At 48.6% G+C, this 52,497-nt stretch carries 44 protein-coding genes and 4 pseudogenes; 26 read left to right on the forward strand and 22 right to left on the reverse strand.

Annotated features, from left to right (window positions below; all coding sequences use genetic code 11):
• A partial coding sequence (locus FDX04_RS20420) for an IS1 family transposase (RefSeq protein WP_001349871.1) occupies window positions 1-131 on the reverse strand: 131 nt, incomplete at its 3' end.
• Between the two features lie 144 nt (window positions 132-275).
• Here FDX04_RS20420 and FDX04_RS20425 point away from each other — a divergent pair.
• Window positions 276-572: a hypothetical protein gene (locus FDX04_RS20425; protein ID WP_001618772.1), complete on the forward strand. Its 297-nt coding sequence runs from the start codon at window positions 276-278 to the stop codon at window positions 570-572.
• Between the two features lie 73 nt (window positions 573-645).
• Here the strand turns inward: FDX04_RS20425 and FDX04_RS20430 are convergent, their stop codons facing one another.
• The 7 genes and pseudogenes from FDX04_RS20430 to FDX04_RS20465 form a co-directional block, all read right to left on the reverse strand.
• Window positions 646-1,266, reverse strand: coding sequence for an inovirus Gp2 family protein (locus FDX04_RS20430; RefSeq protein WP_032180904.1), 621 nt, complete (start codon window positions 1,264-1,266; stop codon window positions 646-648).
• 462 nt (window positions 1,267-1,728) lie between these two features.
• On the reverse strand, window positions 1,729-2,493 hold the full coding sequence (locus FDX04_RS20440; RefSeq protein ID WP_006809977.1) for a hypothetical protein: 765 nt from the start codon (window positions 2,491-2,493) through the stop codon (window positions 1,729-1,731).
• A gap of 135 nt (window positions 2,494-2,628) precedes the next feature.
• Window positions 2,629-2,850, reverse strand: coding sequence for a helix-turn-helix domain-containing protein (locus FDX04_RS20445; RefSeq protein ID WP_003847740.1), 222 nt, complete (start codon window positions 2,848-2,850; stop codon window positions 2,629-2,631).
• Between the two features lie 49 nt (window positions 2,851-2,899).
• Window positions 2,900-3,295: a hypothetical protein gene (locus tag FDX04_RS20450; protein WP_137371402.1), complete on the reverse strand. Its 396-nt coding sequence runs from the start codon at window positions 3,293-3,295 to the stop codon at window positions 2,900-2,902.
• Between the two features lie 105 nt (window positions 3,296-3,400).
• Window positions 3,401-4,800 (reverse strand): annotated as a pseudogene (locus FDX04_RS20455) (tyrosine-type recombinase/integrase).
• 311 nt (window positions 4,801-5,111) lie between these two features.
• Window positions 5,112-5,504 carry a VOC family protein gene (locus FDX04_RS20460; RefSeq protein ID WP_042310362.1) on the reverse strand — a complete coding sequence of 131 codons (393 nt, stop codon included), beginning with the start codon at window positions 5,502-5,504 and terminating at the stop codon, window positions 5,112-5,114.
• An 82-nt stretch (window positions 5,505-5,586) separates the two neighbouring features.
• Window positions 5,587-6,582, reverse strand: a complete 996-nt coding sequence (locus FDX04_RS20465) for a LacI family DNA-binding transcriptional regulator (protein ID WP_042310361.1) — start codon at window positions 6,580-6,582, stop codon at window positions 5,587-5,589.
• Between the two features lie 265 nt (window positions 6,583-6,847).
• On the opposite strand from FDX04_RS20465, the gene FDX04_RS20470 reads away from it, so the two are divergent.
• The 6 genes from FDX04_RS20470 (at window position 6,848) to FDX04_RS20495 (ending at window position 14,457) form a co-directional block, all read left to right on the forward strand.
• Window positions 6,848-8,086, forward strand: a complete 1,239-nt coding sequence (locus FDX04_RS20470) for an MFS transporter (RefSeq protein WP_042310359.1) — start codon at window positions 6,848-6,850, stop codon at window positions 8,084-8,086.
• A gap of 19 nt (window positions 8,087-8,105) precedes the next feature.
• Entirely contained in the window at window positions 8,106-9,539 is a 1,434-nt protein-coding gene (locus FDX04_RS20475; protein WP_137359890.1) for a glycoside hydrolase family 32 protein, read from the forward strand.
• A gap of 98 nt (window positions 9,540-9,637) precedes the next feature.
• Complete coding sequence (locus FDX04_RS20480) at window positions 9,638-10,927, forward strand: OmpG porin family protein (protein WP_137359891.1); 1,290 nt, start codon at window positions 9,638-9,640, stop codon at window positions 10,925-10,927.
• A gap of 14 nt (window positions 10,928-10,941) precedes the next feature.
• Window positions 10,942-12,435, forward strand: coding sequence for a glycoside hydrolase family 32 protein (locus FDX04_RS20485; protein WP_137371403.1), 1,494 nt, complete (start codon window positions 10,942-10,944; stop codon window positions 12,433-12,435).
• 12 nt (window positions 12,436-12,447) lie between these two features.
• Entirely contained in the window at window positions 12,448-13,461 is a 1,014-nt protein-coding gene (locus FDX04_RS20490) for an OmpG porin family protein (protein ID WP_079225363.1), read from the forward strand.
• A gap of 45 nt (window positions 13,462-13,506) precedes the next feature.
• Window positions 13,507-14,457, forward strand: coding sequence for an aminoimidazole riboside kinase (locus FDX04_RS20495; RefSeq protein ID WP_137371404.1), 951 nt, complete (start codon window positions 13,507-13,509; stop codon window positions 14,455-14,457).
• 219 nt (window positions 14,458-14,676) lie between these two features.
• On the opposite strand, the gene FDX04_RS20500 is transcribed toward FDX04_RS20495, so the two are convergent.
• Window positions 14,677-15,126 (reverse strand): GNAT family N-acetyltransferase, encoded by a 450-nt coding sequence (locus FDX04_RS20500; protein ID WP_042310338.1) that lies wholly within the window; start codon window positions 15,124-15,126, stop codon window positions 14,677-14,679.
• 124 nt (window positions 15,127-15,250) lie between these two features.
• Between FDX04_RS20500 and FDX04_RS20505 the strand changes: the two genes are divergently transcribed.
• Complete coding sequence (locus FDX04_RS20505; protein ID WP_137371405.1) at window positions 15,251-16,720, forward strand: PLP-dependent aminotransferase family protein; 1,470 nt, start codon at window positions 15,251-15,253, stop codon at window positions 16,718-16,720.
• 188 nt (window positions 16,721-16,908) lie between these two features.
• Window positions 16,909-17,622, forward strand: coding sequence for a GNAT family N-acetyltransferase (locus FDX04_RS20510; RefSeq protein WP_137371406.1), 714 nt, complete (start codon window positions 16,909-16,911; stop codon window positions 17,620-17,622).
• A gap of 72 nt (window positions 17,623-17,694) precedes the next feature.
• Here the strand turns inward: FDX04_RS20510 and FDX04_RS20515 are convergent.
• From FDX04_RS20515 to puuD, 6 genes and pseudogenes are all read right to left on the reverse strand, one after another.
• A pseudogene (locus FDX04_RS20515) lies at window positions 17,695-17,793 on the reverse strand (tyrosine-type recombinase/integrase); the annotation flags it as partial.
• Between the two features lie 96 nt (window positions 17,794-17,889).
• Window positions 17,890-19,302, reverse strand: coding sequence for a hypothetical protein (locus FDX04_RS20520; RefSeq protein WP_137359898.1), 1,413 nt, complete (start codon window positions 19,300-19,302; stop codon window positions 17,890-17,892).
• Window positions 19,303-19,496: 194 nt separating this feature from the next.
• Window positions 19,497-20,777, reverse strand: a complete 1,281-nt coding sequence (locus tag FDX04_RS20525; protein ID WP_137371407.1) for an FAD-binding oxidoreductase — start codon at window positions 20,775-20,777, stop codon at window positions 19,497-19,499.
• A gap of 2 nt (window positions 20,778-20,779) precedes the next feature.
• Window positions 20,780-22,267 (reverse strand): aldehyde dehydrogenase PuuC, encoded by a 1,488-nt coding sequence (puuC, locus tag FDX04_RS20530; RefSeq protein WP_061383031.1) that lies wholly within the window; start codon window positions 22,265-22,267, stop codon window positions 20,780-20,782.
• 138 nt (window positions 22,268-22,405) lie between these two features.
• Complete coding sequence (gene puuR, locus FDX04_RS20535; RefSeq protein ID WP_038637926.1) at window positions 22,406-22,963, reverse strand: HTH-type transcriptional regulator PuuR; 558 nt, start codon at window positions 22,961-22,963, stop codon at window positions 22,406-22,408.
• Window positions 22,964-22,988: 25 nt separating this feature from the next.
• A complete protein-coding gene (puuD, locus tag FDX04_RS20540; protein ID WP_110498670.1) occupies window positions 22,989-23,753 on the reverse strand; it encodes a gamma-glutamyl-gamma-aminobutyrate hydrolase in 765 nt (254 codons plus the stop codon).
• Between the two features lie 211 nt (window positions 23,754-23,964).
• Here puuD and FDX04_RS20545 point away from each other — a divergent pair, with 211 nt between their 5' ends.
• The 4 genes from FDX04_RS20545 (at window position 23,965) to FDX04_RS20560 (ending at window position 28,725) form a co-directional block, all read left to right on the forward strand.
• Window positions 23,965-25,383 carry a glutamine synthetase family protein gene (locus FDX04_RS20545; protein ID WP_137359901.1) on the forward strand — a complete coding sequence of 473 codons (1,419 nt, stop codon included), beginning with the start codon at window positions 23,965-23,967 and terminating at the stop codon, window positions 25,381-25,383.
• A 343-nt stretch (window positions 25,384-25,726) separates the two neighbouring features.
• Window positions 25,727-27,115 carry an APC family permease gene (locus tag FDX04_RS20550; RefSeq protein ID WP_038637934.1) on the forward strand — a complete coding sequence of 463 codons (1,389 nt, stop codon included), beginning with the start codon at window positions 25,727-25,729 and terminating at the stop codon, window positions 27,113-27,115.
• A gap of 164 nt (window positions 27,116-27,279) precedes the next feature.
• On the forward strand, window positions 27,280-27,870 hold the full coding sequence (locus FDX04_RS20555) for a YiiX/YebB-like N1pC/P60 family cysteine hydrolase (protein ID WP_137359902.1): 591 nt from the start codon (window positions 27,280-27,282) through the stop codon (window positions 27,868-27,870).
• 279 nt (window positions 27,871-28,149) lie between these two features.
• Complete coding sequence (locus FDX04_RS20560; RefSeq protein ID WP_137359903.1) at window positions 28,150-28,725, forward strand: DJ-1/PfpI family protein; 576 nt, start codon at window positions 28,150-28,152, stop codon at window positions 28,723-28,725.
• Between the two features lie 43 nt (window positions 28,726-28,768).
• Here FDX04_RS20560 and FDX04_RS20565 read toward each other — a convergent pair whose 3' ends face one another.
• Together FDX04_RS20565 and FDX04_RS20570 are read right to left on the reverse strand one after the other, a co-directional pair.
• Window positions 28,769-29,515 (reverse strand): cyclopropane-fatty-acyl-phospholipid synthase family protein, encoded by a 747-nt coding sequence (locus FDX04_RS20565; RefSeq protein ID WP_042310298.1) that lies wholly within the window; start codon window positions 29,513-29,515, stop codon window positions 28,769-28,771.
• 10 nt (window positions 29,516-29,525) lie between these two features.
• Window positions 29,526-29,783, reverse strand: coding sequence for a YjhX family toxin (locus tag FDX04_RS20570; RefSeq protein ID WP_042310296.1), 258 nt, complete (start codon window positions 29,781-29,783; stop codon window positions 29,526-29,528).
• 1,267 nt (window positions 29,784-31,050) lie between these two features.
• Here FDX04_RS20570 and pepT point away from each other — a divergent pair.
• From pepT to foxA, 8 genes and pseudogenes are all read left to right on the forward strand, one after another.
• The gene (gene pepT / locus FDX04_RS20575) at window positions 31,051-32,307 is read left to right on the forward strand and encodes a peptidase T (protein WP_137371408.1); all 1,257 of its coding nucleotides are present in this window, start codon (window positions 31,051-31,053) and stop codon (window positions 32,305-32,307) included.
• Window positions 32,304-33,665 (forward strand): C4-dicarboxylate transporter DcuC, encoded by a 1,362-nt coding sequence (gene dcuC, locus FDX04_RS20580; RefSeq protein ID WP_061383026.1) that lies wholly within the window; start codon window positions 32,304-32,306, stop codon window positions 33,663-33,665. Before pepT ends, dcuC begins: the two co-directional genes overlap by 4 nt.
• Before the next feature lie 300 nt (window positions 33,666-33,965).
• Entirely contained in the window at window positions 33,966-34,595 is a 630-nt protein-coding gene (locus tag FDX04_RS20585) for a DUF2913 family protein (protein WP_137359905.1), read from the forward strand.
• 15 nt (window positions 34,596-34,610) lie between these two features.
• Entirely contained in the window at window positions 34,611-34,859 is a 249-nt protein-coding gene (locus FDX04_RS20590) for a hypothetical protein (protein ID WP_061383023.1), read from the forward strand.
• Window positions 34,860-35,188: 329 nt separating this feature from the next.
• A pseudogene (locus FDX04_RS24720) lies at window positions 35,189-35,953 on the forward strand (HAMP domain-containing protein); the annotation flags it as partial.
• Window positions 35,954-36,010: 57 nt separating this feature from the next.
• Window positions 36,011-36,760 (forward strand): methyl-accepting chemotaxis protein, encoded by a 750-nt coding sequence (locus FDX04_RS24725; RefSeq protein WP_371415455.1) that lies wholly within the window; start codon window positions 36,011-36,013, stop codon window positions 36,758-36,760.
• A gap of 172 nt (window positions 36,761-36,932) precedes the next feature.
• On the forward strand, window positions 36,933-37,913 hold the full coding sequence (locus tag FDX04_RS20600) for an AraC family transcriptional regulator (RefSeq protein WP_079225323.1): 981 nt from the start codon (window positions 36,933-36,935) through the stop codon (window positions 37,911-37,913).
• A 121-nt stretch (window positions 37,914-38,034) separates the two neighbouring features.
• Complete coding sequence (foxA, locus tag FDX04_RS20605) at window positions 38,035-40,143, forward strand: ferrioxamine B receptor FoxA (RefSeq protein WP_137371410.1); 2,109 nt, start codon at window positions 38,035-38,037, stop codon at window positions 40,141-40,143.
• A 94-nt stretch (window positions 40,144-40,237) separates the two neighbouring features.
• On the opposite strand, the gene FDX04_RS20610 is transcribed toward foxA, so the two are convergent.
• The 4 genes from FDX04_RS20610 to FDX04_RS20625 all read right to left on the reverse strand — a co-directional run bounded on the left by FDX04_RS20610 (window position 40,238) and on the right by FDX04_RS20625 (window position 44,335).
• Window positions 40,238-40,747, reverse strand: coding sequence for a hypothetical protein (locus FDX04_RS20610; protein WP_061383018.1), 510 nt, complete (start codon window positions 40,745-40,747; stop codon window positions 40,238-40,240).
• A 171-nt stretch (window positions 40,748-40,918) separates the two neighbouring features.
• A complete protein-coding gene (locus tag FDX04_RS20615) occupies window positions 40,919-42,013 on the reverse strand; it encodes a 4Fe-4S binding protein (RefSeq protein ID WP_137371411.1) in 1,095 nt (364 codons plus the stop codon).
• 220 nt (window positions 42,014-42,233) lie between these two features.
• Window positions 42,234-43,622: a diguanylate cyclase gene (locus FDX04_RS20620; protein WP_137371412.1), complete on the reverse strand. Its 1,389-nt coding sequence runs from the start codon at window positions 43,620-43,622 to the stop codon at window positions 42,234-42,236.
• 80 nt (window positions 43,623-43,702) lie between these two features.
• Window positions 43,703-44,335, reverse strand: coding sequence for a LysE family transporter (locus FDX04_RS20625; RefSeq protein WP_042310278.1), 633 nt, complete (start codon window positions 44,333-44,335; stop codon window positions 43,703-43,705).
• 338 nt (window positions 44,336-44,673) lie between these two features.
• Between FDX04_RS20625 and yahO the strand changes: the two genes are divergently transcribed.
• A complete protein-coding gene (gene yahO / locus FDX04_RS20630) occupies window positions 44,674-44,949 on the forward strand; it encodes a DUF1471 family periplasmic protein YahO (RefSeq protein WP_137359910.1) in 276 nt (91 codons plus the stop codon).
• Window positions 44,950-45,006: 57 nt separating this feature from the next.
• Here yahO and prpR read toward each other — a convergent pair.
• Window positions 45,007-46,596, reverse strand: a pseudogene (gene prpR, locus FDX04_RS20635) (propionate catabolism operon regulatory protein PrpR); the annotation flags it as partial.
• Window positions 46,597-46,848: 252 nt separating this feature from the next.
• Here prpR and prpB point away from each other — a divergent pair.
• The 4 genes from prpB (at window position 46,849) to prpE (ending at window position 52,440) form a co-directional block, all read left to right on the forward strand.
• Window positions 46,849-47,730, forward strand: coding sequence for a methylisocitrate lyase (gene prpB / locus FDX04_RS20640; RefSeq protein ID WP_069323901.1), 882 nt, complete (start codon window positions 46,849-46,851; stop codon window positions 47,728-47,730).
• Window positions 47,731-47,854: 124 nt separating this feature from the next.
• Window positions 47,855-49,024: a 2-methylcitrate synthase gene (prpC, locus tag FDX04_RS20645; RefSeq protein ID WP_042310274.1), complete on the forward strand. Its 1,170-nt coding sequence runs from the start codon at window positions 47,855-47,857 to the stop codon at window positions 49,022-49,024.
• Window positions 49,025-49,061: 37 nt separating this feature from the next.
• Window positions 49,062-50,513, forward strand: coding sequence for a bifunctional 2-methylcitrate dehydratase/aconitate hydratase (locus FDX04_RS20650; protein ID WP_042310272.1), 1,452 nt, complete (start codon window positions 49,062-49,064; stop codon window positions 50,511-50,513).
• A 40-nt stretch (window positions 50,514-50,553) separates the two neighbouring features.
• Window positions 50,554-52,440: a propionate--CoA ligase gene (prpE, locus tag FDX04_RS20655; RefSeq protein ID WP_137359912.1), complete on the forward strand. Its 1,887-nt coding sequence runs from the start codon at window positions 50,554-50,556 to the stop codon at window positions 52,438-52,440.
• Window positions 52,441-52,497: the final 57 nt, after the last annotated feature.

Consider the following 52,497-nt stretch of genomic DNA (forward strand, 5'->3'; position numbering starts at 1 on the left):
GTGAACTGTAGTTGCCATGTTTTACGGCAGTGAGAGCAGAGATAGCGCTGATGTCCGGCGGTGCTTTTGCCGTTACGCACCACCCCGTCAGTAGCTGAACAGGAGGGACAGCTGATAGAAACAGAAGCCACTGGAGTACCTCAAAAACACCATCATACACTAAATCAGTAAGTTGGCAGCATCACCCACACGAGCTGAAGTTTGCAGGGAAGAATTTACGAGAACTGAGAGAAACTGGCTGTTCTATTTATGGAATTTATCAGGATGAATACGGCATGACCTTACTTCCTGATCATCCCGGCATTAAACTGGCCGAAATACTAGCGGTATCAAATATAGGACTGAATAAATTTTCGGTTTACATGGGATGTCGCGAGCAAGAGATAGTTGAATTGTTGAACGGTTCAGTTTCACTGACGAAAGCTATGGCACTCCGGTTATCGCATGTAGTCGGTGGAAGTTGGTCGAAGTGGATGTTAATTCAAGAGCAGTTTGAATTACAGCTGGCACAACGAGAGATTAAAGAATTAATGATTTTGACTAATATCGGGGATGAGGTCGTTGGATTATAGTAAAACAACCATCTTTAACTGATGGGTTTGGCCTTTCCATCCATAAGAAAGGCCATTTCTGTAAAAAAATAAATTACCCGCGACTGCAACCGAAGCTACGGTCGCCATCTCCGTATACTTTTGTATCAAGTTTAGCCAGGTAGTCAAGACGATTCAGTAATTTATTGTATTCTCCTTCAAAGTTAAAATCATTGACGTCTAATATATAACGACAATTTTCAGGGTAGTGAACCAATCCCGGATAATCATCCAGTTCCAATCCCAGTGCGCTATACCATGCTCTTACAATCATCATCCTTAAATTGCTTTCAGCCTCATAATCACCTAAATGGTAATAAGCATCTTTGTTAAAAAAAAGACCAATATGAAAATGACATTTTCCCTCTTCGGAAAACTCCCTTACCCAAACATGACGAACTCGGTTTGGATATATTCTTTTACCGTTGGCGGCTCTGGCTCTCTCATTGGCCTCCAACATGGCATTTAATGCATTACGGAAACGGGATATGGCACCAGGCTCTAGATTAGGAAAACAGCAAACAGTATCACCTCTGTCTAGAATGGGGGGGTAATGTACATCAACACGTAATGCCATTGTTCTGGGGAATTCACTGAGTGCATCATTGACGACTCGTTCAATATTTTTTTTATAGGCGAGCACATGCTCACCATGTGAACCATGATATAATTCCATGTTTCGATCCTGTAGCTAGTCCTACGGCTTTCGATAGCCGTATATAGTAATATGATAAGACATAGTTGAATGTCTGTAATTAGTTATGTTAATTAACTGTTGGTAGTAATGATTGCTTTATAATACCTTTCCAACAATAAAACTTGTTATCAACCCATTACCCGTGCAGTAAAATACTTAAAAAGTAACTCTGCAATTATAATCATCCAAAGATACCATTATCCCAGTATCTTTTTACCGTGGAAATGCTTATTCCTAAGATCTTTGCCACCTTGGATTGAGAGTAATGCTTAGCCTTCTCATTCTGAATTAGATAAGAATATTTACTTCCTTCAGGTCTTCCCTGCATTTTCTTTGGTTTTGTTTTGTTAGTAGGCATCTTTTGCTCTCATCTAGCTATTAGGCAATAACTCCATACTGTCGAGATGTATGTAAACTAAGTGGTTATGCTTAACATTGGTATCAGAATGTATGGTTTACTTCACCGTTAAAGGGATTAATAATGATGGCATCTCCTCCTTTCATCGCCTTTTGAGGTGTATCGCCTTCGGCAATTACCGGAACCATTACCGCTAGATCATTTGTGTAATAAATTGGTATCCAGCAATAGCATGATTGTTTAGGGGGAGTTTTATTTCTTTTCAATACTGCCTCAACTCCAAATGTAATAAGTTCAAAGATTGGCATAATCACAATGCTGCTCAAATCAAAAAAACAACCATCGTAGACTGTGTCCTTTATCAGTATGATATTAGATAACCCTCCTGCAATGAGATGTTTGCGGTTCACGCGCCGATCTGTGTAAATAAAAATTGCTTTTTTTACATTGAAACTTTTTATAATGTATGAGAGCTTTTCATGAATTAATTTTTTTTCGCTCTTACCCATCTTATCATGAGGTATTTTGTGCGCATAAAAATCTTGATCGACAACCTCGTTCCGGTGTCGAATGTGAGTGTTCCAGACGGAATAAAAAAACTCTTCGTAAGTTAATTTTGGCTCACCCCGTGCGATTGAGGGGGCCTTCTCTTCAAAAATACAGCCTAATGTTGACTCCAAAGTTTGAGCTATATGATATTGCGATGTTATTTTATTCAATGCTGGGGCTGTGGCGTTTAACAAAAATGATATCACCTCTGACCTAGAGTATCCTTTTGCATTGCTATAGTCGTCGATTGCATCAATAGTTGATTTTTTGTTTGCGCTGAAAGTGATGCGTTTTTTCATATGTATCCTTGACTTTCGTTAATGTAAAATGTGATAAACGGTGGTGATTTAGTATCTTTTATTGACAGATTGTTTCTGTTAATTAAGCCAGCTATTCTTTAGAATAGCTGGGGAGTTATGATTTTGAGGCTGCTGTTAATTACAATATACTGAGAAGGTTAATAGGAACCTATCAATGTCTTTGCGTAACCAATAATGTCGGCTGTTAATTTTCTTTGGGCGTGGTAAACCATTAGGCAGCTTGTCTTGGCAAAGCCATTTTCGAATTGTTTGGGCTTTAAGGTTTAATAGATGTGCTAACTCACTTGTGGAAACAAGTTCAGATAAAGATGTTCTGGATTGCTCATATATGCTCATGCTACCACCTCAATGATTGAGATGCAGGCATATACAAAAAGTAATGAAATTAGAAGGGAAAGAAAGGACCAAAAAGAAAACGAAAAAGCCAAGCTTGAATAAGCTTCAGGGTCAGGGTCACTACCTTCGCTTGAGCCGGATGAGGTACTTTTAGTTGATTTAGACGCATTACCTTGCGAGTTTTCGGCCAGATTTTTGTGCGAGATGATACGTGCAAAAAAACGCCCAAAGTTTTATGTCGATTGTTTTTATTGTATAAAGAGTTTTTTTCATTGAGGTGTCCAAGAGCAGCTCGAATCCTGATGTTCATCTGTCTTTCCTGAAATATGGACTCAGCACAGGTTTGTCGCTGCTTACTAGAACGAACAACTTTGATCTTACCCACGACCCGTACTATTCGAGCCTTTGAGCTAGTTTGCGCAGAACTCATCAAAGAATTAGACATAATGCTTTATCTCCTGATTTAAAAGTGGACGATGGAATTTAAACCTTAAAATACACTTATGTCAACGATGGATGTTGTTCTGTAATCTATTGATATTAAATGAAATCAACGCATATCAACGGTTATTTTTTTACAATATTTGCTTGCTGTAAGATCCACCTCTCAATTTTTTCATGCCATTTGCGCAACAGATCTAACGGACGACGGCGGTAGTGTTTTTCCGCCAGTGCACTTGGTTTGTGTCCCATAATTTGAGCAACAATACCTGTTGGCACTTCAACCCATTCAGCAAGAGTGCCAAAACTACGGCGTAAGCCGTGAAGGCTGATATGTGGTAACTCAGCTCGAGCTAACGCTCTGTTGTGTCCTGAACGCGGTTCAATAATTTTGCCACTTTTGCTGTTACTTCTGAAAACCCAACCCTCCTTATTTACGTCAGAATTTGGGAATTGCGCTAGCGCACTTAACAGCTCAGAAACATAAGGAGTGAGAGGGATGATACGTTCGCCTTCGATCTTGTCTTTAATCCTCATGCTTGACCATTTGAAATCTACGTCAGACCACCGAAGTGACGCAATTTCTTCACGCCGTGCACCGGTGAGCAAAAGTACTTGGAGATAGGCCGATGCAATGGGATTATTGAGGCTACGTACGGCACTGAACCAGATTTTTAACTGTTCTTTTTGTAAGCAATCTCCCGCTTTACTCGCTGATACTGGAACCACTTTTCTCACGTTATGATCTTGTGCAATATCGCCATGGATTATTCCCTGATATTTTTTCTGGTAATTAGCCCATTTGATAAATGCACGCAACAGCCGGTAGGCATGAGCAGTGACGGTAGGCCGATTTTGTCTCTCTGTACTTAGCCATGCGGCAATGTTCTCTGGTGTTAGTTCCGATAACGGTAAGTCGAGTAAGCTAGCCAATGGTCCAGCCGAGGTTGGGCCCCGGCCTCTTTTTTTACTTTCCCCTCCACGGCTGGACAAGTTAATGTGATCGGCAATGTATCGAGTAGAATATGGGCGTTTAGTTTTTGCGCTGATTCCGGTTCTCAATTCTTCAAGGTAATCTTCCCAAGCGCTTGTGAAGGTTACCTTCGTTTTACGAGATTCAGCCTGCTGTGATTCCGCTTCAGCAATTTTTTCTGCCTTAGCTATACGCGGATCTATCCCAGTATCGATTAATGTTTGCAGCCGCCTGGCTTCGGCCCTGGCATCATCAATCCTCCAATCGTTAATGTTGCCAATGGTCATGCGAAGGGTTTTTCCCGCATATACGCTTTGGAACACAAAAGCTTTTGTTCCGCGAGTTGCCCGACATGCCAGGGAAGTTACGTCCGCATCCCAAAGAAATGCCTGGGTTTTTCCTTCAGATAAAGCAAATTTTCGAATGCGCTCGAAGGTGAGTTTTTGTCTTGGAAGTGCCATTTTGGGGCTCCAGATGAGAAATGTTACATCACCATAATGTAACTGCTGGTGTAAGTAAAATGGGGGAATAAACATCAACACCTGTCAATTTTTATCAACAGGTGTTTTTCATAACACAATGTTTTATAATGAATTACTTGTTTTAAGAGTAGGTTTTTAAAGGGGTAAAAATATAATAACGTCGCATTCGTAATGCGAAGGTCGTAGGTTCGACTCCTATTATCGCACCATTTCAAGTCATTACGTCCTCCGGCCTTTAAGAAAACCACGTTTCTCCTCTCGCGCCGCACGCATACTTTTTGACTCGGGTTAAAGATTTCAACAGCTTTTGGGTTCTGAGGCTGTCGAGTTCACGCCGATAACAGAATTACCGGATAAAGACTTCTTCAGGCTACGTTCGCGTAATAGATAAACGCGAGCTTGTTGCCGTCCGGATCGCGTACGTAGGCGCTGTAAAATCCCTGACCATACTGCGGCCTATGACCCGGTGCGCCTTCATCTGTGCCGCCCAGACTGAGCGCGAGGGTGTGCAACTGCTCAATATGTTCGACGGAACGCGCATTCAGCGCCACCATCGTGCCATTACCAACGCTGGCAGGTTGTCGATCAAAGGGGCTGCCGATGCACAGCCCAACGGTGTGGTTGCTGTTGAATGTTCCCCACGACGCCCCTTCTTCATTACGCCCGGCCTGCGGTTGCCCAAGCAGTTCCATTAGCGGATCATAAAACTGAATAGCGCGCGGGAGATTGTTGGTACCTAACATAATGTAAGAAAACATACTTTCCCTCATATTCATGATGCCAGGAGGCTCAGTGGTTATCCCGTCTTGGTAACATAGATGGAATAACCTATTGGCATGTTCAGAATGATTCGCGTAACAGCCAGGGACTGTCGACCAAAACTTTCTCCCGGTGGCTGTCGCCGTTGATAATGTGCAACGTACTTAAACGCCCAATCTCATAATGCGGTAACTGGACTGTGGAAAGCGGGGGTAAGAACAAATTTCCGATCCCAACGAGATTATCATACCCAAGAACAGCAATGTCCTGTGGGATGCGAATCCCCTGTGTTAACAGCGTTTGATATACCATAAATGCGATACGGTCATTGCCACAAATTACCGAATCAAATTGCGGCATCCCCCGATCAATATATCTCAGCAAAATGTCCGGAATATCACGATAGTGTTCATCTCCATATTGCATATAGCAGTGTTCGAGCGCGTCAGGATTAATATTGGCTTCACGGCAGGCGCGATCGAGCCCCTGACGGCGGCGTCGCGTCGCCAGATGGTTGACAGGTAAATGCAGGCAAAGAGGGCGACGGTATCCCGCTGCTAATAGCGCCTGCACTGCCGTATATTGCCCTTGTTCATCATTGGGAATATAGCTGGCAACTGCTTCTCCCTTGTTCTCGCAGTTGGCCAGAACGCAAGGGTGCTTCAGTAGCCTGGAAGGGACGTTCACCTCACGCAATCCCATCGTGGTGAAAATGATCCCTCCGGGTCGGTGTGCGAGCAGCAGATCGACAATATCGTCAGGATTATCATCGGCAAACATGTTAACCACGAAGCTATTCCAGCCGTAGGCGCGCGCGGTTTCCTCGATAGACAACGTAATGTCGACTGAAAAAGGGGTTGTGACAGTATCCAACGCGAGCACGCCAATCGTTTTATTTCTGGAACCGACACGACGAACCTGCCGGGCAGAGAGGTCCGGCACGTAATTTAGCTGTAAAATAGCCTCCTGTACCCGGGACAGGGTTTCAGGCTTCACACGTTTCGGATCGTTCAGCACCCGAGACACGGTCATTAGTGATACATTGGCCAGTCTGGCCACATCTTTTAAAGATGCCATAGTCTTCCATTAAAGAAACTAACTACCCAATCCAGATATTGTACGCAATCCATCTATTAACGGATTGTGAACAAAGACAAATATTTATTCCAGACATCGACCCCCGATGAATGGCAAGCGACGATAAAAAATGTGATCTTGATCCGAGCATAAAAATGTTAACGTTAACTTTTGTGATTAACATCGATTATCGCGTCAAAATCAAGTGTACAGGTAAAATGTTAACGTTACCATCTCGGTATGTCATTTCCCTGAGATTACGTAGATGAATAAAAGATCTTCTCGCAGCTATCTGCTGCTCAGCGCGCTGCTGTTCTTTTTCTTTGTGACCTGGTCCTCATCAAGTTCACTTCTCTCTATTTGGCTGCATCAGGAAGTGGGACTAAAGGCGTCGGAAACCGGAATTATCTTTTCCGTGCTATCCGTCTCCGCGCTGTTTGCTCAGGTTTGTTATGGCTTTATTCAGGACCGTCTTGGCTTGCGTAAACATCTGTTATGGTGCATCACAGCGCTTTTGATCCTCTCCGGACCCGCTTATTTGTTATTTAGCTATTTGCTGAGTATTAATATTTTGCTGGGAAGTGTGTTCGGCGGTTTGTTTATCGGTCTGACATTTAACGGCGGTATCGGCGTTCTGGAGTCCTACACCGAACGCGTTGCGCGTCAGAGTACCTTTGAGTTTGGTCGGGCACGTATGTGGGGGTCTCTGGGCTGGGCTGTGGCTACCTTTTTTGCCGGGCTACTGTTTAACATTAACCCTGACCTTAATTTCCTGGTGGCCTCTTGCTCCGGGATTATCTTCTTCTGTCTGTTGGCCCGTTTAAAAGTCGCGGCTCCGGCAAGCATGGAAAAACTCGAAATCGGCGCTAAAAAAGTTTCTCTGGAAGATGCGCTGAATTTGCTTACTCTGCCACGTTTCTGGGCGTTGATATTCTTCGTGGTCGGTACCTGCATTTACGGCGTTTACGATCAGCAATTCCCAGTCTATTTCTCTTCACAGTTCCCGTCATTAAGAGAAGGGAATGAGATGTTTGGCTATTTAAACTCTTTCCAGGTTTTTCTGGAGGCGGCAGGCATGTTTTGTGCGCCCTGGTTGGTTAATCGCATTGGCGCTAAAAATGGTCTGATATTCGCCGGAATGGTGATGGCGATGCGTATGATCGCTTCCGGGCTGGTGGAAGGACCGCTACTTATTTCCATTACTAAATTACTTCACGCTGTCGAACTACCGATATTGTTAGTCGCTATTTTTAAATACAACAGTCTGAATTTTGACAAGCGTTTGTCCTCCACGATTTATCTGGTGGGATTCGCATGCACCAGTTCCATTATTGGCACCGTTTTATCCCCGCTGGCAGGCTTTAGCTATGAGAAATTTGGCTTCGCCCAGTCCTATCTAATCATGGGCATTATGGTGTTCTGTACCACGTTCATTTCAATTTTCCTTTTGCGCTCAAATAAGTCTTCATCTGAGCCATCCTTTCTGCAGCAAAATGCTGTGTAATGTACTGAGAGTAAAGACGATGACATCCTTATTAGAACAAGCCGAACAGACGCTTGAAAAAGCACAATCCAGTATTAATCCGCGATGGTATCCACGGTATCACCTCGCTGCTCGCGCAGGCTGGATGAACGACCCTAACGGCCTGGTTTGGTTTGACGGTTGGTACCACGCGTTTTATCAACATCACCCTTATTCTCCTGAATGGGGGCCAATGCACTGGGGACATGCCCGCAGCAAAGATTTGGTGCACTGGGAGCATCTGCCAGTCGCGCTGGCGCCAGAAGGTCCGGCGGATGTGGATGGCTGTTTCTCCGGCTCCGCCGTGGTGGATGGCGATATGCTGGCGCTGATTTATACCGGACATAAATTTCACGGTTCGCCAGACACAGACGACAATCTCTACCAGGTGCAGTGTCTGGCCACCAGTCGTGACGGTATCCATTTTGAGCGGCATGGGATGGTGATTGATACGCCCCCTGGACTGCATCATTTTCGTGACCCGAAGGTATGGCGTGAAGGGGAATGCTGGTACATGGTGGTCGGTTCCCGTGTAGAGAATACGGGGCAAGTGCGTCTGTATAGTTCATCCGATCTCCGCCAATGGCAAGACGAAGGGATATTCGCTGAGGCTGATGAGGGGAAGGGCTATATGTGGGAATGTCCTGATTTCTTTACTCTGGGAGGGAAGCAGATCCTGATGTTTTCTCCGCAAGGGATCGCGGCGAAAGGTTATCACCATCGCAACCTTTTTCAGAGTGGCTATTTACTCGGGGAATGGCAGCCCGGTCAACAATTCACCCATGACGGACAATTCATTGAACTGGACCATGGCCACGACTTTTATGCTCCGCAAAGTTTTCTGACCCCGGATAATCGCCGCATTATTATCGGTTGGTTGGATATGTGGGAATCACCGATGCCCGAACAGCAGGACGGCTGGGCAGGCATGCTGTCTCTCCCGCGCGAACTGAGCCTTGGTGACGACCATCGGGTGAGGATGAAACCCGCTGACGAAGTCTCTGCGCTGCGTGGCAGCTATTATCCAACGCCTGCTTGTTGCCTGCGTAATCAGAAAGTCCTTATGACGGCTGATGCCGAAGCGGTCGAGGTGCAACTGCTATGGGATCTAAACGCCTCTACAGCGGAACAGTTTGGTATGTCATTAGGGGATGGGCTGAGAATTTACGTCGATAATCAGGCCCAACGTCTGATAGTGGAGCGTCGTTATCCAGAATATTCGCTGGAAGGAACTCGCAGTATTTCGTTGCCAGCACACGGTGTACTGTCATTACGCATTTTTATCGACCGCTCATCAGTAGAGGTTTTTGTGAATGAGGGTGAGGCATGCTTAAGTAGCCGAATTTATCCTCACCCGGCGCAGCGCGATCTTTCGCTGTTTGCGAATCATGGTGTTGCCTCATTACAGGAAGCCGGATATTGGTCTTTGGAGTAATAATTTAGTCCTGATTCGCCTTACCTCTTACCTAGTGAGCTTTTATTTCTGCCAGTCTTAGGCTGGCATGTTATTGCCTGGAATAATGAGATAATGAAATGGATGAAATATTAATACCTCACTATCGCGTTAGCGCGATAAACATCAAAAAATTTGTTTTAAAACAAAAAATCCTGGCCTGTATGATAACGTCAGTTACGGCATTTCCCGCTATTGCAGAGGATAATACCGAACAACCAGCTACCTATATCGGTAGTTATCAAAGCTATTTTTCTGATGAATATGATACGCCACAAGATAATATTGGCCAGCCAACAAAAGGAGGTGAACAATCGACCAATCGCGTCACTGCTCCTCCTGTTACTACAGGGGCAGAAAATAAACTGGCAACTTCGTCGATGCCGACAGCCTCGCATCGAGAAACTGAAAATAAAACAACTGAGGTGAAAAAGAGTAATACTTTAGATAAGTCTGATGATGTCAGCGTGTTGCGTTTAAGACAGGAAGATCCTCCTGTTCACTGGGACAGTATTGGTCGTAATATGGAGGCTGGTGGCCTGCATGGAAACATCAGCACTCAGATAGAAATTGATGATGTTCGTTGGAGTGATAATAAGAAAAATAGCGGGAAATTTAAACTCGCCACCATTCAGGCTTTTTTAAGACATGATGAGTTACCAAACTGGTACTTTGGCTTCTGGAATGCCCGCGAGGATAGCTATAAAGGACAATTTAGTAATCAGGATTACAAAGGCACAAATACAATCAATGAGTTTTTTGTCGGCCATATTTTTGAAACCTGGCGCGGTAATATCGGTACGGAGGTCATGGTTGGTTCGGAAACAGCAACTAAACGTTGGAAAAACAGGTACAAAATCTGGCAAGACCTGCGGCTAACCAACAAATGGAGCCTGGCCGGTTACGCCTATGGCGAATATCAGCCACAGGGTAATGAACCGGGAAATGGCGATCTCGAGCAGTACATTTTTGAAATTGAACCCGCCATTCAATACCGTGTGAATCCCGATCTCGGTCTGTATTTGCGGCCTTATTATTACTATAACCGTCAGGAACGTGAGAGCTGGGGCGACATTGTAGAAGAAGAATGGAAGGTGACGGCTGGACTCTGGCGAAACTGGTATCCTCTGTTAACCTCCCTGTATTTAGGTTTCGGTCAGGATAAAATAGATAACGCCAGCAATGGCAAAGAAGTTTTCTATGATGGTCGTTATAAATTCATTGGTGGCACCATCAGCTATCCAGTTTTTGGTGAAGTTCGATTATATGGTGAATTCAAAGCACAATTCACGAAAGAAACGGGGCTCTGGACTTCTAGCGGCCATTCGTGGAATCCCTTTACCGTGGTTGGCGTGAATTATAACTTCTGATATTCAGGTGTAACATGAAAAAAATAATATTAGTGGTATCTGCCGCTCTGTTGGCACTTTCGTTTATCAATATGCCAGCCTGGTCGCAGCCTTCAAAAGAAACATTACACAATAAAAGTATTCGCTATATTAATGATTTTTTTCCCCGGGTGGAGGGATCATTTATTGGTGACCCAATGCCGGTCTATAACGATGGTGAATTTGATATTTTTTATCTCAATGATGTGCGCGGCGGTAGCGATTTAGGCGTACATGCTATTCATTTATTATCGAGCACCAATTTATATAACTACCAGAACCATTCTGAAGTGATTCCCTACGTTAACGACGTTGACGATCCTGAACTGCTATTGGGAACCGGCTCGATTATTAAAGTCGGCAATACCTGGCATGCTTGGTATACCGCGCACAATGAAAATGTGTTCCCGGTTGAGTCCATTATGCACGCGACCAGTAAAGATCGTCTTCACTGGGTAAAACACCCGCAGGATACGATTCTGCCAGGTGATAATTATCGCGGTAATGACTTCCGGGATCCTCATGTTGTTTGGGTTGCAGAAAAGAAAGAGTACTGGATGTTAATTACCACGCGTAGTGAGGGGCGCGGTGTCATAGCCCGGTACAGTTCAACCGATTTAAAGAACTGGGAAGACCGTGGTGTATTTTTTGATAATGACACGATTACCAGTAACTCTAACCTGGAATGCCCAACGCTGGTTTTCTTTAATGGACGTTGGTATCTCAGCTTTAGCGACCAATGGCCGCTACGCCTGACCCAGTACCGGGTTGCGGATAATCCGGATGGACCGTGGCGAAAGATGGACAATTATGTGGTTGATGGCTCGGGGTTTTACGCAGGAAAACTTGTAATTAAAAACGATCGCCTGTTTGTTTTTGGTTGGATCCCAACCAAAGCAGGAAGCAGTGACAATGGTAATATTGACTGGGCAGGAAATCTGGTTGCTCATGAGCTCATCGCGGATAAGCAGGGGCAGCTTAGCAGCATCCTTTCACAGGAACTTCAGACGGTCATTAATGATAACCCCGGTCCGGTGACCAGCTTAACAAGCAGTAAAATGATAAAAACAGCCACACAGTTTGGTCCATTACAGTCTGTTGTGTATCCACCTCTGCCCAAACGAGGTGAGTTAAGTGCAACTGTAGATATCCCTTCTGCCGGAATGGTGATGAGTTTTGGTCTGACTGACGACAGAGTAAGCGATGCAAAGCTTAACGTTGTGTTCAATAAGAGCAAAGGCAAGGTCTACTTTTTCAATGCGCCACTCGCATCTATTCACCATGCGAATGCGGAATCATGGGTAAATGTTCCTCTGGATGAAAAAATTGAGTTACGTGTGCTGATTCAAAACTCAATTGCTGTTTTTTATATAAATAATAAAGCCGCATTCAGTACCCGAATGTATTCCATGCCGGAGAAACCATGGAGTATCAGTTTGCCACAAAATGATAATTTTCACGCCACATTGAAAATAAAAGAAATAATATAACGAGATATCACTATGAAAAACTATCATGCCCTGTCTGTTATTTTTGTTCTTCTTTTTCCGGCGCTGGCGAATGCGAGCATGAGCATCATGAAAGATGTATCTGGAAAGGTGATTGCTGTAGATCCGTGGTCATATCTGGATGAAGACGTAATGTGGACCTCAACCCGTTCCTCAAATCCTGCTGGCGGTCGTGTTCATGGTCAACTGAAAATGAAATATGCTATCGAGGATAATAACTGGCGTAACAGCCATTTTCATAACGGAAATGATTCACTGACATTTGTACAAGGGGTGATGCGTCATGATGCGTTACCCGGTTGGTATTTGGCATTTTCTGAGGGCCGAACTACCAACTATAACGGGACATGGGAGGATCAAACATACCTCAGCCAAAATCAGTGGACTCAGTTGATTGTTGGTCATGAATATTTCTACAAGCGTCTACGTTATGGTTGGGACGTGATGGGCGGAAGTTCATCACTTGATGACCGTTGGCAGGGGCGCGTCAAGTTCTTTACCGATTTGCGTGTTACGGACAACTTCTCGTTCTTTAACTATCTGTATCAGCAGATTGATCATCGCCGTAATGGTGGTTCACAAAATGACCGGGATAGACGTTCATTTCAGATTGAACCCGGCGTTCAATACATTATTAACAATACCACTGGAGCCTGGTTCCGCCAGCAATTCGCTTCTGCAATTTTAGACCGCGCGCAATGGGGAGATATTGATGAAAAAAGTTGGACAACATCACTTGGCGTCTGGCACAACTGGGGGAAATTATCCACGACATTCAGCGGTGGATATGGGCATTACAAAAAGAATAATGCGCGAGTTGAAGATGGCGAGGTATTCCAGAATACCCGTAACCGCTTTCTTAAATTATCAGCAAATTATCCATTAACTTCTCGTTTTACGGTATCCGGGGAAATAACCGGTTCGTTAATAAACCAGAGTGGCAGTTGGGTCACTAATGGTGATGCCATAACCACCGACTATAAGCTGATGCTGGATTATAACTTTTAACCGTCACGTTTAAATAAATGCGTTAATTACCATTGAGGAAATGTCATGAATATCTGGACGCTTGGCGATGCGGTGGTTGATCTTTTGCCGCTTTCAGACATGCAATATCAAGCTTGTGCAGGAGGAGCGCCATTCAATGTGGCAATTGGTACTGCGCGTTTACACAGGAAAAGTGGTTTTATTGGTCGGGTAGGTGATGACGACTTTGGCCACTTTCTAAAAAAGACGCTGTCTGATGCAGGCGTCTCAACTGCAAGCCTTCAGATGGATAATCAGCACAGAACCAGTACGGTGCTGGTCTCGCTGGGTAACGGTGGCGAACGTGGATTTACATTTTTAACCAATCCCTCCGCGGATCAATTTTTAACATCTGCCGCGCTACCAGATTTTAGCGACGATATTCTGCACTTCTGTTCTCTGGCTCTGGTGGCTGAAGGTTGCCGTGATACATTGGCTTCTGCCATCGCTCAGGTTAAACAACGGGGCGGATTACTGAGTTTCGATGTAAATTTACGCGAGCAAATGTGGCCCGATAAGAAAGAAATGCTCAAAGTGGTACGCCACTATTCTTTACAGGCTGACATTCTTAAGCTTTCGGAAGAAGAGTGGTACTGGATGACCGGTACACACGATTTTGCCCATGCGCTTGACGGCCTTAAAGCGCTCCCTGCACAACTGAAAGTAGTAACCTACGGAGCGCAGGGCGCGATGGTACTTTGGCAGGATAATGTGATCCATTTCAACGGCTATACCGTCGACAGTATTGATACGACTGGGGCGGGGGATGCTTTTGTCGCCGGTTTGCTGGCCTGGCTGGCAGACAACCGGATGCCGGAGTGTGTTGAACAGCTTCGCCAGGCTATCGCCTGGGCCAGTGGCTGCGGTGCGCTCGCGACAACCCGCAAGGGCGCGCTGACTGCACTGCCGGATATCGAAACGCTGAATGCTTTTATTATGCAATGTCATCTACCGGACTACGAAATAAAAGACCTTTAAGCATGATAACGGCGAGCTAAATAATTTTAGCTCTCTGTGATTTTTGTGAATGTCCCCGCATCCTCATCGGATGGCGGGGATTTTTACTTTATCGTTGCCATACCGGCTCTGTACCTTTTTGATGCTTGATAGATACAGCCTTTGAGTATATCTACTCAGAGGCTAATCTTTGATTTTTTAAAACTGAATGATTAACGTCTGTTCGAAGTGTTATTTCGCTCACATACGATATTCAATCATCCCGCTCTTTTTGGCCACCCAGTCATACAGTCGTTGTCCACGCAGATTGGTTTCATGCGTGTGCCAGTATAATCTTGATGCGTGGTTTTTTTGGGCTTGTTGTTGTACATATTCGATAAGCTGTTTACCGATATGTTGACCGCGTACATCTTCGCTAACAAATAGATCTTCGAGATAGCAATAATTTGATTCTGCCCAGGTTGAACGGTGAAAGAGATAATGCACCAGTCCCACTATTTTTCCATCATATTTGGCAACTGCACAATAAACAGGTTCGCCAGGCGTCAGAAAACGCTCCCACGTTAATTTTGTTACTTCATCTGAAATTTTAGTGCGATAAAATGTCTGGTAGTTTTTCCATAAAGGAAGCCAGCTGGCGTAATCTTTTTGTTCTGCACTTTCAATAGCAACGTCATTCATGTTAATCATATATATCCTGATATTTTATACGAATAGTGTGTTAGTATGATGATACTAAGAATTTTATAAATTCTCGTAAAGAAACACTTTCGATATATTGATAGGATCCACTTTTAGTATAAAGGTTAATACAATGAAGAAAAACAATGCGCCTTTATTTCAAGGATTTGTTTTAGGAAAAGGTGCGGTTAAGGAGCAGGTCTACCACATCCTCCGCGATCACATCCTCGAAGGGCGATTGCCGCCAGGAACAAAGATGCCTTCAACCCGGGCGTTGTCCGAGATGATGGCAATTTCGCGAAATTCAGTCATTGCCGGTTATGACAGGCTATTAGATGAAGGGTATATTCTGACCCGGAAAGGGTCTGGTACCTATGTTGCGCACCATATCCCGGATCGGAGTATCAGCAATAGCTATCCAATGATGGCGCCGGGGGAAGTCGTCACGCCTGATGAACAGCTAAACAGCCAAAATAATCCTGTGCGCGATTTATGGTCGAATGAGTATGAAGGGCGCGGCATGAACCGTCTGTTTGCGGTTGGCGTTGGCTGTACGGATCTCTTCCCGCACGCACTATGGGGCAAATTACTGCAACGGGTCTGGAGACAATCCCGGCATCAACTGGGAGCACACACTCACCCTTGCGGATACCTTCCTTTGAGAAAAGCGGTTTGTCGTTACATCAAAACAACGCGTGGCGTGAACTGTAACGAAGATCAGATAATCATCGTAAATGGTATCCAACAGGCATTGAACATTACCTCACGAGCGCTGCTGTCGACAGGCAATGAAGTTTGGCTGGATGACCCGGGTTACAAAGGCGCACGAGGGGCTTTTATGTCCGCTGGCGCGATTGTGAGGCCGGTACCGGTAGATAGCGAAGGAATGAACGTGCGCTATGGAATTGATCATTTCCCTGACGCTAAGCTGGTCTATGTTGTCCCGTCGGATCAATATCCATTAAGTGGAACATTGAGTTTATCCCGGCGTTTTGAGCTGTTGGAATGGGCGAAGTCAAACCAGGCATGGATATTTGAAGATGATTATAATAGCGAGTTCCGCTATGCCGATCGTTCTTTACAGGCACTACAAGGATTAGATGACAATCAACGGGTTATTTATGCCGGTACATTTTCGAAAATGATGTATCCAGAATTCCGTTTAGGTTTTTTAGTTGTCCCGTCCGGTTTACAAGAACAGATTATGGTGACGAAATATTTTACAGATCTCAGCACCAGTTATCTTGAGCAGGCCGTGATGGCGAATTTTATTGAGGAGGGGCATTATGCCAGTCATGTGCGGCGTATTCGCAAGGCGTGTTATGAAAGAAGAACTGCGCTGGTCAATGCTATTCAAGAACACCTTGCTGATAAAATGATTGTTCAGCCTTCTGACTCTGGGGTTCATATTGTATGCTGGTTACAAAATGGATTGAGTGGAAATGAAGTCGAGGAAAAAGCCAGAGCGCTTGGGATGGGAATACTATCACTGAGCCGTTATTACCATGGAGAGGTCACCCGACAGGGAGTTTTGATTGGTTTTGCTAATCATCCTGCTGAGAAATTTACTGATGGGATACGCCGTCTGGCCCAGGTTATTTAATGAATAAGTTATTCAGCTCTTATCATTGATGCTGTAATACGCTGGTTTGGCTACGTCTAAAATATTATGCCTTTTTTATACAATGAAATGCTGTGGATCCGTTAAAAACATGCATTGTGGTTCTTTTGGACTGCTCAGTTTGATCATACTCTGCGCTGGTTTAGTCCTGTTTTGTAAGAGGTACAGATATGTCGGGCATCTTTAATCAATTCCACCAACCCGTAGGTCAGTCTTTGTCGGACTGGAAGGGCGTACCCTTTCCACAGGCTCAGCAAATTACAGGTCGCTATTGTAAGCTTGAACGTATTAACGCCGAACGCCATGCAAAAGAGTTGTATGAAGCGTACTGCGAAGCGAGCGATTTTCGTGACTGGACATATCTGGCAGCAGGGCCTTTTGACACTTTTGCTTCCTTCCTGGATTATGTAAAAAACATGGAAGAACAAACAGATCCAATGCATTTTGCCGTGATTGATTTAGCCAGTATGAAACCTGTTGGTACGTTTGCACTGATGCGTATTGATCCTTCAAATGGTGTGATTGAGGTGGGGCATATTTCTTACTCCGTACGCATGAAACGCACACGAATTTCAACGGAGGTCATATCATTGCTTTTAAAGTACGTTTTTGAGGATCTGGGCTATCGCCGTTTTGAATGGAAATGTGATGCGCTTAATGCGCCTTCCCGTGGGGCGGCGGAGCGTTTTGGCTTCAGTTTTGAAGGCATATTTCGGCAGGCTATTGTTACCCATGGGCGAAATCGGGATACCGCATGGTACTCAATCATCGATAGTGAGTACCCGACACTCCGACCGGCCTACGATCTGTGGCTTAATGAGCGTAATTTCGATAACCAGGGTCGGCAGATTAAACGTCTTGGGGAATTGATGGAAAGGGTATAAAAGGATCACTGCCCCATACCGTCAGTGGTTACGTGAGTTTCGGTAATGCAAAGACCGTAGATTCGACTTCTATTATCGTGCCAGATGAGCATAGCGCTGTATTATCGCTATGCTTTCCCAACCACCCATTTCCTGAAGTGCTGATAGCTGAATACCGGACTGGTACATAAACTAAAGGTAGTAATGATACTAAGGTGAAAATATGAATGACGATCACCTTTAACGAGACAGGCAGTTACACATAATCACGGACAGGCTCAGATTCAATTATAATATTTCATTATCTAATATTCCTGCGTTACAAAGTTTATTACGTAGTTTTTTGGCGCCAAACATATTCAAATGATGTCCATCGAGAAAATCACAATAATGAAAATCACGATCTGTGGAATAATCATATACATGGAAATGTTGTGACTTTAATGTGCTTAAAAAATTATATACTTTATGTTTGATGTGTTTGTCTAAGTTTTCAATATATGATCTTTGTACTGGTGGTATAATGAAGTAAACTTCTTTTTCTAAATGATTAGCATTGTTTTTTAGTTCTTCCATTAATCTGCAATTTAGTTCAAATGAGTCTTCGTATTTAATATATTTGTTATGCACGGACACTGTGTGAATCCCCAGTTTTTCACCTTCCTCTTTTGATATTTGAACTGCGGAGTTTATTTTTTTTTGCATTTCCAGTATAACGTCATTGTCATCATTTTTGTTTTCAAATCTATTGTTCTCGGCAGTGCCATCGTCTAAATAACGTGAGCTGACCAAAACATCAACAGAAGTAGATATATTAAGGTTTGTCGTATGATTATGTAATCTGCCGCTCTGTGATTCGGGAGATAGATCTTTACCATTCATGAAACTCGTTACGGCTTTATACGCATCAACATATACTTTAGCATTTCCTTTTTTTATTTCTTTAAAAAAATCATACAAGCCAAAACAAAAGATAACTTTATTATCTAATGGTACTTTATGTATCTCATGGTACAATTGCATAGCGCTGATTATATCTAAGCCTGGTATTGAGAAACTGACAGAATTCTCTGAATTCACATCTGTTAGGGCATGGTAAGCATACGAAGAGCCGAATATGATTTGTTTGAATTTTTTATCCAGTAATCTCATGTATTGATATGCAAAAAATAACGTCCAATCTTCATGTAATTCGCGTGTGATTTTTTGTGGTGCTTCGTAAAGATAATGAGAAAAAGGTCTGCATACACCTTTATTCAAAACAGCATTGCTTCCATGGTAATCATAGGCAAGCACAGAAAATGGGCTATTATAAATTTCTTTACTAAGCTTCTCAATATCAATAAATTTTTCTGAATTATAAAAATGGATATTGAAATTTATAATGTTTACACGCGTTGTAAAATCTTTATAAGCACTCTCTTTGCCGATAAAAAATACATCCTTGGTTTTTATATCCATCATATACCCATAAAAATTACATGAGGTCATATAAAAAGAATCAATACAGTCTGCGTGGAAAAATTCACATAGCATGAATAAAGCATCGATAAAAGCTACAGTTGCATCACCGTCAGGCAGGTGATGACAGTTATCCAGCAAAAATTCTTTTAACTCCAGAGCATTAGAGACATCCCGGTTATTATATAGCGCTAAAATAAAGAATCTTAAATTTAACATAAATTTTACATTGCTGTTCATCTATTCCTCCGTTACATATTAATATCCATCCTTATAAATGCGGCAGGGAAGAAAAAAACTTAAAATGTGAGTCCACCGGAACGTTACACTGAAAGTGACAATGACAGTCGATGGATACGGCTCGGAATTTTCAATGGCAATAAAAAAACGCACAGGGGAGACCGCCCTGTGCGTTGGGTTTATCGCGGAAGAACTCAAACCCCAAGGCGATCGCGTAAGCTGTAATAGGCCGCCCCCATGGCGGTAAAGGGAATGCGCAGGCTGCGGCCTCCCGGGAACGGGTAGTGTGGCAGATTGGCGAATGCGTCAAAGCGCTCGGCATCCCCGCGTAACAGTTCGGAAATCAGGCGTCCAGCCAGATGGGTGCAGGTCACGCCGTGACCGCTGTAGCCCTGCATATAGTAAATATTGGTATCAAGACGGCCGAACTGCGGCATACGTGATAACGTCAACAGGAAATTACCGGTCCAGCGGTAATCAATTTTTACCCCCTGCAATTGCGGGAAGGTCTTCAGCAGATTCGGCATCACCAGGCGCTCAATATCGTTCGGATCGCGGGCGCCGTAGACTACGCCGCCGCCGTACAGCAGGCGGTTATCGCCGGTCAGACGGTAGTAATCCAGCAGGTAGTTACAATCTTCCACACAGTAGTTTTTCGGGATCAGCGAGCGCGCCATTTCAGCGGACAGCGGTTCGGTGGTTAATACCTGTGTGCCGCACGGCATGCTGCTTTTTGCCAGCGCCGGTTCCAGTTTGTCGCCGAGGTAGGCGTTGCCCGCCACGATCACAAAGCGGGCGGTAACCTGACCTTTTTCCGTGCTGACCACCGCCGGGCTGGTGTGCTGAATGCGGGTGACCGGCGACTGTTCAAAGACGCGCCCGCCGTTCAGACGAATAGCGTTAGCTTCGCCAATCGCCAGATTGAGCGGATGAATATGACCACCGCTATGGTCGAGCAGCGCGCCGACATAACGATCGCTACTGACTTCGCGGCGAATTTCGCTGCTGTCTAACAGTTCAAGCTGCGTGTTGCCGTAGCGTTCCCAGTTCGACTTCTGCTCTTCCAGCGTTTCCATCTGCTTATGGTTCAGCGCCACAAACAGCCCACCGGGGCGATAGTCACAGTCAATCTGATAACGCTTGATGCGTTCGCGAATGATATCGCCGCCTTCAAACATCATGCTGCCGAGCATTTTGGCGGCGTCCGGGCCGTAGCTGCGTTCGATAACATCAATATCGCGACTGTAAGAGTTAACCAACTGGCCGCCGTTGCGTCCGCTGGCGCCAAAACCAATACGCGCGGACTCCAGTAGCACCACGTCATAACCCATTTCCGCTAAATGCAGGGCGGAGGAGAGTCCGGTATAGCCACCGCCCACGACACAGACATCACAGCTAACCGATTCGCTAAGGGTGGGAAACGGTTCGTACTGATTGGCGCTAGCGGCGTAATAACTGCTGGTATGTTCAGTCATGATTAAGGCTCCAGGGAGATCCAAATGGTTTTCAGTTCGCTAAATTTTTCCAGGGCATGCAAGGACTTATCGCGCCCGTTGCCGCTTTGCTTATAACCGCCGAACGGCACGGTCATATCACCGTCGTTGTAGTTATTCACGAAGACCGAACCGGCCTTCAGGCGACGACTCATGCGATGGGCGCGCGACAAATCGCGGGTCCAGACCGCGGCACCCAGGCCGTAGTCGCTGTCGTTGGCCAGCGCCAGGGCTTCGGCTTCGCTGCTAAAACGGGTGATGACCAGTACCGGGCCGAAGATCTCATCGCGGCTGACGTGGGCTTGCGGCGGGGTATCGACAAAAATCGTCGGGCCGATAGCCGCCGGATGGACATGGCTGCGGCCATCCAGCGCCAGCGTGCCTTGCGTTTCACCGTCGCGAATAAAGGTGTCCACGGTGTCAGCATGCGCATTGTCGATAAGCGTGCCCATCGTGGTTTCAGGATCCAGCGGGTTGCCCGGCTGCCAGTTTTTCGCCTGCTCTTTCAACAGCGCGATAAATTCGTCGGCAATACTCTCTTCCAGCAGCAGACGCGTACCGGCGATACAGACCTGACCCTGGTTGTAGAAAATGCCTGCCGCGGCAGTGGCGGCGGCTTTTGGTAGATCCGGGCAGTCGGCAAACACGATGTTGGCGCTTTTACCGCCAGCTTCCAGCCAAACGCGTTTCATGTTGCTGTCGCCAGCATCTTTTAGCAGTTGCTTGCCGGTGCGGGTTGAGCCAGTAAAAGTGATCACATCGACATCCGGATGCTGCGACAACGCCTGGCCTGCTTCGTGGCCATACCCGCTAACCACGCTGAGAACGCCATCGGGCAAACCCGCTTTTTTAGCCAGCGCCGCAAGGCGAATGGCGGTCAGCGGGGATTTCTCCGAGGGTTTGAGGATCACGCTGTTACCGGCGGCCAGCGCGGGGCCAAGTTTCCAACAGGCCAGTAGCAGGGGAAAGTTCCACGGAACGATAGCCGCGATCACGCCCACTGGTTCGCGCACAATCAGCGCCAGATCGTTTACCGAGGTGGTGGCAACTTCGCCATAGACTTTATCAATAGCTTCGGCGTACCACCGGATGGCGCGCGCCGCACCTGGAATATCATCACGCAGGCTATGGCGAATCGGTTTACCGGTGTCGAGCGTTTCCAGTAGCGCCAGCTCCTCGTGATGCTGCTCCATTAAATCTGCAAGCTTGTGCAGAACCGCCTTGCGCTCAGCGGGTGACGCCTGCGACCAGTCACCGCGTTCAAAGACGGCGCGGGCGGCGGTGACCGCACGATCCACATCCGCTTTTTTGCCGCGGGCGACTTTGGCGAGTGGGCGCTGTCCGGCCGGATCCTGAGTAATAAAGGTTTCGTTATCGGCGGCGGCGCAATATTCGCCGTTAATAAATAAACGGGTTTCCGGCGAATAATGACTGGCTTTCTCACGCCAATATTTAAGGTTCTGAAAGTTCATAGCTACTCCTTTTATATCAATAAGATAAAGTTCGTTGCTGATCTTTTTCAGGCAAAATCAGGCTGCACGATGCCCCAGGGATTTACCCTGTTAATGCGCGTTATTTAAGAAGGCCTGAGAAACTCAGGCCGCTACTTATTAGAATGTGGTAGGAGTGTGGGCACTGATAATGCGGCAGATCCCTGCCGAAGTGTTGCTGAAGCTGTGTGGAATGCCGGTGTTAATGGCATAACTCTGCCCTGCAACAAGATGATACGTTTGACCGTTGATGGTCAAAACCACTTCACCTTCCAGTATTGTGCCTATCTCTTCACCCTGGTGCTTAATTCTCTCCCCGGTTGTCGTGCCTGGCTGATAGGTTTCAAACATCATTGCCAGCGTACGATTCGGATTTCCGTTGTGAACTAACTTCATGGATACTCCCTGACTCCCGATCTCAATCAAATCATCCTGATTGATAACCACCTGCGGTTCGTCAGGCTTTTCCGGTTCCGCGAAGAACTCGGAGAGCGACAGCCCATATACTTTCAATAGCTTTTGCAGCGTACTGATGGCAGGACTGACTTTATCCTGCTCTATGGTGCTGATGGCGCTATGCGTCAACCCAGACAGTTCGGCGGCACGACGCTGCGAAAGACCCAATTGCTGGCGGATCTCTGACAAACGTTTACCCGGCGCCAGGCCGTCATCGCTCATAATTGCATTTCCTTAACAGTAGTGGTCAGAGTCGCTGTTTTTCAGCGAGGTGGTTCTGACAAGCGGTGATAAAACCTTCAAGTAACAAACGCGACAGGGCGTATTCGCTACTGTTCCATTCCGGGTGCCACTGCACGCCGAGCGCGAAAGGATGGTCGTGAACGCTGGCAGCTTCCACTAATCCATCCTGCGATCGTGCTTCCACACGCAGCTGCGGGCCGAGCGTTTTTGCGCCCTGACCATGTAAGGAGTTAACCCAAAACGTGCTGCAACCTGGTATTAATTGCGACAGCAATCCTCCCTGTTGAACCTGGACTTCATGAGATGGGGCGTACTGCTGCTCCACCGGGAGTTCCGCATCTTCACGATGCTCCAGGAACTGTGAGTGATCGCACAGGCGACGATACAGAGTCCCGCCAGTGGCGACAACTAATTCCTGTAAGCCCCGGCAGATGGCGAAAATGGGAATGCGCCTTTCGAGCCCGGCGGTAATTAGCGCCATGCTCAGAAGATCACGCCCCGGATCGGCGTCAGACTCATCGCCATTTTCACCATATAGGTGCGGCTGCACATTGCTTGGGCTTCCAGGCAGGAAGATACCATCCAGTTTTGGTAACAGCGCGTTCAGTAATTCTGGCTCCGCGAGCGCATGAGGTAACGCTATCGGTAATCCCCCGGCATTCAAAACCGCATTCAGGTACTTTTCTTGCAGAGTCTGGGTCTCGTGACCCTTAAGCCTGTTCCTACACATCACGACACCAATAACTGGCTTGTCAAATATATTGTCCATGATCGACCTCACGTTTTGGAATAAATTATTGCCAAACGGTTCCTTGTTGTGCCATTCCGTTCATTATTTTCTCAATCTAGCAGCGCAATAACCTTCTGGCAAACTTAATTTAACATTTGACAAACAAATTGTTTGCATCCAGAGTCGAAGAGTGGACATTATATTTAACAGTCAAATCACAGAAAGCTTACCAGGCCAACGGCGGTGAATCATGGAAACCAATATCGTAGAAGTTGAGAATTTTGTGCAGCATTCTGAAGAGAGGCGAAGTAGCGCGTTTGCGCGCGAAGTGAAGCAATATCTGGAACGTTATCCCAACACGCAGTTTGTGGATGTGCTGTTAACCGACCTGAATGGCTGTTTTCGCGGTAAACGCATTCCCGTGTCGGGATTGTCTAAGTTAGAGAAGGGCTGTTATTTTCCGGCATCGGTGTTCGCGATGGACATTCTGGGCAATGTGGTGGAAGAGGCGGGGTTAGGACAAGAACTTGGCGAGCCGGACAGGACCTGTGTGCCAGTGCTCGGAACGTTAACCCCTTCGGCCGCCGATCCGGAATTTATTGGGCAGATGATGCTGACAATGCTGGATGAAGATGGCGCTCCCTTTGACGTTGAGCCGCGGAATGTTCTCAACCGACTCTGGCAGAAACTTCGCCAGCGCGGTTTGTTCCCCGTCGTAGCGGTAGAGCTGGAGTTCTATTTACTCGATCGCAAGCGCGATCCCGAAGGTTATCTGCAGCCGCCGTGCGCGCCGGGAACGGACGATCGTAATACCCAAAGTCAGGTTTATTCCGTTGATAACCTGAACCATTTTGCTGATGTGCTGAACGATATCGACGAACTGGCCCGTCTGCAGTTGATCCCGGCCGACGGTGCGGTGGCCGAAGCATCGCCTGGTCAGTTTGAAATCAATCTTATCCATACCGATAACGTACTCGACGCCTGTGACGATGCGCTGGCGCTGAAGCGGCTGGTGCGGTTGGTGGCGGAAAAACATAAGATGCACGCCACGTTTATGGCAAAGACTTATGAGGAGCATGCCGGTAGCGGGATGCATATCCACATCAGCATTATGAATAACAAAGGCGAGAACGTGCTGGCCGATGTGAATGGCGATGACTCCGCGTTGCTTAAGCGGGCGCTTGCCGGGATGATTGATCTGATGCCTGCGTCGATGGCGCTGCTGGCGCCAAATGTGAACTCTTATCGTCGCTTCCAACCTGGGATGTACGTCCCGACTCAGGCTTCCTGGGGGCATAACAACCGTACGGTGGCGCTGCGCATTCCCTGCGGCGATCGTGATAATCATCGGGTTGAATATCGTGTGGCGGGGGCTGATGCCAACCCTTATCTGGTGATGTCGACCATTCTGGCCGGGATCCTCCATGGTCTGGATAACGAACTGCCGTTACAGGAAGAGGTGGAAGGCAACGGACTGGAGCAGGAGGGTTTGCCGTTCCCGATCCGTCAGAGCGATGCGCTGTGGGAGTTTATGCAAAACGACAGTCTGCGTGAATTATTGGGTGAGCGTTTTAGCCACGTGTATCACGCCTGTAAAAACGATGAATTAATCCAGTTTGAACGTCTTATCACCGACACCGAAATTGAGTGGATGTTGAAAAACGCCTGACCGTCGTACAGGTCGTTTAAAAAGAAGTCGCATCATGCGGGCTGAGCGGAGCCAGCCCGTAAAAATTGCAGGAATACCTGCCATTTCCCGGATGTCGCGTAATGGAGCGCGGGCGACAACGGGTCTTCAGATAACCGACAGAGTTTGTGACGAGGAAATGTGATGATGCCAGTGTTTAAAAACCAGCCCCGCGTGAGCATCCATGGCTCCCGCAGTAAGTACGGACCACACCTTTGCCGTACGACATTGACGCCTTACTTTTGGAGATCCACCCCGACACGACTCAGGTTTGCGCTACCAACATTTCGAACGCAGACCTGGACTCGTTGCGGGGAGGATCGCTATGTCGACTAATTCTCCTGTGGACGTTGCAGCCCAGCCGGGCAAAACACAGCTGCGAAAATCCCTGAAGCTGTGGCAGGTGGTGGTGATGGGGTTGGCCTATCTCACGCCGATGACGGTGTTTGACACCTTTGGGATTGTTTCGGGCGTCAGCAATGGCCATGTTCCGGCCTCCTATCTGCTGGCCCTGGCGGGCGTGCTGTTCACCGCCATCAGTTACGGTAAGCTGGTACGCCAGTTTCCGCAGGCCGGTTCGGCCTACACCTACGCGCAAAAAGCCATCAATCCGCATGTGGGGTTTATGGTTGGCTGGTCGTCGCTGCTTGACTACCTTTTCCTGCCGATGATTAACGTCCTGCTGGCGAAAATTTACCTCTCCGCGCTGTTCCCGGAGGTTGCGCCATGGATTTGGGTGGTGATGTTCGTGGCGATCCTCACCGCGGCCAATTTGAAAAGCGTTAATCTGGTGGCGAACTTCAATGCGCTGTTTGTACTGGTGCAGGTGGCGATAATCGCCGTGTTTATCTTCCTCGTGGTACAAGGGCTGCATAAAGGCGAGGGGGTCGGCACCGTCTGGTCGCTGCAACCATTTATTAGCCAGAATGCGCATTTGATCCCGATTATCACCGGGGCGACCATCGTCTGCTTCTCGTTCCTCGGCTTTGATGCAGTGACGACGCTTTCTGAAGAAACGCCGGATGCGGCGCGTACCATCCCGAAAGCTATTTTCCTCACCGCCCTGTACGGTGGGTTGATCTTCATTGCCGCTTCGTTCTTTATGCAGCTGTTTTTCCCGGATATTAGCCGCTTTAAAGACCCGGATGCGGCGCTGCCGGAGATTGCGCTGTATGTCGGCGGCAAACTGTTCCAGTCCATTTTCCTGTGTACGACTTTTGTGAATACGCTGGCGTCAGGCCTGGCGTCACATGCCAGTGTATCCCGTTTGCTGTACGTGATGGGCCGCGATAACGTCTTCCCGGAGAAGTACTTCGGTTATGTCCATCCGAAATGGCGCACCCCTGCGCTAAACGTCATTATGGTCGGCATTGTGGCGCTGTCGGCCCTGTTTTTTGACCTGGTGACCGCCACGGCGTTGATTAACTTTGGTGCGCTGGTGGCCTTTACGTTCGTCAATTTGTCGGTGTTTAACCACTTCTGGCGTCGTGAAGGGCGTAAACATACCTGGCAGGAGAAATTACACTATCTGGTATTGCCAATGGTTGGCGCCGCCACGGTTGCCGTACTGTGGGTCAATCTGGAGGTGACATCTCTGACGCTGGGACTGGTATGGGCCGGGTTAGGGTTGGTGTATCTCGCCTGGCTGACCGGACGTTTTCGTAAGCCGCCGCCGCAGTTTGACGCGGCGAAAACCGAACGGGCCTGGGAGTGATCTGACGACGAACCACATTGTTGTTTCAGGTATTAACAACAGGGCGTGCCTTCAAGGACGCCCTCAGCCGTAAAAGAGTTCATGTATCGTAATTTCTTCGTAGAGAGATATAGCACCAGGTTGGATAAACTTTTAATGCCATACTTTTTCTATTCGAGGTTCACATGCCAAATCATATTGATTTAGCACAAGTTAAAGCGATGAAAGTGGTTAATTATGCCACTTTGCGTGAAACGTTAAAATCAGGTGACCTTTTTTTCGCTTCCGGAGACTACCTGGTATCAAAAGCAATTGAAAAGATGACTGACTCACCATGGAGCCATGTAGGGATTGTTTTTGTTTTACCGCAAATAGATCGTGTGTTGCTCCTGGAGAGTGTAGAAGATATGGGCGTACGGCTAGCTCCATTATCAAAATATTTATCCGATTATGATGATATTGGGAAACCTTACAAAGGCCGGGTTGTTCTCGCTAGATATGAGGCATTGTCTAAATCCGCCGTTGAGCAAATAGCGGCTTTTGGTCTTAATGAACTAACCCGCCCATATGATAAAGAAGAAATAGCACGCATCCTTGCGAGGATCACTCTTGGGAAAGGAAAATCGAAAAAGGACAGGGAATATATCTGCTCTGAACTCGTCTATGCTTGCTTCAACAATGCCGGAATTAACATTCCATATAATCAGAAAGGATTTATTAGCCCTGAGGATGTATGGCAGGAGTCACATATTTCTTTAATAAACAGAATATTGTAGAGACCGCCACTGTCAAAATAGCATCGAAAATCGGCGTATGTAATCTGCGCCGCTATTTTTACTACGAAAGATAAATTACTCGCGTGGTTGCTGCGTAACGCAGTGAGTAGCGTAGTCGCGTATATATCTGACGGAGGGGGACGGCCCTTCAATTGTGACCACCTTCAAACCTCCGATGACGGCGCATACTGCTGTATTTATTAATGTCGGGATACGCGTGGGCTATAGTAAAGATGGCCGCTATTTCTCATCATTAATCACTGTGAGTGGGGGACGTGAATGAAGAAGATACTGATGTTGGTTGGCGATTATGTCGAAGATTATGAAACGATGGTTCCTTTCCAGGCGTTGCAAATGCTGGGCCATCGTGTTGATGCAGTCTGTCCGGATAAGCGTCAGGGTGACTACGTTCAAACCGCGATTCATGATTTTGATGGGGCGCAAACCTATAGCGAAAAACCGGGACACCGTTTTACGTTGAATGCGAATTTTGCCGAAGCGCGGGCCGTCGATTATGACGCGTTGGTGATCCCCGGCGGGCGTGCTCCGGAATATCTCCGGCTGAACCCGGATGTCATCCAACTGGTACAGGATTTCAACTCGGCGGGTAAACCTATCGCCGCCGTCTGTCATGGTCCTCAATTATTGGCGGCAGCGGGAATATTAGAAAATCGTACCTGTAGCGCCTATCCGGCCTGCGCGCCTGAAGTGCGTTTGAGCGGCGGACATTATGCGGATATCGGCATTGATCAAGCCCACGTCGACGGTAATCTGGTGACTGCGCCAGCCTGGCCCGCGCATCCGCAGTGGCTGGCTAAATTTGTTGAAGTATTAATGCAGTCAGCGGCAAAGTGATGAGAAAGTCGGTATAACCTCCCGGTTATACCGACCACACAGCTTACCTCTTCATGAGTGCGAACACGCCCCAACCAATGTATTCTCGGGTGAAGGTGACGTGGCGTCCGGGTGAACTTCTCAGTTGCTCCCTGACTTCCGGTGCAAACTCATCGTTTTGATTAGCTTCCAGCCAGCGGCGCATCGTCAACCATTTTGCCGCCTCGTACCTGTCCCAACCTTCCTGGTCAGCCAGAACCATTTCAACCACGTCATAGCCGAGCGGGTCAAAAGAAGAAATGAGTTCCGCCAGGGAAAGAAAATCGGCAACAGCGGTCGCGCCGCAGGACTGGGCGATTTCCTCCGTTGCGGGCATCTGGCGCCAGTACGGTTCACCGATGAGTATGATTCCACCTGGCTTAAGACTCTGCTCCAGTTGTCTGACCGTTCCGGTGACGCCGCCTGCAATCCAGGTTGCGCCCACGCAGGCGGCAATATCGCATTTTTCTTCAGCGACATAGCCCGTTGCATCGGCGTGGACAAAACTCACCTGCTGACTGACGCCCAGTTCTGCTGCGCGCAGCGTTGCTTGTTCGCTAAACAGCTGGCTCATATCGATACCAATGCCGAAAATGCCATGATCGCGCGCCCAGGTGCACAACATCTCGCCTGAGCCGCTACCGAGATCCAGAATGCGGGTGCCCGGTTCCATGCGCAACACCTGGCCTAACGTGGCGTATTTCTGCGCGGTGAACGGGTTATGGATGCGATGAGCGCTTTCGCTGATAGTAAAAATTTTGGGGATATCCATTTCTCTCTCCTTAGCGATTATCCAGTTGGGCGCGAACGTTGTTCAGCCCGGTAGTATTGATGCGATAGGGCTGACCATTGACAGATTTGATCAGCTTTTTGGTTCTGAGTTTTTTGAACACGGCGAGGGTGCAGTCGCAGAGCAGTAGTCCTTCGCGGCTGTAGCATTCGACGGAGGTGACGCGGCCTGAGGCGTCGCGGACGTGAACGATACGGCCACCTTTGGCGAGAACGTGTAAGGTACGTTGTTCCTGACGGGATAAATTCATACTGGAAAACCTGTTTAATCATCATGTGCAAAACGTGCAAACACACTGCGGTGTCCGCATTCGATTTCGGCGCATTGATAACCAGTCCGGCCTGAAAAGGTCGGTAAGCTGATTATCTGATGATTACATTCTCCAGCATCAAAGCCTCGGGTTGAGTTGAAAGGTATTTACCTGATGAATCATACCAGCCAGAATCTCCAGAGAAAACTCCTTGTACATAAAATGTGATCTATAACGAGTTATTGCGTTTAGTGACTTTATTAACTGCAAATTTTCGTTATGTGAGACATTTATTAAAGTATTAAATTAATTTGATATTCTGTCTGTGCATAGAGTGATGTCTGTGGTAACTCAGCATTTTGAGCGCATTCAGTACCATGTAATTGATTAGTATAGGTTAATATTTGCGAGGTTTTATTTGCCTTTTTGATAAGGTATTTTTTATTATTTTAATAATTTTCTACCGAGTTTGCGATTAATCAATTTTAAGAATTTTCTTAATGTTGCGAGTTGTGTATACTCGGTTCCGCAAGAAGCTCTTCCGTTATCACTAAAACTATAAATCTGTCCTTAACACCCGTATTACCTCTGCCCTGAATCTCTTCTCAGGGCAGAGGTTTTTTTTGCCGGTGCAGGATTTTATTAATCACCAATATATACAAATATTATGGTGGGTAATGTTTAAAATTAATGGTTAGGGAAGTATTATCCATCGATAATAAGGTAATGTCGAATAGTATCATAATGAATCTATTTACCAAGGGACTATATAGTATTTCTTATAATTCACGGTTTTTCAGTATGATAGAAATTTTTGCTATTGATATAATTGTGAGTTTGCTCACGGATTTTAGTGCGCTAAGTGGCTATTTCTAGAGAAGTGCAAACGGTTGCATGTTGCAGTTACAGTATTCGTTCATTAAAAAAATATAGCGATGGTATATCTTAGGCCGGTATGGATGAGTGGAGTCTAAATGATTTCTATTATCTCTTAGGCTTACGAGTACCGTTTATGATTTCTGTTAGCTAAACACCATGGGAAATAGCAGTAAACACGGACAGGGAGTATGATTTTACCCATCAGTAAGGCGTTTTATCACAGGCATAATTTATATTCATTTATATAAATCAACGTCGTAATGTTCATAAAACCAGCGTTCCGGGATGAACGCTGGTTTTATCCAGTTCCCTGTTTTATATCACTCGCGCTGTACGCGAGCCTCTTCTCACAGTATTTCGTCAATATAATATTAAAGGACCTCCTGGAATGGATATTGTTGAACGTTTTATCAACTACACCAAAATTAATACCACGACTTCAAGAGAAAACGGCGTCAATGGGATAATGCCTTCTTCTGCTGGTCAAATGGTACTGGCAAAACTGCTTGCAGCAGAACTTGAAGCATTAGGAATGGAAAACATTGAGGTCAGGGATATCGCTATCGTAACGGCAACACTTCCCGGGAATACTGATGACACGGTTCCTGTCGTTTCATTCTTTGGACATCTGGATACCAGCGCGGAACAGACTGCGGACACAAATGCGCAACGTCTTCACTATAGCGGTGGGGATTTGTGTCTGAACAAAGAGCTGAATATTTTTCTGCGCGAAAGCGAATTCCCGGAACTGAAAAATTATATCGGTGATGATCTGCTCGTCACTGACGGAACCAGTCTGTTAGGGGCTGATGATAAAGCAGCCATCGCCGCAATTATGAACGCATTACAGTATCTGGTGGCACATCCGGAAATCAAACATGGGCCGGTGAAGGTGGGTTTTGTGCCTGATGAAGAGCAAGGATTACGTGGCGCAAAAGCGTTTGATGTTGCGAGCTTCGGCGCTGATTTTGGTTACACCCTGGATTGTTGCGGTATCGGGGAGTTTGTTTATGAGAACTGGAATGCGGGCGATGCGGAAATCATCTTTACCGGCCAGTCTGCGCACCCCATGTCAGCCAAAGGTAAGCTGAAGAACTCGCTGCTGATGGCGCATAAGTTTATTGCGATGCTGCCTGGCGGAGAAGCGCCTGAATATACGGAAGGGCGCGAAGGTTATTACTGGGTTAAGCAGTTGCAGGGTAACAGCGCCCGCACGGTGCTTAAGCTGGATATCCGCGACTTTAGCGAAGAAGGCTATAAGGCGCGTATGGCATTTATCCGTCAGCTTGCCGTCAGTACCTGCGCTCTATGGGGCGAAAATAGCGTGGTCTGTCATTTAGCCGATCGCTATGCGAACGTGTTCAATAGTTTGCAGGGTGATGCTCACTATCCGATTGATATTGCATTACGCGCCTATCAGAAATGTGGGATTACCCCGGCTCCTGTCGCCATGCGCGGCGGATATGATGGTGCGGTTTTATCGCAGAAAGGATTGCCATGCCCGAATATTTTTACCGGTGCTCATAATTTTCACTCAATCTATGAATATCTGCCGGTGCGTTCACTGCGGGCCGCCAGCGATGTCGTGGTATCGGTTATTGAGGAAACCTTTGCTGAGTTCACGCAGCGGAGAGCTCAGTCATGATTCAGGTGTTAATTGCCCTGCTGGTTATCGTGGTAGTCGCGCGTCTGATCCTGAAAGGTTATCGTGCCGAGCCCGTGCTATTTATTGCGGGTTTGGTGCTGATGATTTGCACCGCACTCACCGGGTGGGGTTCCGTACTACCGAAAGGCGTTGCTGGCACGGGGATTTCCTTTCTCGATCCGTTCGAGGTTATGCGCGATCTTTTCAGCACGCGAGCTGCCGATCTTGGCCTGATGATCATGGCGCTGATGGGATTTGCGCACTACATGGATCATATCGGTGCAAATGAGGCGGTGGTGCGTGTCGTCACAAAACCCCTGCGTGCGCTGCGTTCGCCCTATATTCTGCTTTTTTTCTCGTACCTGCTCGCCAGTCTCCTGCAGTTAGCTATTCCTTCCGCCACTGGACTCGCCGTACTGCTGATGGGAACAATGTTCCCCATTATGCTGGGATTAGGGCTTTCCGCTGCCTCTGCTGCCGGGGTAATTGCCACCTCGCTTGGTGTGGCGTACACCCCAACGGCAATCGATGCTATCAGGGGGTCGAAAGCGGTCAATATGGATGTGGTGGAATACGTTGTCTACCACCAGGGACCGGCAGCTCTGGCTACCGTTTTGGTCGTGGGAGTCTGCCATTTTTTCTGGCAGCGCTATTGCGACCGTAAAGCGGGGACCTTACCACGGGAAATCGGTAGCACTGAAGTGACTGACTCAGGGAAAGCGCCTGCTTTTTATGCGCTGCTTCCCATGCTTCCGATACTGATGGCAGTGGGATCCTCCGAAATGTTCGTCAGTGGTATTAACCTGAATATCATTACCATTGTGCTTATTTCAATGGCTATCTGTATGTTGATTGAATGGCTACGGGTGCGAGATTTAAAGGCGGTGTGCGAAGGGTTTAGCCATTTTCTGAAAGGAATGGGTACTGCCTTTACCGGTGTAGTAGGACTGCTGGTAGCGGCGGGTGTTTTTGCTCATGGTATTAAAGTCATTGGTGCAATTGATCAATTAATCCTGATGGCCGAACATGTGGGATTACCGCCATTCGCCATGGCGGTGGTGTTTGCGCTGGTAACGCTTGCGGCGGCTATCATTATGGGATCGGGTAACGCGCCATTTCTGGCATTCGTTGAGCTTATCCCGCAAATCGCTGCCAGTATGGGGGCTAACGCCGTTGCCATGATTCTGCCGATGCAGCAGGCATCGCATATGGGACGGGCCATTTCACCGGTATCTGGCGTGGTGATCGCCGTTTCCAGCGGGGCAAAAATAACCCCATTCGATGTGGTTAAACGCACCGCCGTGCCGTTGATTGTCGGCTTTGTTACCCATACGCTAATCATCGGTATTTTCTACTAACAATTGCAGGCACAGACAAACCTCTGGTTCATTGAATCTGGAGGTTTTCTGGTTTGATACGTTGGTGTATTGATTACGGGGGATAATTATTAGTTTTCATCTTTATCGAGCTATTCTTATTATTTGTGGTCAACCTTGTTAACTATAAATGGTTAATAAAAATAATGTGTTTCATGGCTCTTTTTTTACATTGAGATAAATTAATCTGGATCATATTATGCTGATTTTAGTTGTAGTAGGTTTTTAAATTGAGCAGTAACAAATTAAATACAATAATGATTTTTTCTGGGTGGGTTTTAAGTGGTAAAAAATTTAGGAAAAGTGAGTAAATCGAGGCATCATTATCAGGATGAGCTGGAAGCGTTTACCTGGAGCGCGTTAGTGGCAATTGGTATCGCAATACAGGATCACAAGATCCACTCTAAAATGTCAGAGCATATTTTTATTATGCATTGGTTGGCTATCGCAAAAAAAAGAAAACTCTTCTCACGAAGTGTTGCCAATGAGCTTCAATGGTTAATTGATGAAGGCAAGAAAAAAAACATTAATGCACAACTAAAATTTAAAATTGAATACTTGTACGCCACCTCAAGTGGTGATGTGACAATGCAAAATGATTATTTTAAATTCACCCACACGATTGAAATATTGAGAAATAATGGATGGCAGAACTTTCTACTCACACCAGAGAAGTGGCGTAACCTGCATGATAAGATTAAAGTGAGAAAGGGTAACTTTATTTTTATGGATGATACCCGACTCCAGGAGTGCTTTGGTACTCAGGGCGAGATAGTCAAGCCTTTCTGTATCCGGGTGTATGGTGATGTTGAGTTCGCAAAATTAACCTTCATCAAACACCACCTGCCGGTAGAGTTTGTGAAGGATATTTCAAATGAATTTCATCACTTCCAGTTTCTTACTGATAAGTAATGATTAGCACAAGTTATGAACAGAGAATTGTTAAAGCAAAAGTTAGAGATCGCGACCGAATGGATTAGGTTGTCTGATGCCGCTGACAATTTATCTATAACTTTTCGGGGCATTCTCGAGATTGGCGAAAGTTCTTCTGCGCCAGATGACAGCACGCCGCTACTTCGGTTAGAAAATGAAATGGCGACAATTGCAGTTGATTCAATGTCATGGGTAAGGGTGCCGGCAGATCTTCAGGAAAAAGTTACCGTCTATATTCTCTGACGTTTGGCTGCTGCTTTGTTCGTTTTATGCCAGTCAGATACGGCTATCGTGCCCATTCTCAGTGGCGCATGATGTTTAATATAACTGTTTTTTTTTCATTCATAAATAATATTAATATTGGTTTTTTTATAGTGTGATTGTTCCCGGTAATAAAACGGCGATTTGCCGCCATGTATACGACGGTGTACGTAATTTATTATGCTATGTTGAGCCGGGAAACTTTCTCATAATTAACCATTTTTAGGTTAAGGTATTACGTGGCGTGTCGATAACAATTTAGTCAGAGATGATTGTCTAATTGTTATGGAGATGTTCAAATGTTAAAGAATATGAGGGTTAAAACCAGTCTGTTATTATTGCTTTTGGTATTTACCTTTATGCAGTTCCTTTCTAATGGGTTTGAGTTGGTCGATCTCAAAGGAAATCAAAAAAGTACCCTTCTACTGCATAATATAGTAAAGGAACAGGATTCGCTGCATAACGTCGTTGGGGCTGTTTATAAAGTAAGAAGCGTTCTAGATAATATTCAACTGCAAGATATGGCTGCTACCCAACAAAAATTGAGACAGGTACAGGATGAGATCGCCTATGCCAGAAAGCAGTTCGCTATTTTTTGGGATATACCTGGACTGACGGCGGATGATCCCCAGATTGGTAAAATCGTCAGAACTGCTTTTGAGCAACAAATGAATGCTGAACAAAAGTATGTTGATAAATTAAATGAGGCTATTTCTAACGGTAGTCTTGTCGGTACACAAGCAAATGCCAACACTGAGCTGCTGGCTTTGCGAAAAAATTTTGATAAGGAGATTGAGAACTACTATAAATCAACCATGTTGGTCGGTAAAAATATCGTAGAGCAGACACACGTTCAGTTTAATGTCTCAATACTTAAAATATCCTTGCTGCTGGCCGTTACAGTTCTTATCTTTATTCTCTGCAATATCTGGATAAACCGAACAATCATTCGGCCATTAAATATCGTGTCTGAGCATTTTTCACGGATTGGTAAAGGCGATCTGAGTCATCCCGTTAAGGTGCCGGGTAACAATGAAATTGGCTTACTGTGTTTAAATTTACAACACATGCAAAACGGCCTGCGGGAGACTGTCAGTACAATTCGCGATGGCGTTGAGTCTATTAATATCGGAATGCAGGAAATTGCTTCGGGTAATTCAGACTTATCCACCCGAACGGAGCAACAGGCTGCGGCAGTGGTTGAAACGGCGGCCAGTATGGAACAGATTTCCGTAACAACCAAAAATAACACCGATAAATCACATCAGGCTTCTGCCATGACGAGTGAAAGCACGGAAATGGCATTGCGTGGCGAGCGCTTAATGAGCGACATGGTTGAGAAAATTCACCTGATCAGCCGCAACGCGCAAAGCGTGAATGAAATCTCTCATGTGATTGATAGTATTGCTTTCCAGACCAACATTCTCGCTTTAAACGCCGCGGTAGAAGCGGCGCGCGCTGGCGAATCCGGGCGTGGATTTGCCGTTGTAGCGAGTGAAGTCAGAACCCTTGCCCAACGTAGCGCCTCCTCAGCGAAAGAAATTAGCGAACTGGTTGCCAAAGCGGCAATCAGCGTCAAGGAAGGGGTGGAGATAGCTGAAAGCAGTGGGGCTATGATGGCGGACATTGCTAAGGCAATACGCAATATCAATATACTCATGGAAGATATATCCGGCGCATCGGGGGAACAGAGTAGCGGCATTGAGCAGATCCGCGTTGCTGTCACGCAAATGGAGCAAGTCACTCAACAAAACGCGTCTCTGGTTGAGGAAATCGCCGCCACGACAGGCAGTGTGGAAGAGCAGTCGGCAATGCTTTCCCAGGCCGTGGCTGTGTTTCAGGTTGATGAAAAGCCGCAGGAGGGTACGCAGGACAAGCAGTAGAACATGCCATCTCATCAGCTGTAAATTCAGTCTGATGAGATGGCTGGCTGTCAGGAAAAGCGCCTTAATCATATTGATAATAATTCTCATTATTATTGTTGTGTTGCGCAGGGAATGGTAATGTTGCTCCTGGCCATAAACTGTTAATCCCATTTTCTGTGCAGAAGACAGCATGAACAACACCACTCTGAATGCGTCCAGACGCGTAGCCCGTACTTTTTCCGTCAGCGAGTTTATGGATTTTGGTGAGCGTTACGGGATCGACTATCGCTTTCCCCAACTGGCACAAAAGCCGGACTTGCCGTCTGCTAGCCCTGTGCTGCAAGGTGAAATTGAGGAGATGACGCTCCCCTGCGGGATGTGCGTGACGCACTCTGATGTACAGGTATTGCAACCCTACGAAACCACCTCCCGCCACAGCAGTCCCCTGTATATGTTGGTGGTACTGGAAGGCTGTGTGGTCCTCTCGCTTAACGGTCAGGAACACGTGGTGCGTTCCGGCATGGCGTTTAGCTCACGCCTGAGCGAGCACCAGACGATGCGCGCCCGCCATCATGCCGACTGCAAACTGCGAACCTTATCTCTCGGTCTGTATCCCGGCGGAGCGTGGCGCACGGGGCTGCTCGAATCGTTGATGCGTGAGTGGGAAAGATGCCAGACGCCGACGCTTATCTGGCAGGTGCCGGGATTTTTACTCAGTGGCCTGGAGTATGCGCAGCAGATCACGCTCAGCAATGTTTCTCGCCAGTTGATGCTGGAAGGGCTGATATTGCAACTGTTCGGCCATGGCCTCAGCGTGTGCCAGGTCGAGAGCGGCAAACGCCTCGCCGCCAGCGGTGAACAGCAGCGGCTGGAAGTCGTTCGTCGCCTGTTGGAACAGAATCCTGAGAATGACCACACGCTCAATGAACTGGCGCAACGCGCGGCAATGAGTCCCAGTAGTCTGCGTAGCAAGTTTCGCGCAGCCTATGGCTGTTCGGTCTTTGATTACCTGCGCGATTGCCGCCTGGAACGCGCTCGCGGTTATTTACTGGAAGGATACAGCGTACAGCAGGCAGCCTGGATGTCGGGATACCAGCACGCCACCAACTTCTCTACCGCCTTTCGTCGTCGTTACGGTTTTTCGCCAGGCGATATGCTCAAGCTTTGCTAATCCATTTTTGCGTTTTGCGCACGTTGCTGGCAGACAATTTGGCACTGCGCATAGGTAATCTGGCATCCGGCATAGCTATCTCCGTCAGCAAAAAGGTAATAATTCTCACTTACAATTAGAAATGCCTTTGGAGATACTCATGTTCGCGAAGACTCGGTTGGCGCTGCTGGTAGGATGGGTGACCGGCAGCGTGGCTTTTCCTCTGCTGGCGCAGGAAACAACAAAAAACGATACGGTCGTTGTCACCTCGCAAATGCAGAGCGGGGCTACTAAGCTTGCCACGCCGGATATTGAAACCCCGCAATCGGTATCCATCATTACCCGCGAACAGTTTGAAGAGCAGGGTGCAACCAGCGTGCGTCAGGCCGTTAGCTATACGCCGGGGGTATACAGCAACCAGATTGGCGCCTCCAACCGCTTTGACTACATTGTGCTGCGCGGCTTCTCCGATGGCAGCCTGGACAACGTCTATCTCGATGGTCTGAAGATGATGGGCGACACCAACTCACATAGCTCGCTGGTGGTCGATCCGTGGTTCCTTGAAGATATCGAAGTGGTGCGCGGCCCGGCTTCCGTGCTGTACGGGCGTTCTTCTCCGGGGGGGATCGTCGCGTTGACGTCGCGCAAGCCGTCGTTTGACGCGGGTGGGGAAGTGAAGCTGTTTGCCGGCAACAATAACCAGCGCGGCGCGGCGTTTGACGTCACCGGAGCGCTGGATGATAACGATCGTGTGGCGGCGCGCCTGAGCGGGATGACGCGTTACGCTGACTCACAGTTTGGCCCATTGAAAGAAGAGCGTTACGCGCTGATGCCCAGTCTGACCTGGCGGATCACCGACCAGACGCGTCTGGATCTGATGGCCTATCTGCATCGCGACCCGGAAGGCGGTAGCCACTCCGGTCTGCCTTATGACGGCACCGTGGTTCCGCATTACGGGCAAAAGATCTCCAACACCTTTTACGAAGGTGAGGATGATTACGACAAATACGATCGCCGTGAAAACATGGTGGGCTACAATATTGAGCACATGTTTGATAGCGGCTGGTCGGTGCGGCAAAAGCTGCGCTATCTGCATACCGACGTTGAACTGAACCAGGTGTATGCGGCGGGCTGGTTGAACGAAACCGAGCTTAATCGCGGCTATTCCGGCTCTGATGAAAAAATGTCGGCGATTACGCTGGATAACCAGCTCGACGGCAGCTTTGATACCTGGCAGGTCAACCATCGTCTGCTGGTGGGCATTGATTATCAGGATCGCAGCAACAATACCACCGGCTACTACGGCGCATTCCCGCCGATCGACGCTTTTAACCCGGTGTATGGCGCGAAGCCGGATTATATCGACATGTATGCGCGTGAGAAGCACAAGCTGCGCCAGACGGGCTACTATTTGCAGGATCAGATGTCATGGGATCGTTGGCGTATTACGCTCGGCGGTCGCTACGATCAGGTCAGCGTGTCTAATCTTGATAAGATCAACGATACCCGCAGCGATCTGGATAAAAACAACTTTAGTACTCGCGCCGCATTGCTCTACTTGTTCGATAATGGCTTTGCGCCGTACGTGAGCTATTCCACCGCCTTTACGCCAACCAGCTTTGCCGATGAGAACGGCAATCTGCTGGATCCGATGAAAGGCAAGCAGTGGGAAGCGGGGCTGAAATATGAGCCGGAAGGGCTTAACAGTCAGTTCAGCGCGTCGGTGTTCCGCATTAATCAAACCAATATCGCCACCAAAGAAGAGCCGACCGATCCGTACCGCTCGATTGGGGAAATTGAATCTGAAGGGGTGGAGCTGGAGGCGATTAGTCAACTTACGGACAGCTTCCGTCTGCAGGCGGCATATACCTACACCGACATCCGCTACAAGAAAAGCAGTCCGGAGGAGCAGGGCAAGCGTGCCGTGTATGCACCACGGAATCAGGCCAGCACCTGGCTGAGCTACGATGTGAAAAGCGGCCTGCTGGATGGTCTGACGCTCGGCTCGGGCGTGCGATATGTCAATGGGATCACCAGCGATCGTCTGAATACGCATACTCTGCCATCCTATACGTTGGTGGATATGGCAATTGGCTACGATTTAACGAATATCGGTATTAAAGGACTGAGTGCCCAGTTGAACGTCAACAACCTGACCGATAAACGCTACGTTGCGGCCTGTAATTCGCTCTCATACTGCTACTTCGGCGCTGAGCGCAGCATTGTCGGCAGCGTATCCTGGAAATTCTGATGCTTTAGCCGGATGCGGCGTTGACGCCTTATCCGGCCTACAACAGAGTGCAAATTGTATGCCTGATAAGCGCATCAGGCATAGTGGATTGCGGCTATTGCGTAAAACCGTTTTGCATACAAATCTGCGCGCTGGTTCTCAGAGTGAAGGCGACTTTGTCTGGGTACTGGCTGTAATAGTTATGCTCTTCTTCCAGCCCTTTCGCCTGCGCCAGACGTACCGTTTCCAGCGAGCAGGTACGGTAGATCAGATCCTTATTCATATTGATCTGCTTCTCGCGCTGTTTGTCCGCAGACAGCGCCAGCCATTTCTCTGACAGCGAGTAATCGTAGACCACCCGATTTCCTTTCGCCTGCACGTTCTCAATGGTAATGAATTCGTCGATTTTCAGTCTCGGTTGCCCACGCATTTTTTTCTTATCTTCTGCGGCGGCATATTGGGCCAGGGTATTAATATCCATGCTGGCTATCTTCTGTTTATAAGTCTCGACATAGGCGGCGGGTTGCTGATAATGCTGAGCGTAAGCGTTTCTTAATTCCCCGTCGCTCATCGTACAACCCGCCAGAAACAGAGGTAATAGCAGTGCCAGTTTTATTTTAGTCATAATGCTGTCCCGTTTATTATTGGATGCAGTCGCCCATAACATAATAAAAAATGAATGATCACAGGTGATAGTTAAGGTTGTATAAACCGGGGCGCGAAGGCACAAGTTCAATAGTCTTAAAATGGCGGAACCGGCGGGAAACCCTGCCAGAATTGGCAGGGTTATTAAAAATTAATGGCCGATCATTTTAGCCTTCGGGATTAGCTGGAAATACATGTGATCGGGCACCGGCGTATCCCAGACATTGGCATAAACCGCATAGCCAATGGTGGCAAAAAGGATACCCAGCACCAGGATAGTCATGACAACGCCTGACAATGCCGTTTGCCGCCATAACGATTTTCCGTTTCCTTGTTCCCCCGCAGGGGGGGGCAGTGAAAAGCTCAGCGTAGAGGCCACCGGGCAGGATTCAACGCAGGTCATACAGCCGGTACATTCCACGGTACGCACCTGAATCAGTCGATCAACCGGGATAGTAGACGGGCAGTTTTTCGCACATTTACCGCAGTCAATGCAACTGTCTGGATTACGCCGGATTTTAAACGGCGAGAGCAGTGAAAACAGGCCAAGCAGTGCGCCATAAGGGCACAGATAACGGCACCAGGCATTGCGAATAAACAGGCTCAGAACGCTGATAACTACCACGAAAATAAGCGTGGCGGAGCCGATATGACGAAAAAAATCGAGCATCTTCACGTCAATGATCATGCCGTAGGCCGACATCAGAAAGTACTGGATTCCCTGGGCGGGCATCGACAGAGCGATATACAGGAAGAAACCCAACAGCAGATACTTCAGACTGAGCAGTGGGATGTCCAGCCAGCGCGGAAGCGTGAAATTGCGACCCAATACTTTTTTTCCCAGAGTACCAAGCAGTTCGGAAAGCGTGCCAACCGGGCATAGCCACGAACAGAAGGCTTTTTTTAACAACAAGCTAATCAGGATAAACGCAACTAACAGCAGCATGGAGGCGGCATGGATGGGCGGGAGAAAACCGGTCTCCAGCGTGTAGCGGATATTCATCAAACCCGCGATCGGCAGCCACCCCTCAATACCGCCGGGTCTTGGAATATAAACGCTGGTACCGGCAGTTTCAAAATAGCGGACCCAATAATAAAACGTCACGCCAATATAGACATTGCTGGCCAGCAGGAGAAACTGGGTGGCTTTTCGCCAGGTGCTGGCGTTACGCCAGTCATTCCACGGCAGTTTGCCTCCGGTCGTGCCTGGGCGGCGCTGCCAGCGTGTTCTCTTTTTCCCGTTCATGGTTTTACACTATCCCTCATATTTCCCCTCCTGCATTCAGAAGGCGTCATCACCGGGATATGCTAGCGCTATTCAGATTTGGTGTATTTGATTTGCATCTTATTAAGCGGCTGTTATTTTTATGGTACGTATATACCTGAATAAAAATAACAGCCCGATACTTATCGCAGGTCAGATAAATACCCTTAACGGGGTATTTATTTCTCCGTGGGAAAACAGGTTATTCCTGAAATATCTCGACGCGGTCACGGCCATTACTTTTCGCCAGGTACAGTGCCCGATCGGCTTTATCAACCAACTGCTTGTAGTCAGGATGGTAGTCATATTCGGCGATGCCAATACTGACGGTAACAGAAAACACTTCTGTTGCTGAGGCCGCCATACGCATCTCGGCAATTTTCATGCGTAGCGTTTCGAGGATAATACTGGCCTGAGACTGATCTGACTCGACAAGCAGAATCATAAATTCTTCACCGCCGTAGCGGAAAACGTAATCGCTGCTGCGAATATGATCATAAATAACCGCCGCGACGTTTTTGAGCGTCATATCACCGGTGTTATGCCCATAGTTGTCGTTAATTTGCTTAAAGTAGTCGATATCCAGCATCGCCAGGGTAAAGGGCTTCCGGGTATGTAACGCCAGCGAGATCTCACGCCGCATAATGGTCGGGATAAAGCGTCGGTTAAGCAATTGAGTCAATGAGTCTTTACCATTTTCCTGCTTCACCAGCGCGTCGAACATTGAGGCGAGCAGGAAATGGATTTTTGCCGAGAGCTGGCGTACATCCTGCAACAAGCTCATCCGTTCAGGTTCTGTCGCCTGATGCTGATGCGACAGCGTGGTTGTCAGGCGGTTGTCGATTTCCGCAATCAGCGACTCCATTTCTTTCAGCAGATTGCTGTTGCCCAGAATGTATTTTCCCTTGTGTGCGAACCACATACCAAAATCAGAATTCGCCAAAAGGACCAGCTCACCGAAAGGCATTCCGGTGGCGATGTTATAGATAAACTGATTTTCCCAGTCGGTAAATGAGCGTATTTGCCGCTCGCGTTCGACGTTAACGTCATCGTAAATGGTCTGCAGGCGATACTGTTCCTGGGTATGCAGTGAGTTTTGATAGCTGGGGGAATAGGAGACGGTCATGGCCTCCAGGGCGGTATCCATTACCAGACTGCTGAAACAGATGGCATCGCTCAGTAGGGCGGGCGGGTAGTCCGCTTTCTTTTTCAGGACCCGATACAATTCATCTTTCAGCTTGCGCGCGCCGCGATTAACCACATCGATAGGCAGCCCGATGCGGGCATGCACTACGCCAATGTTGCGCTGTTTTGCCAGCAGTTGTGAGAGATCTTCGTTCGCGCTACCAAGTACGCTGCGTAGCCAGTCAAACATACTGCCGCTGAGGCGGGTGCTGACCTGTTCTGTATTGAGGAACAATGCGCTCTCCGCATGGGAGAGCATATAGTCATAAAAAACGCTCACTAAATGGCGGATCTCTTCGTCGCTTAATGATGTCAGGATCGTATGAACTTCAGGGGATGTTTGACGTAACAACGCCTGCCATTCTGTAAGGAGTAATGTGTCGTTTACCGGAGCAACCTGTTCCATCTCACTGCCACTCAAAATGCGATTTAAAAATTCAGGCGGTATTACGGACAATTACGTCACAATGGTCAAGTTAAACTCGCTTAACGATGGCTGACACCTTCATAAATCAGCCTGAGCGCGAAGACGCCGATAATGGCGCCTATCACCCGGCTGGCAACCCTCTGGATTCGACCATACGCACGGCGCACAGCGGGCAAAGAAAACGCCTGGCTGAGAAAAATCCGCCAGATAACGGAAGACAACACAATACCTGCCCAGGCCATTAGCCTCGCCCACGTAGGCGTTTCTGCGCTGAGGGTGACGGAGAAGATACTAATAAAAAACAGAACGGTTTGCGGATTAGACAAATCTGTTAATAACCCGCGGCGGAAAAATACATACCAGGGGGCGGAAATCGGCTGCTGTAACGTTGGCATTTGCGGTGTAGCCTGATGGCGAACACTGTTCCAGGCAAACCACAGCAAATAGGCGCCGCCGACAATTTTAATCAGTGAAAATATCTCTTCACATTGGGTAATGAGCGTCGCCATGCCAAAGAGCCCGAGGCCGGAGTAGAACGCATCGCCTAAGGCCACACCCAGACCGGTCATCACCCCTGCGCGCCGTCCTGACGCCAGACTGGTTTGCACCACCACGAACAGGTTCGCGCCAGGATTAAAAAAGGTTAAAACAAACAGGCTGATGGTGAGTACGACGGCGTGTAAAGGTTCCATAGACAACGATTCCATTAGTGAGAGCGGGCCAGGGGCATGCTTAGACTGCTAACACTATAATTTTAGCGCGCTCGTCATTCTGCGTATTCACTCACACTGTATTGTGAAATGAGCTCAAATTTGCAAATAGCGTCTACGCCTGGTTTCTGTAACCCCGCTGCGCCGGATAATGCTGCGGCGTGGGATCTTCTGTTATACACGATGCGCAAAATATCTTTATATTTCCGCCAGCTCTGGATCTTTTTAGCGGCCTGAACTACTTATTAATCATCCTTGACTCGCATGGCGAATGTTCAGGGGGCGATGATGGCATATATAACAAAACCTGGAGCTTTTATATGAAAACTGGAATTAAAGTACTTATTGGTGCGTTAGCTTTTGTTGTGTCCAACGCGTATGCCGCGGAATTTATGACAAAACTTGAGTTTGAAAAGGTTGAGTCGCAATATACCAAAATCGGTGATATTTCAACAAGTAATGAAGTATCAGCCGCTGATGCGAAAGAAGACCTTCTGAAGAAAGCCGAAGAGAAAGGTGCCGATGTGGTGGTATTAACCTCCGGCCAAACGGACAATAAAATCCACGGTACAGCCAATATTTACAAGAAAAAATAATGCGCAGTACTGAAAGATAACATACCCGCCAGTCATTGCACTGGCGGGGTTTTTTTTTTTTAGCCTGCGCCAGAACGTAGTTCTGCTGATACCGAGATATTGCGCCGCCGCGGTTTTATCGCCATTGAATTGCGCCAGTACCTGCTGCGGCGTCAGTGATGAAGTGACCTGCGGCGGGGCAGCAACCGCGGCCAGTTCAGGTAACAGCTGCTGTAGAAATTGTTCGTTCAGCTCCGGCTGTGGTTCGACGCTTAAAAACAGCGCCAGACGCTCCATCATATTGCGCAACTCGCGGATATTTCCCGGCCAGCCATAATTGAGCAACGTATGCTGGCTCAGGGCTAATCCCTTACGCACCGCGTCAGAAAACGGCGCGTCCAGTTCCGCCAGCGACTGTTTTAAAAAGCCTTCCGCCAGCGGCAGAATATCGGGCAACCGCTCGCGTAGCGGCGGCAGTTTGAGGCGCAGAATGCTCAGGCGGTAAAACAGATCGGTACGAAATTCTCCCTGTTTCATCTCTTGTTCCAGGTTGCAGTGCGTGGCGCTAATCACCCGTACATCGACAGGAATCGGCTGATGTCCCCCGACCCGGGTGACCTCTTTTTCTTCCAGCACGCGCAATAACCGGGTTTGTAACGGTAGCGGCATTTCGCCTATCTCATCAAGAAACAGCGTCCCGCCGTGGGCAATTTCAAACAGGCCCGCGCGTCCTCCCCGGCGAGAGCCGGTAAACGCGCCATCTTCATAGCCGAACAGCTCCGCTTCCAACAATGATTCGGTGATGGCACCACAGTTGACGGCAACAAACGGCGGCGAAGGTTTTCCGCGCCGATTCTCCTGACGTGTGAAATATTCACGATGAATAGCCTGCGCCGCCAGCTCTTTACCCGTGCCGGTTTCCCCCTGAATCAGCACCGGCGCACGCGAACGGGCGTAGAGCATAATGGTGTGCCGCACCTGCTCCATTTGCGCAGAGTGACCGCGCATATCCCCCAGCGCATAGCGGGTGCGCAGCGTGTCGCCGGAGGCGTATTGCCCGTTTCTGCGCAGCGTCAGCCGGGTCATATCCAGCGCATCGACAAAAGCCTGGCGCACGGTAGCTGCTGAATAGATAAAAATACCGGTCATACCTGCTTCTTCCGCCAGGTCGGTAATCAACCCCGCGCCGACCACCGCCTGGGTACCGTTGGCCTTCAGCTCGTTGATTTGTCCACGGGCATCTTCTTCGGTGATATAGCTGCGCTGTTCTAGCTGCAAATTGAAGGTCTTTTGAAAGGCGATTAGTGCGGGGATGGTTTCCTGATAGGTAATGACGCCAATCGACGAGGTCAGTTTTCCCGCTTTCGCCAGCGCCTGTAGTACGTCAAACCCGCTGGGTTTAATCAGGATCACTGGGATCGATAAACGGCTTTTCAGATACGCGCCGTTGGAGCCTGCCGCAATGATGGCATCGCAACGCTCAGTGGCCAGCTTCTTACGGATATAAGCCACCGCTTTTTCGAAACCCAGCTGAATAGGAGTGATGGTCGCCAGGTGGTCGAACTCCAGACTGATGTCGCGAAACAGTTCGAACAGGCGCGTGACCGAAACCGTCCAGATAACTGGTTTGTCGTCGTTCACCCGCGGCGGAAGATGCGTATCAGCCATAAGTAACCCAAAAAGTAAGGAACCGAGTATAAGGGTTTAGTTGTGTTTCATAAATGTTGCAATGAAACGTTCAAGTCGGTTTCATGAAACGATAGCTGACACGCTTTTGTGCAATAAAAATACAGGTTATAAATGTAATCATCTGTTTTAAAAAGTAAAAATGGAATTTGAATAAAAGTTTTGGTCTTTGGCATACCCCTTGCTTTAGGTAAATCAACGAATGATAACAAGTTGATAACAAGAGGACGGGATATGTCTCTACACTCTCCAGGGCTGGCGTTTCGCGCCGCGCTCAGCAAAGAAAACCCATTACAAATCGTCGGTACGATCAACGCCAACCACGCGCTGCTGGCTCAGCGTGCCGGGTATCAGGCGATTTATCTCTCCGGCGGCGGCGTTGCGGCGGGGTCGTTGGGTCTGCCGGATCTCGGTATTTCTACCCTTGATGATGTACTGACCGATATTCGTCGTATCACTGATGTTTGCCCGCTGCCATTGCTGGTGGATGCGGATATTGGTTTTGGATCGTCGGCGTTCAACGTGGCGCGTACCGTGAAGTCGATTGCCAAAGCCGGTGCCGCCGCGCTGCATATTGAAGATCAGATCGGCGCCAAGCGTTGCGGGCATCGTCCGAACAAGGCGATCGTCTCTAAAGAAGAGATGGTCGACAGGATCCGCGCCGCCGTGGATGCGCGTACCGATCCCAACTTTGTGATTATGGCGCGAACCGATGCGTTGGCGGTGGAGGGGTTAGAAGCGGCCATCGATCGTGCCCAGGCATATGTTGAAGCGGGGGCCGACATGCTGTTCCCGGAAGCCATTACCGAGTTGGCGATGTACCGCCAGTTTGCCGATGCGGTGCAGGTTCCGATCCTCGCTAACATTACCGAATTTGGCGCCACGCCGCTGTTTACTACCGATGAACTGCGTAGCGCGAACGTCGCCATGGCCCTGTATCCGCTGTCTGCCTTCCGCGCCATGAACCGTGCGGCTGAACGGGTCTACAACGTGCTGCGCCAGGAAGGCACGCAAAAGAGCGTGATCGACATTATGCAGACGCGCAACGAACTGTACGAAAGCATCAACTACTACCAGTTCGAAGAGAAACTCGACGCGCTGTACACAAAAAAGTAGCCACGTAGGCCTGATAAGGCGAAGCCGCCATCAGGCAATGCCGGATGGCACTGCGTTTATCCGGCCTGCGTAGCTACTCGCACACCCTCAGCACCCTACATATTATAAAAATGACGAGGACAACATGAGCGACACAACAATCCTGCAAAACAACACGCATGTCATTAAACCTAAAAAATCGGTTGCGCTGTCAGGCATCGCCGCCGGAAATACCGCGTTATGCACCGTGGGTAAAAGCGGTAACGACCTGCATTATCGCGGCTACGATATTCTCGACCTGGCGCAACAGTGCGAATTTGAAGAAGTTGCGCACCTGCTGATCCACGGGAAATTACCTACCCGCGACGAACTCACCGCCTATAAAAGCAAACTCAAAGCGCTGCGCGGCTTACCCGCAAATGTGCGTACCGTGCTGGAAGCGCTGCCTGCCGCATCCCACCCGATGGATGTGATGCGCACCGGCGTCTCCGCGCTGGGGTGTACATTGCCGGAAAAAGAGGGGCACACCGTTTCCGGCGCGCGCGATATTGCAGACAAGCTGCTGGCGTCCCTCAGTTCGATCCTCTTGTACTGGTATCACTACAGCCATAACGGCGAGCGCATTCAGCCGGAAACGGACGATGATTCCATTGGCGGTCACTTCCTGCATCTGCTGCATGGCGAAAAACCGTCGCAAAGCTGGGAAAAGGCGATGCATATTTCGCTGGTGCTGTATGCCGAGCACGAATTTAACGCATCCACTTTCACCAGTCGTGTGATTGCGGGAACCGGCTCCGATATGTATTCCGCGATTATCGGCGCGATTGGCGCGCTGCGTGGGCCGAAACACGGCGGGGCGAATGAAGTGTCGCTGGAGATCCAGCAGCGTTATGAAACGCCGGATGAAGCCGAAGCAGATATCCGCAAACGCGTGGAAAACAAAGAAGTGGTGATTGGCTTTGGTCACCCGGTTTACACCATTGCCGACCCGCGTCATCAGGTGATTAAACGCGTGGCGAAGCAGCTTTCTCAGGAAGGCGGTTCGCTGAAAATGTACAACATCGCCGACCGTCTGGAAGAGGTGATGTGGGAAACGAAAAAGATGTTCCCCAACCTCGACTGGTTCTCGGCGGTCTCCTACAACATGATGGGCGTCCCGACCGAAATGTTCACTCCGCTGTTTGTTATCGCCCGCGTTACCGGCTGGGCGGCGCACATCATCGAACAGCGCCAGGACAACAAAATTATCCGTCCTTCCGCCAACTACACCGGCCCGGAAGATCGCGTATTTGTGCCGATCGAAAAGCGTTGCTAATTAAAACCTCTAAATATAAAAACAGGAGTTGTACCCTATGTCCGCACATATTTCGAACGTTCGCCCAGACTTTGACCGTGAAATCGTTGATATCGTTGATTACGTTATGAATTACGAGATCACCTCAAAGGTGGCGTACGACACCGCGCATTATTGCCTGCTCGACACCCTTGGCTGTGGTCTGGAAGCGCTGGAATATCCGGCCTGTAAAAAACTGTTAGGACCGGTGGTGCCGGGGACCGTAGTGCCGAACGGCGTTCGCGTACCGGGCACCCAGTTCCAGCTTGACCCGGTGCAGGCGGCGTTTAACATCGGCGCGATGATCCGCTGGCTGGACTTCAACGACACCTGGCTGGCCGCGGAATGGGGCCATCCTTCCGATAACCTCGGCGGTATTTTGGCGACGGCTGACTGGCTGTCACGCAACGCGGTGGCGGCGGGGAAAGCGCCGTTGACCATGAAAAAAGTGCTGACCGGAATGATCAAAGCCCATGAAATTCAGGGCTGTATCGCGCTGGAAAACTCCTTTAACCGCGTTGGTTTGGATCACGTTCTGTTGGTAAAAGTCGCCTCCACGGCGGTGGTCGCGGAGATGCTTGGGCTGAGCCGGGATGAAATCCTCAACGCCGTTTCGCTGGCGTGGGTCGACGGCCAGTCGCTGCGTACCTATCGTCATGCGCCAAATACCGGCACGCGTAAATCCTGGGCGGCAGGCGATGCGACCTCCCGCGCAGTACGTCTGGCGTTGATGGCAAAAACGGGCGAGATGGGATATCCGTCTGCGCTGACGGCGAAAACCTGGGGCTTTTATGACGTCTCCTTCAAAGGGGAATCGTTCCGCTTCCAGCGTCCGTACGGCTCTTACGTGATGGAAAACGTGCTGTTTAAAATCTCCTTCCCGGCCGAGTTCCACTCGCAGACCGCGGTAGAAGCGGCAATGACGCTGTATGAACAACTGCAGGCCGCGGGTAAAACGGCGGCTGATATCGAAAAAGTGACCATTCGCACCCACGAAGCCTGTATCCGCATCATCGATAAAAAAGGCCCGTTGGATAACCCGGCGGATCGCGATCACTGCATCCAGTATATGGTCGCCATTCCGCTGCTGTTTGGGCGTTTAACCGCGGCAGATTACGAAGACGGCGTGGCGCAGGACAAACGTATTGATGCCCTGCGCGAGAAGATCACCTGCTTCGAAGATCCGGCCTTTACTGCCGATTATCACGACCCGGAAAAACGTGCCATTGCTAACGCCATCACTCTCGAGTTCACCGATGGTTCACGTTTTGAAGAAGTGGTGGTGGAGTACCCAATCGGTCATGCGCGCCGTCGTCACGACGGTATGCCGAAGCTGGTCGAGAAGTTCAAAATCAACCTGGCGCGTCAGTTCCCGACCCGTCAGCAGCAGCGCATTCTGGATGTCTCCCTGGACAGAGCCCGCCTGGAGCAGATGCCGGTCAATGAGTATATGGACCTTTATGTAATCTAAACCTGCGTGCGGCAAGGCGTAAGTTCAACAGGAGAGCATTATGTCTTATAGCGAGTTTTATCAACGTTCGATTACGCAACCGGAGTCGTTCTGGGCCGAGCAGGCCCAGCGTATTGACTGGCAGCAGCCGTATACGCAGGTGCTGGATCACAGCAACCCGCCGTTTGCCCGCTGGTTTTGCGGCGGCAAGACCAATTTGTGTCATAACGCCATCGACCGTTGGGTGGAGAAACAGCCTGAGGCGCTGGCGCTGATTGCGGTGTCATCGGAAACCGAAGAAGAGCGTACCTTTACCTTTCGTCAGTTGTACGACGAAGTGAACGTGGCGGCGGCAATGTTGTTGTCTCTGGGCGTACAGCGCGGCGACAGGGTACTGGTTTATATGCCGATGATCGCCGAGGCGCACATTACGCTGCTGGCCTGCGCGCGCATTGGGGCAATCCATTCGGTGGTGTTCGGTGGCTTTGCCTCGCACAGCGTGGCGGCACGCATCGACGACGCCCAACCGGTGATTATCGTTTCGGCGGATGCCGGCGCGCGCGGGGGCAAGATCCTGCCGTATAAAAAGCTGCTCGATGATGCAATCAGTCAGGCGCAGCACCAGCCGCGTCATGTGGTATTGGTCGATCGCGGCCTGGCGAAAATGGCGCGGGTGGAGGGGCGCGACCTCGACTTTGCCGCGCTGCGCCAACAGCATCTTGGCGCGCGGGTGCCGGTGACGTGGCTGGAATCGAATGAAACCTCCTGCATTCTCTATACCTCCGGGACAACCGGTAAACCGAAGGGCGTCCAGCGCGACGTTGGCGGCTATGCGGTCGCGCTGGCAACCACGATGGACACCATTTTCGGCGGTAAAGCGGGCGGCGTGTTCTTCTGCGCGTCGGACATCGGCTGGGTGGTTGGGCATTCGTATATCGTGTATGCCCCGCTGCTGGCGGGGATGGCGACGGTGGTGTACGAAGGGCTGCCAACGTACCCGGACTGCGGCGTGTGGTGGAAGATTGTTGAGAAGTATCAGGTTAGCCGGATGTTCTCCGCGCCAACGGCGATACGCGTACTGAAGAAATTCCCGACCGCGCAGATCCGCAATCACGATCTCTCCTCGCTGGAGGTGCTGTATCTGGCCGGGGAACCGCTGGACGAACCGACCGCCAGTTGGGTAACGGAAACGCTGGGCGTCCCGGTTATCGACAACTACTGGCAGACGGAATCCGGCTGGCCAGTTATGGCGATCGCGCGTGGGCTGGACGACAGGCCTTCGCGGTTGGGCAGCCCTGGCGTGCCGATGTACGGCTATAACGTGCAGTTGCTCAATGAGGTGACCGGTGAACCCTGTGCAGCGAATGAGAAGGGGATGCTGGTCATTGAAGGGCCGCTGCCGCCAGGGTGTATTCAGACCATCTGGGGCGATGACGCGCGGTTCGTAAATACCTACTGGTCGCTGTTTTCTCGTCAGGTATACGCCACTTTTGACTGGGGCATTCGCGATGCCGACGGCTACTACTTCATCCTCGGCCGTACGGATGACGTTATTAACGTTGCCGGACACCGACTGGGTACGCGTGAGATAGAGGAGAGTATTTCCAGCTATCCAAACGTCGCAGAAGTGGCGGTGGTCGGCGTGAAAGATGCTTTGAAAGGGCAGGTGGCGGTTGCATTTGTTATTCCGAAACAGAGCGACAGCCTTGAAGATCGCGACATCGCGCATTCGGAAGAGAAGGCGATTATGGCGCTGGTGGACAGTCAGATTGGTAACTTTGGCCGTCCGGCACACGTCTGGTTTGTGTCACAGTTGCCGAAAACGCGCTCCGGTAAAATGCTCAGGCGGACGATTCAGGCAATCTGTGAAGGCCGCGATCCCGGCGATCTGACGACCATTGACGATCCGGCGTCGCTGCAGCAAATTCGCCAGGCGATCGAGGAGTAGCCGTTATTAATTGGCCCGGTGGCGCGATTGTATGACCGGATACATAGGTGACAGATC

Origin of the sequence: Citrobacter sp. wls615, from assembly GCF_005281355.1 — a bacterium.
GTDB classification, from domain to species: domain Bacteria; phylum Pseudomonadota; class Gammaproteobacteria; order Enterobacterales; family Enterobacteriaceae; genus Citrobacter; species Citrobacter werkmanii.

Coding starts and splice junctions, on each gene's coding strand:
- FDX04_RS20460 (WP_042310362.1), bottom strand. CDS start 5,504: ATGTTTTCTTACATTATGTTAGGTACCAACAATCTCCCGCGCGCTATT.
- FDX04_RS20525 (WP_137371407.1), bottom strand. CDS start 20,777: ATGACTGAACATACCAGCAGTTATTACGCCGCTAGCGCCAATCAGTAC.
- FDX04_RS20425 (WP_001618772.1), top strand. CDS start 276: ATGACCTTACTTCCTGATCATCCCGGCATTAAACTGGCCGAAATACTA.
- FDX04_RS20615 (WP_137371411.1), bottom strand. CDS start 42,013: ATGAACGGGAAAAAGAGAACACGCTGGCAGCGCCGCCCAGGCACGACC.
- FDX04_RS20610 (WP_061383018.1), bottom strand. CDS start 40,747: ATGACTAAAATAAAACTGGCACTGCTATTACCTCTGTTTCTGGCGGGT.
- yahO (WP_137359910.1), top strand. CDS start 44,674: ATGAAAACTGGAATTAAAGTACTTATTGGTGCGTTAGCTTTTGTTGTG.
- FDX04_RS20545 (WP_137359901.1), top strand. CDS start 23,965: ATGGAAACCAATATCGTAGAAGTTGAGAATTTTGTGCAGCATTCTGAA.
- FDX04_RS20570 (WP_042310296.1), bottom strand. CDS start 29,783: ATGAATTTATCCCGTCAGGAACAACGTACCTTACACGTTCTCGCCAAA.
- FDX04_RS20600 (WP_079225323.1), top strand. CDS start 36,933: ATGAACAACACCACTCTGAATGCGTCCAGACGCGTAGCCCGTACTTTT.
- FDX04_RS20485 (WP_137371403.1), top strand. CDS start 10,942: ATGAAAAAAATAATATTAGTGGTATCTGCCGCTCTGTTGGCACTTTCG.
- FDX04_RS20470 (WP_042310359.1), top strand. CDS start 6,848: ATGAATAAAAGATCTTCTCGCAGCTATCTGCTGCTCAGCGCGCTGCTG.
- prpC (WP_042310274.1), top strand. CDS start 47,855: ATGAGCGACACAACAATCCTGCAAAACAACACGCATGTCATTAAACCT.
- FDX04_RS20445 (WP_003847740.1), bottom strand. CDS start 2,850: ATGAGCATATATGAGCAATCCAGAACATCTTTATCTGAACTTGTTTCC.
- prpB (WP_069323901.1), top strand. CDS start 46,849: ATGTCTCTACACTCTCCAGGGCTGGCGTTTCGCGCCGCGCTCAGCAAA.
- FDX04_RS20500 (WP_042310338.1), bottom strand. CDS start 15,126: ATGATTAACATGAATGACGTTGCTATTGAAAGTGCAGAACAAAAAGAT.
- FDX04_RS20520 (WP_137359898.1), bottom strand. CDS start 19,302: ATGAACAGCAATGTAAAATTTATGTTAAATTTAAGATTCTTTATTTTA.
- dcuC (WP_061383026.1), top strand. CDS start 32,304: ATGATTCAGGTGTTAATTGCCCTGCTGGTTATCGTGGTAGTCGCGCGT.
- FDX04_RS20495 (WP_137371404.1), top strand. CDS start 13,507: ATGAATATCTGGACGCTTGGCGATGCGGTGGTTGATCTTTTGCCGCTT.
- foxA (WP_137371410.1), top strand. CDS start 38,035: ATGCCTTTGGAGATACTCATGTTCGCGAAGACTCGGTTGGCGCTGCTG.
- FDX04_RS20620 (WP_137371412.1), bottom strand. CDS start 43,622: ATGGAACAGGTTGCTCCGGTAAACGACACATTACTCCTTACAGAATGG.
- puuR (WP_038637926.1), bottom strand. CDS start 22,963: ATGAGCGATGACGGCCTGGCGCCGGGTAAACGTTTGTCAGAGATCCGC.
- prpE (WP_137359912.1), top strand. CDS start 50,554: ATGTCTTATAGCGAGTTTTATCAACGTTCGATTACGCAACCGGAGTCG.
- FDX04_RS20565 (WP_042310298.1), bottom strand. CDS start 29,515: ATGGATATCCCCAAAATTTTTACTATCAGCGAAAGCGCTCATCGCATC.
- FDX04_RS20555 (WP_137359902.1), top strand. CDS start 27,280: ATGCCAAATCATATTGATTTAGCACAAGTTAAAGCGATGAAAGTGGTT.
- pepT (WP_137371408.1), top strand. CDS start 31,051: ATGGATATTGTTGAACGTTTTATCAACTACACCAAAATTAATACCACG.
- FDX04_RS24725 (WP_371415455.1), top strand. CDS start 36,011: ATGCAGGAAATTGCTTCGGGTAATTCAGACTTATCCACCCGAACGGAG.
- FDX04_RS20560 (WP_137359903.1), top strand. CDS start 28,150: ATGAAGAAGATACTGATGTTGGTTGGCGATTATGTCGAAGATTATGAA.
- FDX04_RS20625 (WP_042310278.1), bottom strand. CDS start 44,335: ATGGAACCTTTACACGCCGTCGTACTCACCATCAGCCTGTTTGTTTTA.
- FDX04_RS20650 (WP_042310272.1), top strand. CDS start 49,062: ATGTCCGCACATATTTCGAACGTTCGCCCAGACTTTGACCGTGAAATC.
- FDX04_RS20465 (WP_042310361.1), bottom strand. CDS start 6,582: ATGGCATCTTTAAAAGATGTGGCCAGACTGGCCAATGTATCACTAATG.
- FDX04_RS20440 (WP_006809977.1), bottom strand. CDS start 2,493: ATGAAAAAACGCATCACTTTCAGCGCAAACAAAAAATCAACTATTGAT.
- FDX04_RS20480 (WP_137359891.1), top strand. CDS start 9,638: ATGGATGAAATATTAATACCTCACTATCGCGTTAGCGCGATAAACATC.
- FDX04_RS20590 (WP_061383023.1), top strand. CDS start 34,611: ATGAACAGAGAATTGTTAAAGCAAAAGTTAGAGATCGCGACCGAATGG.
- FDX04_RS20450 (WP_137371402.1), bottom strand. CDS start 3,295: ATGTCTAATTCTTTGATGAGTTCTGCGCAAACTAGCTCAAAGGCTCGA.
- FDX04_RS20505 (WP_137371405.1), top strand. CDS start 15,251: ATGAAGAAAAACAATGCGCCTTTATTTCAAGGATTTGTTTTAGGAAAA.
- puuC (WP_061383031.1), bottom strand. CDS start 22,267: ATGAACTTTCAGAACCTTAAATATTGGCGTGAGAAAGCCAGTCATTAT.
- FDX04_RS20475 (WP_137359890.1), top strand. CDS start 8,106: ATGACATCCTTATTAGAACAAGCCGAACAGACGCTTGAAAAAGCACAA.
- FDX04_RS20430 (WP_032180904.1), bottom strand. CDS start 1,266: ATGGAATTATATCATGGTTCACATGGTGAGCATGTGCTCGCCTATAAA.
- FDX04_RS20550 (WP_038637934.1), top strand. CDS start 25,727: ATGTCGACTAATTCTCCTGTGGACGTTGCAGCCCAGCCGGGCAAAACA.
- FDX04_RS20510 (WP_137371406.1), top strand. CDS start 16,909: ATGTCGGGCATCTTTAATCAATTCCACCAACCCGTAGGTCAGTCTTTG.
- puuD (WP_110498670.1), bottom strand. CDS start 23,753: ATGGACAATATATTTGACAAGCCAGTTATTGGTGTCGTGATGTGTAGG.
- FDX04_RS20490 (WP_079225363.1), top strand. CDS start 12,448: ATGAAAAACTATCATGCCCTGTCTGTTATTTTTGTTCTTCTTTTTCCG.